The organism is Ramlibacter sp. MMS24-I3-19, from assembly GCF_050320135.1.
Classification (GTDB): Bacteria; Pseudomonadota; Gammaproteobacteria; order Burkholderiales; family Burkholderiaceae_C; genus Ramlibacter.
Genome location: NZ_CP190017.1, coordinates 1013640 through 1068484 on the forward strand (window position 1 = coordinate 1013640; position 54845 = coordinate 1068484).

Consider the following 54845-nt stretch of genomic DNA (forward strand, 5'->3'; position numbering starts at 1 on the left):
CTGGTGCTCATGTTCGTGGTGCTGTACTTCGTGATGATCCGGCCGCAGATGAAGCGGCAGAAGGAGCATCGATCCATGATCGAGGCGCTCGCCAAGGGCGACGAGGTCGCCACCGCCGGCGGCCTGCTGGGGCGCGTCACGCGGCTGGGCGACACCTATGTCGGCGTCGAGATCGCCAACGGCATCGAAGTCCAGCTGCAGCGCAGCGCCGTGGTCCAGGTCCTTCCCAAGGGCACGATCAAGTAACGACCCGTCGCGCGCCATCCGGCGCGCGGCCTGCATTTCCGGTGGTCCCCGCATGAACCGTTATCCGGTCTGGAAGTACGCGATCATCGTGATCGCTCTCGTGGTGGGCGTGCTGTACACGCTGCCTAACCTGTTCGGCGAGGCACCCGCGGTGCAGGTGTCGTCCGCCAAGTCCACCGTCAAGATCGACGCCACCACGCAGGCCAAGGTGGAGCAGGCGCTCGCAGCCGGTGGGGTCAAGCCGGTGTCGATCGCGCTGGACCCGAATTCGGTCAAGGTGCGCCTGGACAGCACCGACACCCAGTTGAAGGCGCGCGACGCCATCCAGAAGGCGCTGGCGCCGAATCCCGACGACGCGCCGTACGTGGTGGCCCTGAACCTGCTCTCGGGGTCGCCCGGCTGGCTCACCGCCATCCATGCCGCCCCGATGTACCTGGGCCTGGACCTGCGCGGCGGCGTGCACTTCATGCTGCAGGTGGACATGCAGGCGGCACTGACCAAGCGGGCCGAATCGCTGGCGGGCGACCTGCGCACCCAGCTGCGCGAGGCGGGCGTGCGGCACGGTGGCATCAGCCGCAACGGACAGGCCGTGGAAGTGCGGCTGCGCGACAGCCAGAGCGTCGATGCCACCAAGCGCATCATCCAGGACCAGTTTCCCGAACTGCAGGCCGTCGACGCGGCCGAGGGCACCGACTACAAGCTGACCGCCACGTTGCGTCCCGAGGCGGCTCGCCGGGTGCAGGAGCAGGCCCTCAAGCAGAACATGACCACCCTGCACAACCGGATCAACGAGCTGGGCGTGGCCGAGCCGGTGATCCAGCAGCAGGGGGCCGACCGCATCGTCGTGCAGCTGCCGGGCGTGCAGGACACCGCCCGCGCCAAGCAGATCCTGGGCCGCACGGCGACGCTGGAGATGCGGCTCGTGGACGAGAGCAGCGAAGGCCGCGCGGCAGAACTCGGCACCGGCCCGGTGCCATTCGGCTCCGAGCGTTACCTCGAGCCCAATGGCAGGCCGGTGGTCGTCAAGAAGCAGGTGATCCTCACCGGCGAGAGCCTCACGGATGCCCAGCCCGGCTTCGAGCAGCAGACGCAACAGCCCAAGGTGGACCTCACCGTGGACGCCAAGGGCGGCCGCATCATGCGCGACGTCAGCCGCGAGAACCTGAAGAAGCGGATGGCGATCCTGCTGTTCGAGAAGGGCAAGGGCGAGGTGCTCACGGCCCCGGTGATCCAGGGCGAGCTGGGGAACCGGTTCCAGATCTCCGGCTCGATGAGCGTCAGCGAGGCCAATGACCTGGCACTGCTGCTGCGCGCGGGTGCCCTCGCTGCGCCGATGGAGATCATCGAGGAGATGACCATCGGCCCGACCCTGGGCGCGGAGAACATCGCCAAGGGCTTCCACAGCGTGGCCTGGGGCTTCGCGACCATCGTGGCCTTCATGGCCATCTACTACATGCTGTTCGGCCTGTTCTCGGGCCTGGCGCTGGCCGTGAACCTGCTGCTGCTGGTGGCCATCCTGTCCATGCTGCAGGCCACCCTGACGCTGCCGGGCATGGCGGCCATGGCGCTGGCACTGGGCATGGCGATCGACTCCAACGTCCTGATCAACGAGCGGGTGCGCGAGGAGTTGCGCAATGGGGTCTCGCCGCAGGCGGCGATCCATGCCGGCTACGACCGGGCCTGGGCGACCATCCTGGACTCCAATGTCACCACCCTGATCGCCGGCCTGGCGCTGCTCGCCTTCGGCTCCGGCCCGGTGCGCGGGTTCGCAGTCGTCCACTGCATCGGCATCCTGACCTCGATGTTCTCCGCCGTCTTCTTCTCGCGCGGCCTGGTGAACCTCTGGTACGGCCGGCAGAAGAAGCTCAAGACCGTTTCGATCGGCACCGTCTGGCGTCCGAGCCCGGAGCAGGCTATAACCAAGGCGGAGTAGGCGGAAACAGATGGAGTTCTTCAAGATCCGGCGGGACATCCCGTTCATGCGGAACGCGTTGGCGTTCAACGTGATTTCGTTCCTCACCTTCGCCGCAGCCGTCTTCTTCCTCGTCACCAAGGGGCTTCACCTCTCGGTGGAGTTCACCGGCGGCACCGTGATGGAGGTCGCCTACAGCCAGCCCGCCGATGTCGAAAAGGTGCGGCAGACCGTCGCCGGACTGGGCTTCACGGACGTCCAGGTCCAGAACTTCGGCACCGCGCGCGACGTCATGATCCGGCTGCCGGCGCAGAAAGGCGTGAGTTCCGCGCAACAGAGCGAACGGGTGATGACGGCGCTCAAGGCCGGTGATCCAGCCGTGTCGTTGCGCCGCACGGAGATCGTCGGGACCAGGTCGGCGAGGAGCTGGCGACCGACGGCCTGAAGGCGCTGGCGATGGTCGTGGTGGGCATCGTCATCTACCTGGCGTTCCGCTTCGAGTGGAAGTTCGCCGTGGCAGCCATCATCGCCAACCTGCACGACGTGGTGATCATCCTGGGCTTCTTCGCCTTCTTCCAGTGGGAGTTCTCGCTGGCGGTGCTGGCGGCGGTGCTGGCGGTGCTGGGCTACTCGGTCAACGAGTCGGTGGTCATCTTCGACCGGATCCGGGAGAACTTCCGCCGCTACCGCAAGATGAACACCGTGCAGATCATCGACAACGCGATCACGTCGACGATCAGCCGCACGATCATCACCCACGGGTCGACCCAGATCATGGTGCTGTCGATGCTGCTGTTCGGCGGCGCCACGCTGCACTACTTCGCCTTGGCCCTGACCATCGGCATCCTGTTCGGCATCTACTCCTCCGTGTTCGTCGCCGCGGCCCTCGCCATGTGGCTGGGCGTCAAGCGCGAGGACCTGATGAAGGCCCCTTCGCGCCGGGACGACAGCAGCGATCCCAACGCGGGAGCCGTGGTCTAGCGCAAGCCAGCAGTGAAACGCACGCAGACTCCTCCTTCGGTTCCGCTCGCGCGCCAGGCGCGCGAGCACTTCGTGAGCCAGCTCGAAGGGGTCCTGCAGCCGTTGTCCGAAGCCATTCGCACGCGGCTCATCGAAGTCGTCGACCAGCCCGGCAGCAGTCGGGAAGCGCAGACGCGCCGCGACGCGATGGTCGAATTCGACCGCCTGCGCAAGGCGTGGCTCGAGGCCACGACCGCCGCGTGGCGCAAGGCGCTGGCACCGCCCAGTGCCAGCGCCAAGGTGCGGCTGGAGGCGCTGAACCTCGAGTTGATCGGCGACGACGTCGTCGAGAACAAGATCCTGGCCTCGCGCCTGGCGCTTTCCATCGCGGAGAAGGCGACCTGGACCCTCAATGACCTGAAGGTGCGCATGCAGCACCTCGAGGACGGCCAGGAACTGGGCCCGCAGGATGTGCTGCGGCCGGAGACCATCGCCCAGTCCATGATCGAGCAGTGGTCCTCGGCGGGGCTGCAGCGCACCACCTGGCAGCTGGCGCAGGAGGTGATCCAGAAGCAGATGACCGAACGCGCGGTCGCAGCGTACGAATCGACCAACGCTTTCCTCGTCGGTCGGGGCGTGCTGCCGGAGATCGATCGCTCCGCAAAGGTCAGGCGGGCCGCCTCGTCGCCCGCGCGTGGGGGTGGGGGCGGGGCTGGTGGTCCGGCTGGTGCCCAGACCGCCCAGGAAGGCGGACTGGCCGGCGGCTCGCCGGGTTCAGGAGGGTACGGAGGCGGCACCACCGGCAGCGGCGTGGGTGGCGGTTCCGGCTTCGCCGGCAGCGGCGCCAGCGGCTACACCGGCGCCGGTGGTGGCGGCGGACGCAGCGGCGTGTCCGGCCAAGCCGTGCCGGGCACTGGCGGCGGCAATGGCACCGGTTCGGGTTCCGGTGGCGGTGGCGGCATCGGCATTTCGATCGGCGGCTCGCCGGCCGCAGTCGGCGGCGGGAGTGGTGGAGGCGGCGGCGGTGGCGGCGGTACCGGCTTCGGCGCGACGGGCTTCGGTCCCAACACCGGCTTCGGCCGCACGCCCGGGGCGCCGGCGACCGCCACGCAGGCGGGGGGCACCCGCGCCGGCGGCGTGGCCGAAGAAACCCGCATGATGACATCCAGCACGCCGCTCGCCCGCGCCCGCATGCGCGCCAGCGGCGTCCTGGGGCAGCTCAAGCGCCTGCTCACCGACCGTGCAGGCTACAACCCCGAGCAGGTCGTGCCGCCTTCGCCGGGCCTGGCTCAGGCCATGAACCAGCAGACCGTGCAGGTGCAGACGCAGGTGCAGACGCGCATCGACGGCCAGGCGACCGTGCAGGAAGTGGTGGTCTACGACGATGCCGCGGTCGAGCGCGTCGCCGTCGACCTGCGCGAGCGCACTGGCGAACTCAAGCGCAAGGCCACCACGCAGACCGAGAAGGCCACCATCGAGATCGTGGCCCTGATGTTCCAGAGCATCCTGTCCGAGGAGCGCATTCCGCCGGCCGTGCGTGTGTGGTTCGCCCGGCTGCAGATGCCGGTTCTACGGGTGGCGCTCGCCGAACCCGAGTTCTTCGGCACGCTGCAGCATCCGGCCCGTCAGCTGATCGACCGCATGGGATCGTGCGTGCTCGGCTTCAGCGCGGCCACCATCACCGGCAGTGCGCTCGAGACCGAGATCAAGCGGGTGGTGCAGGTCATCGAGCAGTACCCGGAGACCGGCCGCCGCGTGTTCCAGCTGGTCTACGAGGAGTTCCAGAAGTTCCTGGCCAAGTTCCTCACCGAGAAGGGCGACACGCAGCGGCTGGTGAGCGTTGCGCAGCAGGTCGAGCAGAAGGAAACGATGGCCGTGCAGTACACCATCGAGTTGCGCAAGATGCTCAACGACCTGCCTGTGCGCGAGGAGCTGCGCGAGTTCCTGTTCAAGGTGTGGGCGGAAGTGCTGGCCGTCGCGGCAGTCAGATTTGGAGCCCAGCACGAGGAGACGATCGCCCTCAAGAAATCGGCGGCCGACCTGGTGTGGTCGGCCAGCGCCAAGCCCAATCGCACCGAGCGTGCGCGCGTGATCCACGACCTGCCGCAACTGCTCCAGCGCCTGCGCAAGGGCATGGCCTTGCTGGGCCTGTCGACCGCCGACCAGGAGAAGCACATCAAGGTGATCGGGGACACGCTGGCCGATGCCTTCATGTCGAAGACCGAAGCGATCCCGCAGGCGCAGATCGATGCCATGACCAAGCGGCTGGCCAACCTCGAGGACTTCATCGCCGACGATCCGGCCGCCGAACTGCCGCTGGATGCCGAAAGCATCGAACTGATGCTGGGCATCGACGCATCGATGATCGAGGTGGTCACCGATGGCGGCTCGCATCCGAGCGACGCGATGATGGCGTGGGCGATGGAACTGCAGCAGGGCAACTGGTTCACCCTCGACCACAGTGGGAAGGTGCACCAGGTGCAGTACGTGTGGCGCAGCGATCGCCGGCAGCTGCACCTGTTCGCTTCCACCGAGGGCCGCAGCTTCCTTGTCCAGGCGCGGCGTCTGGCGTCCTACCTGCAGGCCGGCCTGCTGTTCCCGGCCGAGGAGGAAGCGCTCACCGTTCGCGCCACGCGCGATGCGCTGGCCAAGCTGGACGCGAATCCGGAGCGGCTGCTCGCCTGACGGGGGCACCGAGTCCCGTCAATCTCCAAGAACAAGGCCCGCGATGCGGGCCTTGTCTCATGCTGGAGCGAAGTGGACTAATGAGGCAGTCGTGAGGACGTGTCCTCACACAGCTCGTCGAGCACCAACGCGTCGGGTTCCTGCCCCATGCTCCAGTAGACCATCAGAACGATGATCTTCAGGTCGTCGACGGAGACCGGATCGCCCGGTGCGGCCATCGCGCGATCGACCACGATCTCGCGAAGTGCGGGAGGCAGCACGCCGGCAGACTCGAGAAAGCTGATGAAGCCCAGGCACTGCGACCCGAGGTGATCCTGTTCGGCCACCGAGTAGATGCGCATGCTGTGCACCGACGCGGAGGACAACGGGGCGGATGCGGTCGTATCGAGCTCGGTGCCGTGGGCGACGAGGTGCAGCCCGTCGAGCCAGACCAGCGCCTGCTGGATCTCCTCCGGCTCGAAACCCTGGGCACTCAGCTTGCGACCGAGCAGCTCCAGTTCGGGACACGCGTCCCCGCGCCAGTAGTTTTCGTAGACGAACACCAGCACTTCGAACATGGAGACCAATATAGCCCAGGACCGCATCCCTGCGATGCGTGCATGGAGCGATGTTGCGCTCGCGCGTCGCGTGCGCTCAGCCCTGCTCGATGCGCTGGAACAGGCCGCCCGGCAGGCGCGCCACGCGCCCCTGCAGTTCGAACTCGAGCAGGGCGACCTGCAGCGAGGCCGCGGACATGCCGGTGCGCGCGACGAGTGCGTCCAGGCCGACAGGGTCGTAACCCATGGCGCGCAGCAGCGGCTGTTCGGATGGCGCGATGCGCGCTGCGGGTTGCACGGTGGCCTGCGGCGCGAGTTCCTCGAGCACGTCCTGCGCGGTTTCCACCAGCTTGGCACCTTGCTTGAGCAGCGCATGGCAGCCGCGCGCCTGCGGCGAATGGATGGAGCCAGGGATCGCGAAGACGTCCTTGCCCTGTTCGAGCGCCATGCGCGCCGTGATCAGCGAACCCGATTGCAGCGCGGCCTCGACCACCAGCGTGCCCAGCCCCAGGCCCGCGATGATGCGGTTGCGCTGCGGGAAGTTCTCGGCCAGTGGCGGCGTGCCGAGCAGGTATTCGGAGAGCAGCACGCCGCGCTCGGCGATGCGATGCGCCAGTTCGTGATGCTGGCTGGGATACACGCGATCGAGTCCCGTTCCCACGACGGCGATGGTGGCCAGCTGGCCGTCGGCAGCGCCGTCCAGCGCGCCTTCGTGGGCGGCGCCGTCCACACCCAGCGCGAGACCGGACACCACCGTCAGGCCGGCCTGGGCGAAGGTGCGGCCAAACTGCAGTGCGTGGATGCGACCCTGTGCCGTGGGATTTCGGCTGCCGACGACCGCGATCGCGCGTGGCCACTCGTGAACCGGCTGTCCCTGCGCGAACAGCAGCAGTGGCGGATCCTCCGTCTGCAGCATGGCCTGGGGATACTGCGGGTCAGCCAGCGTGAGCAGGCGGCGGGTGGCCGGGTCGGCCTGCAGCCAGTGCCAGGTCAGGTCGACCTGTTCCCGCCAGCCTTTCGGCTCGGACTCGAGCGCCTTGACGGCCACAGGGCCGGCGCCTGCCGCCAGGGCTTCCGGGCTGGCGTCGAACAGTCGCTGTGGGAGTCCGAAGGTCGCGAGCAGCCGCCGCGCCCCGATGCGCCCGATGCCGGGCGTCATCGCGAGCCGGAGCCAGGCAGCCAGCTCCTCGCGCTCCATCGCGACCTGCCGGGTCAGCGCGGGTTCACCACCCGGTCGCCGATCTGCACTTCCTGGGACGACTGGAGCACCAGGGCATACGACAGCCGCTCGAACGGGCGGAAGACCATCAGCAGGCCATTGCGCTCGTTGGGCAGCTTGATCTCGGTGCTCTCGCCGGGTTGCGAGCGATCCACGATGCGCGCACCGGCACGCTGGACGGCCATCACGTAGCCGGACTCGATGCCGTCCGCCGTGCCCTTGTTGATCACGACCACCTGGTTGTGGCCGACCAGGCCGACCGCGTCGCCGTACACCGACACGATTGCAGCGTCGACCTGCTGCGACGGTGCGCGCGGTGCGTAGCTGGTGATCTGGCGCTCGGGCTCGGGCAGCAGGCGATCGCCCACGCGCATCTCGCTGCGGGCCGAGACAACGTCGAGCGTGGCCGGGACCGGCGTCGTGCGGCTCCCGCCATCGGACGTGACGGTCTCGCTGCCCTCGCCGCGGACCAGGTTGGCGCGACCGAGGAACTGCGCCTCGTAGCCGAGGATGGCGTGGGTGTACGGGTCGCGCAGCGGCGTGGCGCTGCGGAACACGCGGTAATCATTGGCGCGGCCGCCTGCGTCGGACATTGCCTGCCCATCGCTGGAGCGCGCGTACAGCCGGTCGCCCCGGGTGAGAAGCACGCGCTCGTCCGTCGCTGCGACGATGCGCGGGGCGCGTTGCAGCGCACCTTCACCCACGATGATCGGCTCAGCCAGGAACGGCTCGATGGCGCCGGGCGCGAGGGTCGGGATCGAGCCATCGGCCAGCGCCTGGTAGCGGATGCGCGGCGAGACGCGCACGACCTCGGGCGCCGGCTCGCCCTGGACGCGCAGGCGTGCGAGGCCATCGACCTTTTCCAGCACCAGGATCTGGCCCGGATAGATGAGGTGCGGGTTGCGCACCTCGTCCATGTTCATGCCCCACAGTTCGGGCCAACGCCACGGGCTGGTGAGGTACATCGTCGAGATGGCCCAGAGCGTGTCGCCCTTCTTGACCGTGTAGGTGTCGGGCGCGTTGGGCGCCAGTGCCGACAGCGGGACGCCAGCCTGCGCGACCTGCTGGGCCGTGGCGCGTTGGCCGGGAGTGATGGTCAGGTTGGGTGTCTGCGCCTCGACCGGCAGCGTCGCCAGCACGGCGGCCAGGACAGCTGCGGCACGCCAGGCGTGCGGGGGACACCGCCCAGAACCTTGCGGTGGGCCATCATCTTCTTCCTCCTCGTTGCGGAACTTGACAAATCACTGCCGATTCTGCGGGCAAGCCCTTGATTGGGCAACGTTTATGCCGGAGCGGGACGGCGCGCACGAGCAAAAGTAGCGAAAATAGCCACAGACTGGGTGCCGCTTCCAGGCGCCCCCGCTTCATTCCTTCCATGGCCCTCCTCCCCATCCTCTGCTACCCCGATCCGCGCCTGCACACCGTGGCCAAGCCGGTGCAGGCTGTCGATGCGCGCATCCGCCAGCTCGTGGCCGACATGCTCGAGACCATGTACGACGCCCACGGCATCGGCCTCGCAGCCACGCAAGTGGACGCGCACGAGCGCGTGATCGTCATCGACGTATCGGAGGAGCGCGACCGCCCGTTGGTGTTGATCAATCCCGAGATCGTGTGGGCCAGCCCGGAGAAGCAGGTCAACGAGGAGGGCTGCCTGTCGGTGCCCGGCATCTACGACGGCGTGGAGCGTTCGTCGTCGGTGCGCGTGAGCGCTCTCGACGAGAAGGGCGAGCCGCGCACCATCGAGGCCGAGGGGCTGCTGGCGGTCTGCATCCAGCACGAGATGGACCACCTGCTGGGCAAGGTCTTCGTCGAATACCTGTCGCCTCTCAAGCGCAATCGCATCAAGACCAAGATGCTCAAGTCGCGCCGCGACACGGTGCGCGCCTGAGGAGCCCGCCATGCGCCAACTGCTTGCCGCTGCCGCTGCCGCGCTGGTGCTCGCCGCCTGCGCCGCCAATCCGTACAACGCCGAGCGCGTGCCGGTTGGCGCCAGCCGGCACGCAGTGCTCGAGCGGCTAGGACAGCCTACCCGCACCGTCGCCATTCCCGGGGAGAGCGCCTGCAGTATTCGTTGCAGCCGTTCGGGCAGTTCGCCTGGATGGTCGACCTCGACTCCGCGGGCAAGGTGACCCGCGTGCGGCAGGTGCTCGACACGCTGGACTTCAACCGCATCGTGCCGGGCCGCTGGACCGTCGACGACGTCGAGCGCGAGTTCGGCCCCCCCGCGATGATCGAGCACGTGGGCAGCTGGAACGGCCCGATCCTCACTTACCGCTGGCGCGACATCGACCGCAGCGACATGTTCTATTGGGTCTACGTGGATGCCGCCGGCGTGGTGCAGCGCGCGCATCCGGGCATGGAATTCATCAACGCCCCCGCGGACAAGAACTGAGGCCGGAGCGCGATGCGGCTGATCTTCGCGGGCACGCCCGAGTTCGCCCGCGTGGCACTGGAGCGGTTGCACGGCGCCGGATTCGAGATTCCCCTGGTGCTCACGCAGCCCGACCGGCCCGCAGGCCGCGGCATGAAGCTGCAGGCGTCGCCGGTCAAGCAGTTCGCGCAGGCGCATGGAATCCCCGTCGCGCAGCCGCGCAGCCTGCGGCTCGATGGCAAGAACCCCGAAGACGCCGCGCAAGCGCGCATCGCCATCGACGCCGCGCAGGCCGACGTGATGGTGGTGACCGCCTACGGACTCTTGCTGCCGCAGTGGGTGCTCGACGCACCGCGTCTCGGCTGCCTGAACATCCATGCCTCGCTGCTGCCACGCTGGCGTGGCGCCGCGCCCATCCATCGCGCAATCGAGGCTGGCGATGCGGAGACCGGCATCACGATCATGCAGATGGACGCGGGGCTCGACACCGGCGACATGCTGCTGGTCGAACGCGTGGCCATCGCGCCGGACGACACCACGGGCAGCTTGCATGACAAGCTGGCCGCGCTCGGCGGCCGGCTGATCGTCGAGGCGCTGGAACTTGCCGCCTGCGGCGGGCTGCAGCGCACGCGACAACCTGCCGAAGGCGTGACCTACGCGCACAAGATCGACAAGGCCGAGGCGGCCGTGGACTGGTCGCAGCCAGCACGCGACATTGAGCGCCGCGTGCGCGCCTTCGATCCCTTTCCGGGCGCGAGCGGCGAGTGTGGCGGGGAGACGCTCAAGCTGTGGCGCGCGCAGGTGCTGCCGGGTACGAGCGACGCCCCCGGCACTGTCGTGCGGGCGGGCGTCGAGGGCATCGATGTGGCGACTGGCGAGGGCGTGCTCCGGGTGCTGCAGCTGCAGCGCCCCGGCGGCAAGCGGATGGGCGCGGCCGAGCTGTTGCGCGGCCTGACGATCGCGCCAGGCACCCGCTTCGGCGGCGCGGCGCGCTGATGTTCTTCCTCCCGTCGCTGCGGCGGCATCCGGAGTTCCGCGTCGGCATGCGCGACATGGTGCCGCAGGCCCCCGGCATCGCCGCATGGGGCTTGATGACCGGCGTTGCCATGGTGAAGTCCGGCCTGTCGGTCACCGAAGCGATCGCGATGACGGTCATGGTCTTCGCGGGCAGCTCGCAGCTGGCCTCGCTGCCGCTGCTGGTGGCCGGCGCGCCGGCCTGGGTGATCCTGGCGACGGGCTTCTGCGTCAACCTGCGGTTCGTGGTGTTCAGCCTGCACCTGCGGCCCTATCTCGTGCGCCTGCCACGCTGGCGGCGTCTCACGCACGGCTACCTCACCGCCGACCTGAGCTACGTGCTGTTCACGCGCCGCTTCGCCCATCCGCCGCTGGATTCCGCGGAACAGCTCGCACAGGAGGCCTGGCTCGCCGGCAACTGCTTCCTGAACTGGGCCAGCTGGGTGGGCTGCAGCCTGGTGGGCATCGTCCTGTCCAATTTCATCCCCACGCAGTGGGGGCTGGGATTCGCCGGCATCCTGTGCCTGCTGGGCATCCTGTGCGCACTGGCGACGACGCGGCTGCGCATCGTGGCGGCCGCGGTGGCAGGGGTGACCGCAACGGCGGCCTATGCATTGCCGCTCAAGCTCAACATCGTGCTCGCCATCGGGATCGCCGTGCTCCTGTGCCTGGCGATGGAGCGGACGCGAGCCGGACAGACCTCGAAGGCATGACCGACCTGCGCACGCTGGCCATCATTGCGGGGCTCGCGGCAGTCACCGTGATCGCGCGCTGCTTCTTCTTTCTGTCGGCCCGGCCATGGCCCATGCCACGTTGGCTCGAACGTGGGCTGCAGTACGCACCGATCGCGGCGCTTTCGGCCGTCGTGCTGCCGGAGATCTTCACGATGCAGGGCCAGTGGAGCGGCCTGCTCGACGCGCGCGTGTTCGCTGCCATCGCCGGTGCCGCGGCATTCGCGTGGCGCCGCGACGTCCTGTGGACCATCGCGCTGGGCATGCTCGTGTACCTGCCCCTGCACCTCGGGCTGGGCTGGTAGCCCGCGCCCAGAAGGAAGCCGACACCCCTTCGGGCCATGGGGGCCGTCGCGGCGCCGCTGCTTCCTACAATGGTTGCCCTTTCACCGCGCCCGCCGGGCCCGGCCACCTGACCCATCCATGAACATCCTCCGCTTCTCCGACCTGTGTGCCCAGGGCCGTGCCAACGGCCAACGCGTGTTCATCCGTGCCGACCTCAACGTGCCGCAGGACGACAGTGGCCGCATCACCGAGGACACGCGCATCCGCGCTTCCATCCCGTGCATCCGCATGGCGCTCGACGCCGGCGCGGCGGTGATGGTCACCTCGCACCTGGGCCGTCCGACCGAGGGCGAGTTCAAGCCGGAGGACTCGCTGGCGCCGGTCGCGCAGCGACTGTCCGAACTGCTGGGGCGCGAGGTGCCGCTCAAGTCCAACTGGGTCGACGGCGTCGATGTGCGTCCCGGCCAGGTGGTGCTGCTCGAGAACTGCCGGCTGAACAAGGGCGAGAAGAAGAACAGCCCCGAGCTGGCGAAGAAGCTGGCTGCGCTGTGCGACATCTTCGTGCACGACGCCTTCGGCACCGCGCATCGCGCCGAGGCCTCCACGTACGGCATCGCGCAGTACGCGAAGGTTGCCTGCGCCGGCCCGCTGTTGGCGGCCGAGATCGACGCGATCAGCAAGGCACTGGCCAACCCGCGCCGCCCGCTGGCGGCCATCGTGGCGGGCTCCAAGGTCTCGACAAAGCTCACCATCCTGCAGTCGCTGGCGAAGAACGTCGACCAGCTGATCGTCGGCGGCGGCATCGCCAACACGTTCATGCTCGCGGCGGGATTGAAGATCGGCAAGTCGCTGGCCGAGAAGGATCTCGTCGGCGAAGCGAAGACCGTGATCGACGCCATGAAGGCGCGCGGCGCCGAGGTACCGATCCCCACCGACGTCGTCACGGCCAAGGCCTTCGCCGCCGATGCGCCGGCCACGGTGAAGGCGGCGACCGATGTCGCCGACGACGACCTGATCCTCGATATCGGTCCCGAAACGGCTGCTCGCCTTGCCGCCCAGCTCAAGGCCGCCGGCACCATCGTCTGGAACGGCCCGGTCGGCGTGTTCGAGTTCGACGCGTTCGCGAAGGGCACCGAGACCATCGCGCGCGCCATCGCCGACTCCAGTGCCTTCAGCATCGCAGGCGGCGGCGACACGCTGGCTGCGATTGCCAAGTACGGCATCGAGAAGGACGTGGGCTACATCTCCACCGGTGGTGGCGCCTTCCTCGAGGTTCTGGAAGGCAAGACGCTGCCCGCGTTCGAGATCCTGCAGAAGCGCGCGGCGGGCTGAGCCGGGGGCTGTCTGCAGGCGGCGGGTGTGCCGTGTGAGAATGCCGGCGACTCACACGAAGGAAATAACATCCATGGCCCGTCGCGCCACCAAGATCGTCGCCACCCTCGGCCCCGCGTCCAGCGATCCCGAGCTGCTCGAACAGATGATCCGCGCCGGCGTGAACGTCGTGCGCCTGAACTTCAGCCACGGCACCGCGCAGGACCACATCGACCGCGCCCGACTGGTGCGCGAGGCGGCGCAGCGTGCCGGCCGCGAGGTGGCCATCATGGCCGACCTCCAGGGCCCCAAGATCCGCGTCGGCAAGTTCGCCGAAGGGAAGGTGCACCTCGAGCCCGGCATGAAGTTCGTGCTCGATGCCTCGCGCACCGAGCTGGGCGACCAGCGCGGCGTGGGCCTGGACTACAAGGAGCTGCCGCGCGACGTGAAGGCCGGCGACGTGCTGCTGCTCAATGACGGCCTCATCGTGCTGACCGTGGAGGACGTGCGCGGCGAGCAGGTGCACACGCTGGTCAAGCTGGGGGGCACGCTGTCCAACAACAAGGGCATCAACAAGCAGGGCGGCGGCCTCACCGCGCCGGCGTTGACGGCCAAGGACATGGAGGACATCCGCACCGCGATGAGCTTCCAGGCCGACTACGTGGCCGTCAGCTTTCCCAAGACCGCCACCGACATGGAGATGGCGCGCCAGCTGTGCAACGTGGCCGCGTCCGAATACCGGCACCGGCCGGGCCTGATCGCCAAGATCGAGCGGGCCGAGGCCATCCCCAACCTGGAATCCATCCTCAAGGCCAGCGACGGCATCATGGTCGCGCGCGGCGACCTCGCGGTGGAAGTCGGCAATGCCGCCGTGCCGGCGCTGCAGAAGAAGATGATCCGGCTGGCCCGCCAGTGCGACAAGCTGGTGATCACGGCCACGCAGATGATGGAGTCGATGATCACCAACCCCGTGCCCACCCGCGCGGAGGTGAGCGACGTCGCCAACGCGGTGCTCGATGGCACCGACGCCGTCATGACCAGCGCCGAGACCGCCACCGGCAAGTACCCGCTGGAGACGGTGATCGAGATGGCCAACATCTGCGCCGAAGCCGAGATGGCCGAGGACGTCAAGCTCGATGCCGACTTCACCGGCATGAGCTTCTCGCGCATCGACCAGTCCATCGCGATGGGTGCGCTGTTCACGGCCCATCACCTGGGCTGCAAGGCGATCGTGGCGCTCACCGATTCGGGGTCCACGGCTCTCTGGATGAGCCGGCATCGCATCCATGTGCCGATCTACGCGCTGACCCCCAAGGTCGAGACGCAGCGCCGGATGGCCCTGTACCGCAACGTGCGTCCGCTGCTGATGGACCAGAGCGCCGAGCGCGACACCGCGCTGGGCGATGCCGAGGCGCACCTCAAGCGTCGCGGCATCGTGGCCTCCGGCGACATCTACGCCATCACGGCCGGCGAGCCCATGGGTGCGCCCGGTGGCACCAACATGCTGAAGATCTGCCGCGTTGCCTGAGCCGTTCGGCGCGCCGCGGATGGCACTTTCGTGCCGGGTGCGGCGGCAGACCCGCCCGCTAGAATTTCAGCAGTGAACCGTGCGGTCTGCGGACCGCCACGGTCCGGTCATTTCAACTTCAGGACTGCACCATGCCTCTCGTTTCCATGCGCGAACTGCTGGACCATGCCGCCGAGAACGGCTACGGCATCCCAGCCTTCAACGTCAACAACCTCGAGCAGGTGCAGGCCGTGATGGAAGCGGCCAAGGAGACCGGCTCGCCGGTGATCCTGCAGGCCAGCGCCGGTGCCCGCAAGTACGCCGGCGAGCCCTTCGTCAAGCACCTGATCCAGGCCGCGCTCGAGGCCTATCCCGAGATCCCGCTGGTGATGCACCAGGATCACGGCCAGAGCCCCGACGTGTGTGCCGGCGCCATCAAGCTGGGCTTCTCCTCGGTGATGATGGACGGCTCGCTCGAGGCGGACGGCAAGACCATCGCCAGCTACGACTACAACGTCGACGTCACGCGCAAGGTGGTCGACATGGCGCACAAGCTGGGCGTCACCGTCGAAGGTGAACTGGGTTGCCTGGGCTCGCTCGAGACCATGAAGGGCGACAAGGAAGACGGCCACGGCACCGACGCCACCATGACGCGCGACCAGCTGCTCACCGATCCGGAGCAGGCGGCCGATTTCGTCAAGAAGACGCAGCTCGACGCGCTGGCCATCGCCATCGGCACCAGCCACGGCGCCTACAAGTTCACCCGCAAGCCCACCGGCGACATCCTCGCGATCGACCGCATCAAGGAAATCCACCGCCGCATTCCCAACACCCACCTGGTGATGCACGGCTCGTCGTCGGTGCCGCAGGACCTGCTGGCCATCATCCGCCAGTACGGCGGCAAGATGAAGGAAACGTACGGCGTGCCGGTCGAGGAGATCCAGGAAGCGATCAAGCACGGCGTGCGCAAGATCAACATCGACACCGACATCCGCCTGGCGATGACGGGCGCCGTGCGCAAGTTCATGGCCGAGAACCCGGACAAGTTCGACATGCGCGAGTGGATGAAGCCGGCGCGCGAGGCCGCCAAGCAGATCTGCAAGCAGCGCTACCTCGAGTTCGGCTGCCAAGGGCAGGCCCCCAAGATCAAGGGCCACACGCTGCAGGTCGTGGCGCAGAAATACCAGAAGGGCGAGCTGGCACAGACCGTCAACTGACGGCTGCACCCCCTGTGCGATCATCAGCGGCCCGCCCGATGCGGGCCGTTTTTCTTCGGCGCCCCACCATGACCACCGCCCTGCACACCTCCTCGCTCACCTCGCTGCCGCTGCTGGCGCGGGGCAAGGTCCGCGACAACTATGCGGTCGGCAACGACCGCATCCTGATGGTCGCCACCGACCGGCTCTCGGCCTTCGACGTGATCATGGGCGAGCCCATTCCCGGCAAGGGCGAGCTGCTCACGCAGATGGCGCTGTACTGGTTCGGCAAGCTCGGCCACCTGTGTCCCAACCACCTCACGGGTGAACTGCCCGAGAGCGTGGTGACGTCGGCCGAGGCGCAGCAGGTCCTCGGCCGCTCGATGCTGGTCAAGCGGCTCAAGCCGGTCCCGATCGAGGCGGTCGTGCGCGGCTACCTCGCGGGCAGCGGCTGGACGGAGTACCAGGCCACGCAATCGGTCTGCGGCGTGCCGCTGCCCAAGGGCCTGACCAATGCCGCGAAGCTGCCCCAGCCGATCTACACCCCGGCGGCCAAGGCGGATGCCGGCGAGCACGACGAGAACATCACGTACGAGCGCACCGTGCAGATCGTGGGCGAGAAGCTGGCCGCGCAGATCCGCGACACCAGCATCGCGCTGTACCAGGAAGCCGCAGCCATCGCGCTCACCAAGGGCATGATCATCGCGGACACCAAGTTCGAGTTCGGCCTCGATGCCAAGGGCGAGCTGGTGCTGATGGACGAGGTGCTGACGCCGGACTCCTCGCGTTATTGGCCCGTCGAGGGTTACGAGGCCGCGTACCGCGCCGGCCAAAACCCGCCCAGCTACGACAAGCAGTTCGTTCGCGACTGGTTGGAGCAGGTGCGCATCAACGGCAAGCCCTGGGATAAGACGCCACCCGCGCCGCGCCTGCCGCAGGACGTCGTGGAGAAGACCGCGGCCAAGTACCGCGAGGCGCTGGAGCGGCTGACCACCTGAATCGCGGAGCAGAGCTTGTCGTCCCCGCGAAGGCGGGGACCGAAGGCTTCCAGGTTAACGGCCGAGGAGACCGGACGCCCTGGATTCCCGCCTTCGCGGGAATGACAGATTTCCTCAGCTCAGCACCACGCTCGACAGCCGCCGGCGATACGTCGCCACGGTCGGATCGTCGGGCGGGATCTGCCCTTCGGCCACCTTGGGCTTGGGCGGCTCGATGACGTCGAGGATGCCGATGTAGGTCTTGCGCGCGGCGTCCTCGTTCCAGGCCTTGTCGCGCATCAGGATCTCCAGCAGTTCGTCCATCGCCTCGGTCCAGCGGCGCTGGCCCGCCAGCACCTGCGCCTTGCCGAAGCGGGCTTCGAAGTCGCGCTTGTTGGCGGCGATCTTCGCGTCGAAGCCCGTGATCGCCTGCGCCGCCGCGCCCTGCCGGGCCGCGAACTCGAACGCCTCGATCACCCGCTGCAACGATTCGAAGCGGCGGAGGCCGGCAGCCTTCGGTGCGGCGGGCGCGAACGCCGTCTTCGCCTCGTCCAGGCGGCCAGCGAGCAGCAGCGCCTGCACGTACTGGAAGCGCGCCTCGTCGTCGGCCGGATTGGTGGCCAGCGCGTGCTGCAGCTTCTCCAGCTGGCCCTGCGCATCGAGCGGCAGTTCCTCCTCGGCAATTTCCTCCTCGGGGGCTTCGTCGGCCGGCGGCAGGTGCTTGTCGAGGAACTCGCGCAGCTTGCCTTCGGGCAACGCGCCCATGAAGCCGTCGACCGGCTGCCCGTTCATCAACAGGATGCAGGTCGGGATGCTGCGGATGCCGAACGCGGCGGCGAGTTGCTGCTCCTGGTCGGAATCGATCTTCACCAGCTTGAAGCGACCGGCGTAGTCGGTCTCGAGCTTCTCCAGGATCGGGCCGATCACCTTGCAGGGGCCGCACCAGGTGGCCCAGAAGTCCACCAGCACCGGCTGGGTCATCGAGGCGGCGATGACTTCGGTTTCGAAGTTCTCCAGAGTGACGTCGATCATGGCGTGAAGGGTGAAACCTTAGAATTCCATCTTTAGGAGCAGCTACATGCCCCCGGTTCAGGTCGGCGTGGTGATGGGATCCAGCAGTGACTGGAGCACCCTGCAGCACGCAGTGCAGATTCTCCAGGAATTCGGCATCGCGCATGAGGCGCGGGTCGTGTCCGCCCACCGCATGCCCGACGACATGTTTGCCTATGCCGAGGGGGCGGCTGCACGGGGCCTGCGCGCCATCATCGCGGGCGCCGGCGGGGCCGCGCACCTGCCGGGAATGCTCGCGTCCAAGACGACGGTGCCGGTGCTCGGCGTGCCGGTGGCCAGCCGCCACCTGCACGGGATGGATTCGCTGCACAGCATCGTGCAGATGCCCAAGGGCGTGCCCGTCGCCACCTTCGCCATCGGCGAGGCAGGTGCCGCCAATGCAGCGCTGTTCGCAGTGGCCATGCTGGCCGCGCAGGACCCGCAGCTGCGCGCGAAGCTCGACGCTTTCCGCGCGCGGCAGACCGAGGCAGCGCGGGCCATGACCCTGCCGCCAGCCGCATGAGCGAAGCGCGCAAACCGCTGCTGCCCGGCTGCATGTTGGGCGTGCTGGGCGGCGGCCAGCTCGGCCGCATGTTCGTGCACGCGGCGCAGCGGCTGGGCTACGCCACAGCCGTGCTCGATCCGGATGCCGACAGCCCCGCCGGGCGCGTGAGCCACGTGCACATCCGCACCGGCTACCTCGACGGCGAAGGCTTGCGCGAACTCGCGCGGACAGCGGCAGCGGTGACGACCGAATTCGAGAACGTGCCGGCGCAGGCGCTGGCGGAGCTTGCGAAGCACCTGCCCGTTGCCCCGGGCGCCGAGGCGGTTTCCATCGCGCAGGACCGCGCGCGCGAGAAGGCGCACTTCCTGCGCTGCGGCGTGCCGTGCGCGCCGCATGCGGTGATCGAAACCGAGGCCCAGCTGCAGGCCGTGGATGCGCAGCTGCTGCCCGGCATCCTGAAGACCGCGCGCCTGGGCTACGACGGCAAGGGCCAGGCGCGCGTGTCCTCGCGCGACGAACTCGCCGCCGCGTGGGATGCGCAGAAGCGCGTGCCCTGCGTGCTGGAGCAACTGCTGCCGCTGGCGTTCGAATGCTCGGTGGTGGTCGCGCGCGGCGCCGACGGTGCGATGGTCCACCTGCCCGTGCAGCGCAACCTGCATCGCGACGGCATCCTGGCCGTGACCGAAGTCGGCGATGGTGTCCTGCCGCGGGAGACCGCCGCGCAGGTCATCGAAGCCACGCGTGCGATCGCGCAGGGCCTCGGCTACGTCGGCGTGCTCTGCGTCGAGTTCTTCGTGCTGCAGGACGGCCGCCTGATCGTCAACGAGATGGCGCCACGCCCGCACAACAGCGGCCACTGGAGCATCGAGGGCGCCGACGTGTCGCAGTTCGAGCTGCAGGTGCGAACGCTGGCGGCGCTGCCGCTGGTGCAGCCGCGCCAGCATGGCCATGCGGTGATGCTCAACCTGCTGGGCGACCTGTGGTTCACGCCCGCCGGCGAGCGCACCCCGCCCTGGGCCGCGGTGCTGGCCCTGCCCGGCGCCCACCTGCACCTCTATGGCAAGGCCCAGGCGCGGCCGGGCCGCAAGATGGGTCACCTCACGGTCATCGCCGAGGACGCTGGCGCTGCGCGGACGATCGCACTGCGCGCCTGCGAGCTGCTCGGCCTGCCGCCGTTCTCAGCATGATCCGCGACGCGCGCGACCCTGCCGCGCTGGACGAGGCCGTCCGGCGGCTGCAGCGCGGCGAGCTGGTCGCCTTTCCCACCGAGACCGTCTATGGCCTGGGCGCCGACGCAAGCAGCGACGAGGCTGTCGCACGCATCTTCGAGGCCAAGGGCCGGCCCAGCGACCATCCGCTGATCGTGCACGTGCCCGACGCCGCAGCGATCGCGCAGTTCGCCGCCGAGTTACCGCCGTTCGCGCAGCGGCTGGTCGACGCCTTCTGGCCCGGTCCGCTCACGCTGATCCTGCCGCGGCGTGAGGGACGCGCCACGGCCGCTGCGGCCGGCCAGGGGTCGATCGGCGTGCGCTGCCCCGCGCATCCTGCGATGCAGGCGTTGCTGCGCGCGTGCGCGGCGGCCGATCCGGCGATCCATGGCCTGGCCGGTCCCAGCGCCAACAAGTTCGGGCGTGTCAGTCCAACGACCGCGGCTCACGTGCAGTCGGAATTTGGCGACGACCTGCTGGTGCTCGATGGTGGCCCGTGCGAAGTCGGCATCGAGTCCACCATCGTCGATTGCACCCGTGGCCAGCCGGTGCTGCTGCGGCCCGGCATGGTCGACGTGGCGCAGCTCGAGGCGGCCTGCGGCCAGCCGGTGCTGCGCGCGCAGGACCTGCCGCAGCCGGCGCCGCGCGCCTCGGGCACGCTGGAGGCGCACTACGCGCCGCGCGCCCGCGTGCGGCTGATGGATGCGAAGGCCCTGCAGACCGCGCTCGACGTGCTCGGGCCGCAGGCCCGGCAGATCGCGGTGTGGTCGCGGACCCCGCTGGCCACGCCGGCCGCGGGCGTGCTGCGCCGGCGGATGCCGGACGACGCGCGCGAGACTGCACGCCAGCTGTTCGCCGTGCTGCGCGAGTTCGACGCCCAGGGCGTGCAGCTGATCTGGATCGAGACGCCCCCGGCCGACGCCGCCTGGGATGGCGTGCGCGATCGCCTGCAGCGGGCCTCGGCGGCTGGTTGACGCCGGCTGCGCGTTGACGGGCGCTTTGCAGGCGCTCGCTACACTACGCGGGCTTTTCGCGGAGAACTCCCCCATGCGTTTCCAACGGCTGCGCCGCGCGATCCTCGCGGCCACCTGCCTGTCGTCCCTGCTGGTCGCCTGTGGCGGCGGCGAGTCGGTCGTGTCGCAGTTCAACCCGACGCGTGTCGTGGCATTTGGCGATGCCTTCAGCGACGCCGGGCAGCGCGGCGCGCAGTACACGATCAACGATGCGACGCGGGTCAACTGGACGCAGCAGCTGGCGGCGCGCTACGGACTCATCGTCGGCCCCAGCTCGGGTGGCGGCACCAACTACGCGTACGGCAGCGCGCGCGTCACGGCCAAGCCCGACGCCGCCGGCGATGCCAGCACGCCCAGCATCGCCGAGCAAGTCGGCACCTTCCTGACGACGGGCCAGCCGCAGGACAAGGACATCGTGCTGGTGTCCGGCGGCGTCTCGGACATCCTGGCCGAAGTGGCCGCCTTCGATGCCGGCACGCAGGATGCGGCGACGACCACCAGCCACGTCGCCCAGGCCGGGCGGGACCTCGGCGCGCAGGTCAGGCGGCTGGTGGGTGCAGGGGCCACCCACGTGCTCGTGGCGGGTGCCTACAACCTGGGCCGCTCGCCCTGGGCGGTCGCGACCGGCCACTCGCCCTTCGCCGAATCGCTGGTCGGCGCGTTCAACGACGCGCTGCTGGTCTCCATCGTCGACCTCGGATCCAGGACGCTGTTCATCGACACCGCGTTGTTCTACAACCTGGTGACGGCCAATCCGGCCGCCTACTCGCTCGTCGATGTCATCAGCGTGATCTGCACCTCGGTCGATCCGGGGCCCGGCATCGGCATCGGCGCGGGCCAGGTGAATTCGTCCCAGTGCACGGGATCCACGCTGCAGCCCGGGCTCGCGCCCGGCGCCACGCTGTTCGCCGATCCGGTCTACTTCACGCCGGTCGGCCAGGCCCTGTTCGGCAACTACGCGGCGGATCGCCTGCGCGCGCGGTTCTGATCGCCATCGCTCGATGTGAAGAGGGGCCTGCGGGCCCCTCTTGCATTGGGGTCGTCAGTGGCCCGGGCCGCGGGCCGCCTGCGGCGCGCGTCCGAACCGCAGCTTCATCGCGAGGATGCACAGGGCGAGCGACAAGGTCACCCCGTTGGCCAGCACGATGGGCCAGGCGCGCAGCAGCACGCCATAGGCGAGCCAGAGCGCCACGCCGGCGGCAAAGGCGCTGTACATGCCCAGCGAGATGCCGCCCACGTCGCGGGTGCGGAAGGTGTGCCACACCTGCGGCACGAAGCTGCAGGTGGTGAGGAAGGCGGCCAGGTAGCCCACCAAGTCGGTCCGGATCATGGCTGCCGGCCCATCCACGCCAGCAGCGCTTCGACGACGCCCCGCATGCCGATCGTGCGCTGCCCGCGCGGCAGCGGTTGCGGCGACGCATTCGGGTGGTTGGCGACGGCGACCAGCACGTAGCGCCGTCCGTTCGCCCCGTCGACATAGCCGGCCACGCCCCAGACGTCACGCAGCGAGCCGGACTTCAGGTGGGCGCTCGTGCCCGCGCGGGTCGTGCGCAAGGTGCCGTCCGCACCGGCGACGGGCAGCGAGGCCATGAGTTCGGGCATCACCGGCGACGACCAGCCGTACTGCAGCAGGCGCACCAGTTGCTGCCCGGTGATGCGCGTGTCACGCGAGAGGCCCGAGCCGTTGTCGAACCACGGCACGTCGGTCGAGATGCGTTCGCGCCACCAGGTGCTGACGACGTCGCGCCCCGCCTCGCGCGTGCCGGCGCCACGCAGGCGCAGCCCGAGCGTGAGGAACAGCTGCTGCGCCATCACGTTGTTGCTGAACTTGTTGACGTCGCGCACGACCTCGGCGAGCGAGGGCGAGACGGTCTCGGCAACCGGCGTCGCGGTGGCCGGCGTGGTGCCGTCGCGGACGACGCCCGAGGTGTGGCCGCCCACCTCGTGCCACATGCCGGCCACGGCGCGGGGCGCATAGCTGCCCGGGTCGGCAAAGGCGACAGGCCAGCTGCGTTCGCCGCAGGCCGCCGGATAGGCCCCGAGGAAGCGCGGAAACAGCGGGTCGCTGAAGTCGGCCCGCAACGCGCCGCGCCAGTCGCCGCAGCCGCCCGGAGCCACCGGCACCAGCGCGGGCCAGACCACGCCGGCCAGTGGCGGATCGGCGATCACGCGCGCGATGCCGTCCGCCTGCGGCATGAAGCCCAGGGTCACGGACTTGAAGTTGAGCAGCAGGGCGTCGGGGGCGGCGTTGTAGGGGCGCAGGGGCTCGCCATCGAACGCGGACGGATCGGTCGGCGGCACCTCGAACGCGGTGTGATCCAGCACGATGTCGCCGGCGACCTGCTCGATGCCCTGGGCGCGCACCCGCCGCAGGAGCATCCACAGCCGCTCGAGCACCAGCTTGGGATCGCCCTGGCCCTTGATGTACAGGTTGCCCTGAAGGGTGCCCGCGACGATCGGCCCGTCGACCAGCACCTGCGTGGTCCACGTGTAGGCGGGACCCAGGAGGTCCAGCGCCGCGAGCGTGGTGCCCAGCTTGGCGATCGAGGCCGGGCTGATCGGCGCGTCGGCGCGGTGCACCAGGCGCGGCGGCTGGGCGGGATCGACGTCGGTGATGACCAGCGTCACGGCATCCTGTGGCAGGTGCGCGGCGGCGAGCGCGGCGTCGATCTCGGGCGGCAGGGATTCCGCCGCCGACACGCTGGCGGCCAGCAAGGCGACGACGAGCAGCAGCAGGCGCATGGCCGCGATTATCGGGGCCGATAATGCGCGTCCGCCCCGGCCGACGACACACCGTGAACCTGCTCGCATTCGACACCAGCACCGAGGCGCTCAGCGTCGCGGTTGCGGGCAAGGGCGTGACCTTCGCGCAGGCCGGCGAAGGCGGCGCCAAGGCGTCGGCCACGCTGATTCCCACCGTGCTCGCGCTGCTGCAGCAGGCCGGCCTCGCGCTGCCCGCGCTCGATGCCATCGTGTTCGGCAGTGGGCCCGGGTCGTTCACCGGGCTGCGCACGGCCTGCTCGGTGGCGCAGGGACTGGCGCTGGGAGCCGCCGTGCCGGTGCTGCCCGTGGAGACCCTGATGGCCGTGGCCGAGGAAGCGCGCGAGCGCGCCGGTGCCCACGACGTGCTGGCCCTGCTCGATGCGCGCATGGACGAGGTCTACGCGGCGCGTTACACGCACGACGGCCGCCGCTGGCATCGCGAGGGCCCGGTGCGGCTCGCTGCGCCCGAGGCGGTGGGCGCGCCGGAAGGGATCGTGCTCGCCGGCAACGTGTTCCGTGCCTATGGCGATCGCCTGGCGGGCGGCGCCGCGCGGATCGAGGCGTTGCCCACCGCGGCGGCGCTGCTGCGGTTGGCGCCAGCGCTGCTGGCCGACGGCGAGGGGCGGCCCGCCGAGGAGGCGCTGCCCCTCTATGTGCGCGACAAGGTCGCCCAGACGACGGCCGAGCGCGCCGCCGCCCGGCAGGACAGAATGGCCCCATGAGACGCCGGGCCGTTCCCAAGTCGAATACCGCAGCGCGTCGCGCGGAGGTTGCCTGATGAGTGCAGTCCTCCACGCCGACGAAGCCGCGTTCGAGCCGATGACCGAAGACCGGCTCGACGAGGTGCTGCGCATCGAGCGCGGCGCGTATGACCATCCGTGGACGCACGGCAACTTCGTCGATTCGCTGCGCTCGGGCTACCAGGCGCAGCTGCTCTGCGCGCCGGACCGCGTGCTCGGCTACTTCGTCGCCATGAAGGGCGTCGACGAAGTCCACCTGCTGAACATCACGGTGGCGCACGCCGACCGCGGCCAGGGCTGGGGCCGGCTCATGCTGGAGGCGCTGGCGCTGTGGTCGCGCCAGCAGGGCGCGCAGTGGCTGTGGCTCGAGGTGCGCGTGAGCAACCTGCGTGCGCTGTCGATCTACGAGCGCCACGATTTCCGTCGCGTCGGCGAGCGCAAGAACTACTACCCCGCGGCCGGGGGACGGCGCGAGGACGCCATCGTCATGAGCCTGAAACTGTGACCCTGCAACTCGATGCGCGCCGCGTGGCGATGCTGCGTGAGATGGGCCTGCACCTGTTGCCGCCGGTGCAGGCGCCCGAGGCGCAGCCCCGCGAAGAGGCGACACGCGCGCTGCCCGCGGCGCCGCCGCCCACCGTCGCACGAGTGCAGTCCCCGCCTACACCCGCGCCTGCTCCAAGCGAGGTGGCGGCGCGGCCCATCTCGGAGGATCACGACGCCGGCCTCGGCGCCCTCGACTGGGACGCCCTGGAGGCCGCAATGCACGAAGTCGCGGCAGGTCGGCCCGCAGTGCTCGGCACGGGCCCACGTCGCGCGGACTGGATGGTGGTGGGCGACGCCCCGGGCGATGCGGACGGTGCAGCCACGGAGCCGTTCACTGGCCAGGCCGCCACCTTGCTGGAGAACATGCTGCGTGCCATCGGCCTGGAACGCCAGCGCCATGTGCACGTCACGACATTGCTGAAATGCCGCCCGCCCGGCGGTCGCAATCCCGAGCCCCAGGAGCTCGCGCAGTGGGAGCCGTTCCTGCGCCGGCAACTGGCCCTGGTGCAGCCGCGCGTGATCCTGCTGATGGGACGCTTCGCGGCGCAGGGCTTGTTGCGCACGCCGGAGCCGATCGGCCGCCTGCGCGGCACCGTGCACGGGTACGAAGGCGTGCAGGTGGTCGTGACGTATCCGCCCACCTACCTGCTGCGCAACCTGCACGACAAGGCCAAGGCTTGGGCCGACCTGTGCCTGGCGCGGGACGTGATGGCCGGCGCTCAGGCCGGCGGCAGCGGCCGGTAAGCCTGCGGGCCGAGCGTGCGCGCGGCGTAGTCGATGCCGCTCAGGGCCGCGTACTCGGCCATGGTGCGCACGGTGCCCAGGCCGTAGACGCCCAGCGGATCGCCGCGCAGCACCGCGGCCAGCCGCGCCCGCGAGCGCTGTTCCAGCGTCCACCAGCTCAGGCTGCGCTTGGCCTCGTGCGCCTGGTCCCAGTGCAGCGGACGCGGCGGAGCGCCGGAAGCGCCGTCGTTGTACAGGTGGTAGATCGGCAACGCCGGCATGTGCACGATGTCCCAGCCATGCGTGAACAGCCGCGCGGCCAGCGCCTGTTCCTCGCCGTGGAAATACAGCGCCGGGTCGTAGGGGAACGCCAGCGCGAAGCGGCCCGGCGCAAAGAGGCAGCCAGCGCCCAGGTGGAATCCGCGCAGCGGCCGCTCGCTGTCGACCGGGTGCGCCTCGAAGGCCAGCACCGGATGCTGCGGATCGAACTGCGTCCCTGGCTTGAGCACGTGCGCAAGCACGCCCTGCGTGACCGAACGGCGCACCGGCAATCCGTGCTCGAACGCAAAGGCGTTCGGGTACGAGGAGATCACCACGCCCGGGCGCCCGGCCTGCAGCGCCTCGGCCTGCGCGACCAGGCGCTCGTCCCAGCCGTCGTCGAAGTCCATGTGCGAGTCCAGCTGCAGGAACCAGTCCTCGCCGTCGTAGAGGGCCATCGTCGCCGCGCGGTCCAGCAGGGACCCCGTGCATAGACCGGGTCGATGCGCTGGTAGCTGACGCGCGAAGGCGCCAGCGCTGCGAGGAGCGACGGCGGCAGCGGGTCGGGGCTCTGGTCGAAGATGCCGAAGTGCAGGTCCTCGGGCCGACGTGCCGTGGCCTGCGCCTGGGCCAGCGTGAACGCGAGCACGGGATCGCAGTAGGCGGCGATGCTGATGAACAGCGACATGGGTGGGGCGGGAGGACGGTTCGCCGCATGCTAACCGGGCTCAGCCGTTTCGGGAGCACGGGCGATCGCGCCCGGTCCGGTTTCAGAACCGCGGCAGCTCCGGATGCGCGAGGCGGCCGCCGCGCACCAGCTCCTTGCCGTACTCGGCGCAGCGCTGCAGCGTGGGGATCACCTTGCCGGGATTGAGCATCCCTTCGGCATCGAAGGCGCGCTTGACCCCCAGCATCTGCTCGCGCTCCTCGGGGCTGAACTGCACGCACATCGAGTTCAGCTTCTCGACGCCCACGCCGTGCTCGCCCGTCACGGTGCCGCCCATGGCGACGCTGGTCTCCAGGATGTCGGCGCCGAACTGCTCGCAGCGGTGCAGCTGGTCGGCGTCGTTGGCATCGAACAGGATCAGCGGGTGCAGGTTGCCGTCGCCGGCGTGGAACACGTTGGCGCAGCGCAGGGCGTACTTCTTCTCCATCTGCTGGATCGCCAGCAGGATGTCGGCCAGCCGCTTGCGAGGGATCGTCGAGTCCATGCACATGTAGTCGGGGCTGATGCGGCCCGAGGCCGGAAAAGCGTTCTTGCGACCGCTCCAGAACCGCAGGCGCTCGGCCTCGTCGCGGCTGACCGCGATGGCAGTCGCGCCGGAAGCGCGCAGCACCTCGCTCATGCGGCCGATCTCCTCCTCGACCTCCTCCGGCGTGCCGTCGCTCTCGCACAGCAGGATGGCCTCGGCGGCCAAGTCGTAGCCGGCGTGCACGAAATCCTCGACGGCCGCCGTCATCGGCTTGTCCATCATCTCCAGGCCGGCCGGGATGATGCCGGCCGCGATGACCGCCGCCACGGCATCGCCGGCTTTGCGCAGGTCGTCGAAGCTGGCCATGATGCAGCGCGCCAGCTGCGGCTTGGGCACCAGCTTCACCGTGACCTCGGTGGTGACGGCCAGCATGCCTTCGCTGCCGACCAGGATGCTGAGCAGGTCGTAGCCCGGCACGTCGAGCGCCTCGCTGCCGAATTCCACCGGCTCGCCTTCGGCCGTGAACCCGCGCACCTTCAGCACGTTGTGGATGGTCAGCCCGTACTTCAGGCAGTGCACGCCGCCCGAGTTCTCCGCCACGTTGCCGCCGATCGTGCAGGCAATCTGGCTGGAGGGATCCGGCGCGTAGTACAGCCCGTAGGGCGCCGCCGCCTCGCTGATCGCGAGATTGCGCACGCCGCATTGCACGCGCGCCGTGCGGCTTACCGGATCGACCGCGAGGATGCGATTGAACTTGGCCAGGGACAGCGTCACGCCCAGGCGGTTCGGCATCGCGCCGCCGGACAGGCCGGTGCCCGCGCCGCGTGCGACCACCGGCACGCGCAGCGCGTGGCAGGCGCGCAGCACGCCCTGCACCTGCGCTTCGGTCTCCGGCAGCGCGACGGCCAGCGGCCGCTGGCGGTAGGCGGTGAGTCCGTCGCATTCATAGGGGCGGGTCTCCTCGGCGTGCCACAGCAGCGCATGCTGCGGCAGCACGGCGCGCAAGGCAGGCAGCAGCCGGTCGAGCAGCCTGGCCTGCTCGGCGATCTCGGGGGCGAGCGGTGCGTTCATGGGTGGACGGTAAGCCAGATCAGGCGGATGCGGGCTGAAGTTTATTCACGGCGGCACGCCGCGGCGCTCAACGCGCAGGTCGTTACGCCAGGCTGGACCTGAGCCAGTCGGCGAACGCGGCGCACTCCCAGCGGTCCATGGCGCCGGTGCGCCAGCACAGGTAGTGGGCATGCGGGCTCGGCACGTTGCGCGATGCGATGCGCACCAGCGTGCCGTGTTCCAGCCACGGCTGGCCGAGCTTCAGGCGCACCAGCGCGATGCCAAGGCCTTGAGCTGCGGCGTCGCACATCAGGCCGATGTCGTTGAAGGAGGAGCCGTCGGCCGGTTCGGGGACGTCCACGCCGTGCGCCAGGAACCAGGTGCGCCAGGGCTCGAGCGGGCTGCGGATCAACTTGGCCTGCAGCAGGTCGTCGATGGTGTCGAACGGGCCATGCTCGCGCAGGAAGGTCGGCGAGCACAGCGGCGTGACGTCGTCGGTGACCAGGCACCGGTGCTCGACATCGGCATAGCGGCCGGTGCCGAAACGCACCATCAGGTCTGCGTCTTCGGCGACCACGTCCAGCAGCGGGATCGACACCTGCAGCGTGAGGTCGATCTCGGGGTACGCATCGATGAAGCCGCGCAGCCGCGGCATCAGCAGCGAGCGCGCGAACGTCGGCGTGACCGCGACGCGCAGCTTGCGCTTGCCCTGGCTGCTGCCCTGGCCCGGGAACCGCTCCAGACTGGCGAGCCCTTCACGCACGTGGGCCAGGTACTCGCTGCCTTCGGTCGTGAGCGAGAAGTCGGCGCGGCCGAACAGCTTGGTGCCGATGATCTGTTCGAGCTGGCGCACGCGGTGGCTGACCGCGCTGGGCGTGACGCACAGCTCGTCGGCGGCCAGCGTCACCGAGCGCAACCGCGCCAGCGCCTCGAAGGTGAGGAGGCACTGGATCGGCGGGATGCGCGCACTCATGGAGCGCGTTGCGCTGGGTCCCCGCCTGCGCGGGGACGGTCCTCTTGCGTGCCGCTGCGCGTCACTTGAAGACGACCGTCTTGTGCCCGTTCAGCAGCACGCGGTGTTCGCTGTGCCACTTGACGGCACGGGCCAGCACCTGGCTCTCGGTGTCGCGACCGACCGCCGTGAGGTCTTCCACGGTGTGGGAGTGGTCCACCCGTGCGACGTCCTGCTCGATGATGGGACCCTCATCCAGGTCGGCGGTCACGTAGTGGGCCGTCGCGCCGATCAGCTTCACGCCGCGGTCGTGTGCCTGGTAGTACGGCTTGGCGCCCTTGAAGCTCGGCAGGAAGCTGTGGTGGATGTTGATCGCGCGGCCCGACAGCTGCCGGCACAGGTTGTCCGAGAGGATCTGCATGTAGCGCGCCAGCACCACGAGCTCGGCCTTCTCCGCCGCGATGATCTCCAGCTGCCGCTCTTCGGCATGGGCCTTGGTCGCCGCGGTCACCGGGATGTGGTGGAACGGCACGTTGTAGCTGGCGGCCAGCTGGTAGAAGTCGCGGTGGTTGGAGATGATCGCCGCCACCTCCACCGGCAGCAGGCCACTCTTGCAGCGGAACAACAGGTCATTGAGGCAGTGACCTTCGCGGCTGACCAGGATCACCGTGCGCATGGGCTGGCGCGTGGCGTGCAGCTTCCACGTCATGCCGAACGGCGCGGCGAACTGCTCCAGCTCGGCGCGCAGCTGCTCGGCTGCGAGCCGGTCGCAAGCGAACTGCACGCGCATGAAGAACAGCCCGGTGTCCGGATCGTTGTACTGGGCCGCCTCCTCGATGTTGCCGCCGCGTTCGAGCAGGAAACCGGAGACCGCATGGACGATGCCGGTGCGGTCGGGGCAGGACAGGGTGAGGATGTAGGCGTTCGTCATGGCTGGGCCGATTGTCGCAGCGGGTCGGTCCCGTTGCCGGTCGGGGCGGACAGGCATCATCGATGCCCCATCTCTTCCGGATCCCGCATGCATCGCCGCCAGTTGTCCCGTGCCCTCGTCCTCGCACCCGCCGCGCTGTGGCTGCCGCCCCTCGCGCGTGCCCAGACGCTGGCGTCGCTGAGCAATGCGGACGCGACCAAGGGCCTGAAGACCGCCCTGGAAACGGGCGCGCTCACGGCCGTGCAGGTGCTGGGCGTGCAGGACGGCTTCCTCGCCAATCCGCGCGTGCACATCCCGCTGCCCGGCGCGCTGCAGGACGCCTCGAAATTCCTCAGGGCAATCGGCCAGGGCCAGCAGATCGAGGAACTGGAAGTCGCCCTCAACCGGGCCGCGGAGAACGCGGTGCCGATGGCGAAGACCCTGCTCGTGAACGCCGCGCGGTCGATGACCGTCGCCGATGCCAAGAACATCCTCACCGGCGGCGAGACCTCGGTCACCGACTTCTTTGCCGAACGCACGCGCACGCCGCTGGCGGCGCAGTTCCTGCCCGCCGTCAGGCAGGCCACCTCCAGGGTCGGGCTCGCGGCCAAGTACGACCGCATCGCGGGCAAGGCCGCCGGCGTGGGGCTGCTCAGGCAGGAGGACGCCAACATCGACCAGTACGTCACGCGCAAGGCGCTGGACGGGCTGTACCTCGTGATCGGCGACGAGGAGAAGAAGATCCGCCAGGACCCCATCGGCACCGGAAGCGCCATCCTGCAGAAGGTGTTCGGCGCGATCCGTCGCTAGCGATCGCCGCTAATCCCTACGCCACCCGCGCGCCGTCGCCGGCAGCACAATCATCGTCCGCATCAAGGAGCTGAGCATGGCCTACAACGACTTCAACATGGACAACCAGTGGTTGCCGTTCACGCCCAACCGGCATTTCCGCAAGGACCCGCGGGTGTTCGTGAAGGCCGACGGCATGGAGTTCACCACGCACGATGGCCGCAAGGTGCTCGACGGCGTGTCCAGCCTGTGGTGCGTGGGCGCGGGCCACAACCGCAAGCCGATCAACGAGGCGATCAAGCAGCAGCTGGACACGCTGGACTACGCCACCGCCTTCCAGATCTCGAACGACAAGGCGTTCAAGGCCGCCGAGATGATCGCGGCGATGGCGCCCGGCGACCTGAACAAGGTGCTGTTCTGCAACTCCGGTTCCGAAGCGGCCGATACCTCCATGAAGGTCGCGCTGGCCTACCACCGCGCCCGCGGCGAGGGCCACCGCAACGTGTTCATCGGCCGCGAGCGCGGCTACCACGGCGTCGGCTTCGGCGGCATGTCCGTCGGTGGCATCCCGGCCAATCGCAAGGTGTTCGGCTCCTCGCTGCTGCCGCGCGTGGACCACATGCGGTTCATCCACGACCCGGTCAACCACGCCTACATCCACAACCAGCTGCCCGAGTGGAAGGAGGACCCGCTGCTGGAACTCGAGCAGCGCATCCTGCCGCTGCACGACCCCAGCAACGTGGCCGCGATCATCGTCGAGCCGGTGGCCGGGTCGGCGGGCTGGTACCTGCCGCCCAAGGGCTACCTGCAGCGCCTGCGCCAGATCTGCGACAAGCACGGCATCCTGCTGATCTTCGACGAGGTCATCACCGGCTTCGGCCGCATGGGCACCAACTTCGCGGCCGACTTCTTCGGCGTCGTGCCCGACATGCTGAACTTCGCCAAGTGCGTCACCAACGGCGTGGTGCCGCTCGGTGGCGTGGTCTGCAGCGACCGCCTGTACGACGCGATGATGAAGACCGACGCGCCGGAGCACGTCGTCGAGTTCTTCCACGGCTACACCTACTCGGGGCATCCGGTCGCCTGCGCGGCGGCGATTGCGACACTGGACCTGTTCAAGCAGGAGAACCTGTTCCAGCGCGCGGGCGAGATGGGCAAGGTGCTGGGCGACGCGTTCCACGCGACCTTCAAGGGCCTGCCCAACGTCATCGGCATCCGCAGCCTGGGTCTGGCCGCTGCCGTGGAACTGGCGCCGATCTCGGGTGCGCCGGGCAAGCGCGCCTTCAACATCTTCCTGGACTGCTACCGCAAGGGCACGCTGGTGCGCTCGGCCGGCGACGTGCTGGTGATCGCGCCGCCCTACATCGTCGAGAAGACGCACATCGACCAGCTGGTGAACACGCTGGCCGATTCCATCAAGGCCAACGCGGCCTAGACGAGCCGGCCTACGAGGCCGGCGGCCGGCGTTGCCACTGCTGCCGCAGCTCGGCGCAGTGGTCCCTGGCGGGCGCAGCGCCTGTCGGCCCCAGCACCAGCGATCGCACGGTGAGCGAAGGCGGCAGGTGGCGCGGCACGCCCAGGGCCGGATCGACGTGCCCGGCGCCGGCCAGCAGCAGCACGGTCTGGCCGGGCACGGCCGCGGCCACGAGGGTGCGGGCCATCATCCGGTCCCGCGCGATCTGCACCCTGGCCATCGGCGCCAGCTGGGCCTCCGGCAACAGGTCGCAATGGCCGGTGCGCACGGCGTCCCGTTGCGCCTCCAGCGAGGCCGGATCCAGGGTGCTGTCCAGCGATTCGTCCTGCATCGCCGCGCGCACGCGGTCACGCGGCAGGTTGGCGCCCAGCACCGGGACGCCGGCCCGCACGGCGGCCATGATGGCGGGCGCATAGGGCTGCCACGGCCATGCCGCCTCGTCCCAGCGCAGCGAGGCACGCACGGTGGAGTCGTCGGCCTCGCGCGGCAGTCCGGCGGTGCTGCTGCCCTGTTCGGCCATCTCGATCGCAACCGCGGCCAGCTTGTCGCGCACGGCGAGTGCCTGCACCAGGTCGCGGTGACGCACCTGGTGGCCGGCGTCGTCGTGCTGCTCGCCGACCAGCAGCAGGTCCGCGGGAAGCAGCTTGTCGACGGAAGGTCCCGTCGCGGCGCAGCCCGCCGCGATCGCCAGCAGCGAGGCGCCGACGAGGCAGCGAAGGCGATGCCATGACATGGCGGAATCGTACGGGCTGCTGCCCGACGGGGGAGCCGGCCGCGCGCCATGCTCGGCGCGGCGGACTGATCGGATGACGGACGGGTTGCGGTGCTGAGCGGGTCAGCTGTGCTGTCGTGGAGCGCGGAGGGCTTCTCGCGCTCAGTGCATCACGAGCGGGTTCTGCGCCAGTTCGGCGTAGCCGTCGAGCGTTTCCTCGACCTCTTCCTGGGTGGGCGTGTTCAGCTGCCAGGCGTTGATCTGGCGCTGGAACGCATCCGCCCAGGTACCGTCGAGATAAACCTCCTTGTTGGAGCGCTTGTCGACGATCTCGAAGCCGTGCCGCACGATGGCCGGTGGCGTGTCACCCTCGGCCGCTTCGTTCGCCTGCATGTGCACGACGACGAAGGAGTCCGAGTCATAGAGCATTTGCATGGTGGTTCCTTTAGCCGATAGATGCCAACGCCTGGGGCTGTTTCAAGAGCCGCAATGGCGGCTTCTCCTTGGCATCCAGAGTAGGGGCCGCCAGGCTCAGCGTTTGTCGGTGCCTGACCACTGCAGGTCGAGCCAATCGCCACCGGGGGGCGTCAGACGCAGGCGCACAAGGGCGTAGTCATGGCCGGGGGCCAGCCAGAGCTCCAGGCGAGGGTCGTACAGGCCGCGTGCGACGCGAGTGAGCCGCAGCGCATGCACGGTGCCTGCGGGCAGCGCCAGGTCCTCCGCGCCCTCGACCGTGAAGCGCCACTCGTCCGCTTCGCGGGTGCCCGCGACCTGCAGGGACACCGCCATGCCGGGTGCGAAGCGCTCGGGGTGGGCCCCGGCCAGCGCGGGCAACTGCACGAGCAACGAAAGCCGGTCCTGGCCGCCCGGTTGCAGCGACGCCTGCGGCCGGTTGCTGCTGAAGGCGATGCGGCCCGCGTCGCGGTCGAAGTGCGCCGCCTGCTCGCTGCGCTGCCGCTCGGCGAAGCGGCGTGGCCGCAGGCCGTCCGCGGCCACGTCGCCGGCACTGTGCTGCTCGCGCGCGGGCAGGGGTGGCGCCGCGAGCGTGAATGCGGCCTCGTAGCGGCTGCCTTCGTGCAACCACGCGAGCGTTGCGTCGCCTGCCACGGGCGAGCCGCGCCACTGCCCGCTGGCGGCATAGCGCCAGGTGATGCTCGCGGGGATGGTGACCGACGACGAGGAGCGATGGGCACTCGGTGTGCTCGTCCCGCGCGGTGCACTGCGCAAGGGCCTTGCCGAAGGCGTGGCGACGGACGCGGGCGTCGGCGTTGCGTCGTCGGCCCTCGCCGGGACGGGAGCAGGCGCCTGCACGGCGGCGCTCGCCTGCGGTGCGCGCAGCTCGAACACCAGATGCGGCGGCGCGGGACGCCACGTGAGTCGACGCGGAAGGCCGTGCAGCGCGAGCATGTGCACGCAGAGCACCGCCGTCGTGACCGCCACCAGCGGCCGCCAGGGCACGCCGGCTGCGGGGGTCATCCCCGCCAGCCCAGGTCGCGGGACAGTTGTTGCGCGGCCTGCCGCAGCGGCGTGTGGACTGCGCCGTCCCATTCGGGATCGAAGGTGCCCGTCGGCCCGAGCGCGACGATGCCCAGCGCGATGTGCCCGTCGGCGTCGAACACCGGCGCGCAGAAGCCGACGATGCCGGGCAGCAGCACGTCGACGACGCGGGATGCGCCGCGCGCACGCACCTCGTCGAGCATGGTGCGCACGCCCGCCATGGTGGCGGGCACGTCGGCGCGGCCCTGCTTCTGCGCCCGCGTGAGTTCCTCGCGCAGCATCGGCGCGATCGCGTCCTTGGACACATAGGCGGCGAAGCAGCGCCCGGTGGCCGACGACAGCAGCGGCATCACGTCGCCCAGGCGCAGGTTCACCGTCACGGCCTGCGGCGACTCTTCCCAGTGCACGATGGTCGGCCCGTGGTTGCCCCACACGGCCAGCGCCACCGTGTGGCCGATCTGCTCCATCAGCACGTTGGCGCGCACGCGACCGAGCTTGACCGCGTCGAGGCGCGAGAGCGACGCGAGCCCGAGCTTCAGCGCGGCGGGCCCGAGGTCGTAGCGCGTGCTGGTGGGGTCCTGCACGACCAGCTGCAGGCGCTGGAAGCTCACGAGGTAGCGATGCGCCTTGGCGGCGCTCATGCCGGCGGCGGCCGCCAGGTCACGCAGCATCTGCGGCCCGGCAGCGCGGCCCAGCGCCTCGAGCAGCGCGAAGCCCACCTCCACGGACTGGATCCCGGCGCGTTCCTTCATGCCGGGACGGGTCTTGTAGAATTTCGATTAGGTAAATTCATTTCACGATGCGTAATGCGCGAGTCGGCGGCGACTCTAGCGCGGAGCGCATAGCGAAGGCAAATCCGGATGAAGCTTGCGACGTACAAGGACGGCTCTCGCGACGGGCAGCTGGTGGTGGTCTCGCGCGACCTGAGCTCAGCCCATTATGCGACCGGCATCGCCGGCAAACTGCAGCAGGCGCTGGACGACTGGGGCTTCATCGCCCCCCAGTTGCAGGACCTGTACGAGGCCCTGAACCAGGGCAAGTCGCGCCATGCATTTCCGTTCGATCCGCAGCGCTGCATGGCGCCGCTGCCGCGCGCGTACCAGTGGGCCGACGGCTCGGCGTACATCAATCATGTGGAACTGGTGCGCGCGGCGCGCAAGGCCGAAGTGCCGGAGACCTTCTACAGCGACCCGTTGATGTACCAGGGCGGCAGCGACGACTTCCTCGGTCCCTGCGACGACGTCGTGGTGCCGAACGAAGCCTTCGGCATCGACTTCGAGGCCGAGGTCGCGGTGATCACCGGCGACGTGAAGATGGGATCGACGCCGGAGCAGGCGCTCGAGGGCGTGCGCCTCCTGATGCTGGCCAACGACGTCAGCCTGCGCAACCTGATCCCGTCCGAGCTGGCCAAGGGCTTCGGGTTCTTCCAGAGCAAGCCGGCGACCGCGTTCAGCCCGGTGGCGGTCACGCCCGACGAAGTCGGCGATGCGTGGCAGGGCGGGCGCCTGCACATGACCGTGCAATCCACCTGGAACGGCCGTCGCGTGGGCATGTGCGAGGCCGGCCCGGAGATGACGTTCTCCTTCGGCCAGCTGATCGCGCACATCTGCAAGACGCGCAACGTGCGCGCCGGCAGCATCGTCGGCTCCGGCACGGTGAGCAACAAGGGTGTCGAGAAGGACGGCCGGATGGACTGGCCCAAGGGCTACAGCTGCATCGCCGAGAAGCGCGCGATCGAGACCATCCAGGACGGCAAGCCGTCGACCGAGTTCATGAAGTTCGGCGACACCATCCGCATCGAGGTCAAGGGCCGCGACGGCCAGACCGTCTTCGGCGCCATCGAGCAGACCATCGCGGCGCCCGTCTGATCGCGCAACCACCTCCCAGACCACCATGCAACGCAGACACTTCCTCGCCGCAGCCGCCCTGGCCGCGGCTTCGCAGGCGCGTGCCCAGGCCGCGTATCCGAACCAGCCGATCCGCTGGATCGTGCCGTACCCGGCTGGCGGCGGCACCGACGCCCTCGCGCGCACGATCGCCGAGACGATGCGCGCCGGGCTCGGCCAGCAAATCCTGGTGGACAACCGGCCCGGTGCGTCGACCAACATCGGCGGCGACCTGGTCGCGCATGCGAAGCCGGACGGCTACACGGTCATGTCGGCCGACAACGCGATCCTGGCCTTCAACGAGCACCTGTTCACCAAGCTGCCGTTCAACCCCGACCGCGACTTCACCTACATCGGCGCCATCGCCCGCTTCCCGCTCGCGCTGGTGGTGAATCCCGGTTTCGAGGCCCGCACGCTGGCCGACTTCATCGCCTATGCCAAGGCCAATCCCGGCAAGTTGAATTACGCCTCGCCCGGCAACGGCTCGCCGCACCACCTGGCGATGGAGCTGTTCAAGAACCGCACCGGCACCTTCATCACGCACATCCCGTACCGCGGCGCCGCGCCGGCGATGCAGGACGTGATGGGAGGCCAGGTGCCCTGCATGTTCCTGGACTTGGCGGCCGGCCTGCCGGTGATCCAGTCGGGCAAGGTGCGCGCGCTGGCGATCGGCTCCGCGCGCCGTGCGCCCAGCCTGCCGAACGTGCCGACACTGGCGGAATCCGGCGTGCGCGATGCGGAGGTCTATGCCTTCCAGGGGCTGCTCGGCCCGGCGGGACTCCCGGACCCCATCCTCACGCGCCTCAATGGCGAGTTGAACAAGGCGCTGGCCGCGCCCGCGGTGCAGAAGCGCCTGACCGACTTCGGCATGGAGCCACTGCCCGGCACGCCCGCGCAGTTCCACGCCATGGCGCGCGAAGAGGCCAGGCGCTGGGGGCCGGTGATCAAGCAGGCGGGCGTGAAGCTGGACTGACCGCTACAGGCGCAGCCAGGGCGTCCCCGTCTCTTGCGCCTCGGTCTGCGCCAGCTGGTGCAGGAACGAGTCGCACCACCAGTGCACGTCGCTCTTCTTGATCGTCGTCAGCAGGGCCTGGTGCCGCTGCTGGCGCTCCTCCAGCGGCATCTGCAGCGCCAGGTGGATGGCCGCCGCCGTGCTCTCCGCGTCGTAGGGATTGACCAGCAGCGCTTCCTTCAGCTGCTCGGCCGCGCCGGCGAAGCGTGACAGCACCAGCACGCCCGGGTCGGCCGGGTCCTGTGCGGCGATGAACTCCTTGGCCACCAGGTTCATGCCGTCGCGCAACGGCGTGACCAACGCCACGCGGCTGGCGCGGTACAGCCCCGGCAGGCGCGAGCGGGCCACCGTGCGGTGCATGTAGCGCACGGGCATCCAGTCCAGCTCGCCGTAGTTGCCGTTGATGGAGCCGCACAGGCTCTCCAGCTCGTGCAGGATGTCCGTGTAGGCGCTGACGTCCTCGCGGCTGGGGGACGCGATCTGGATCAGCGTCGCGCTGTTGCGCGTCTCCGGATACCTGGCAAGCAGCTCGCGGAAGGCGCGCATGCGTTGCGGTAATCCCTTCGAGTAGTCGAGCCGGTCCACGCCCACCAGCAGCTTGCGGCGCGAGTATTCGCGCCGCATGCGCTCGTACATCTCGCGGCCTTCCGGCGCTTCGGCCAGTGCCTGGAACTCCTGCACGTCGATGCCGATCGGGAACGCGCCGGCATGCAGCGTGCGGTTGAACACGCGCCAGCGGTCGTCGCCCAGGTGCTGCGCATGGGCTTCCGACTCGATGTAGTGGCAGAAGTGCTCGTGGTCGGCATGGCTCTGGAAGCCCACCAGGTCGTACGAACACAGGCCCTTCATCAGCCAGTCGTGACCGGGAATCGCGGCCAGGATCAGCGGCGGCGGCAGCGGGATGTGCAGGAAGAAGCCGATGCGCTGCTGGCAGCCCAGCGCGCGCAGCTCCGCCGCCAGCGGGATCAGGTGGTAGTCGTGCACCCAGATCACGTCGTCGGGCTGCAGCATGGGCAGCAACGTGCGCGCGAACAGCTGGTTCACGCGCCGGTAGCCTTCGATGTAGCCGGCGTCGAAGTCGGCCAGGTCCAGCCGGTAGTGCAGCACCGGCCACAGGACGCCGTTGGCATAGCCGACGTAGTAGGCCTGGTAGTCCTCCTTGGTGAGGTCGATGGTGGCCAGCTTCACGGGCCCGGCCTGCTGCACGTGCACCGGCATCTCGCCGCCCGGCGGCGCCTCGTCCACCAGCTTGCCGCTCCAGCCGAACCAGAGGCCGCCGCTGTTGTTCAGGACCTCGCCCAGGGCGACGGCCAGGCCGCCCGCCGCGGTCTTGCGCGGGTCGGCGATCCGGTTCGAGACGACGACGAGCCGACCCATCGCCGCACTAGATGACCGTGTCCCACGGCGCCGATAGCCGGACCGCCGCGTTGATCAGGCCGACCATGGAATAGGTCTGCGGGAAGTTGCCCCACATCTCGCCCGTGGTCTCGTGCGTGTCCTCCGACAGCAGGCCCAGCGGATTGCGGCACTTGAGCATCACCTCGAAGATCTCGCGCGCCTGCTCCTTGCGCCCGATGCGCGCCAGGGCGTCGATGCGCCAGAAGGTGCAGATGTTGAAGGCCACCTCGGGCTTGCCGAAGTCGTCGGCGGCTTCGTAGCGCCGCATGTACGGGCCGTTGCACAGCGACTTCTCAAGCGCGTCGACGGTCTTGACGAAGCGCGGGTCCTTCGGATCGATGAAGTTCACCTCCGCCATCAGCAGCGCGCTGGCGTCGAGGTCGCGGCCGCCGAAGCTCTCGGCGAACGCCTGGCGCTGCTCGCTCCACGATTCCTTCAGGATGCGCTCGCGGATTTCGGTGGCGCGTTCGGCCCAGTACTTCGAGCGGTCCTTCAGGCCCAGCGTGACGGCCACCTTGGCCAGCCGGTCGCAGGCCGCCCAGCTCATGAGCGCCGACGAGGTGTGGATGCGGGCGCGGGTGCGCAGCTCCCACATGCCGGCGTCCGGTTCCGTGTAGACGCGGTAGGCGTGCTCGCCCACCGCCTCGAGGGCGGCGAATTCGGTGCGGCCTGCGCGCTTGAGCAGGCGGTGGTCGTGGAAGGCCTGCGCCGCGCCCAGGATGATGTTGCCGTAGACGTCGTGCTGGAAGTGCTCGGCGACCTGGTTGCCCACGCGCACCGGGCCCATGCCGCGGTAGCCGGGCAGGTGCTCCAGGATGGCCTCGGGCAGGTGCTCTTCCTGGCCGACGCCGAACAGCGGCTGGATGTGGCCGCCGCGCGAGCGCACCACCACGTTGTTCAGCCAGCGCAGGTACTCCTCCATCGTCGCGACTTCGGAGATGCTGTTGAGGGCGCGCACCACGAAGAACGCATCGCGCAGCCAGCAGTAGCGGTAATCCCAGTTGCGGCCGCTGTTGGCCGCCTCGGGGATGCTGGTCGTCATCGCCGCGACGATGGCGCCGGTGTCCTCAAACAGCGACATCTTCAGGGTGATGGCCGCGCGGATCACCGCTTCCTGCCACTCCAGCGGCACCGACAGCGCGCGCGACCACGCACGCCAGTAGGCGGCGGTGTCCTGCTCGAAGGCGCGCGCGGTGTCCTCGATGCCGCCGGTGAGCGTCTCGTCCGGGCCCATGATGAAGTTGAGCGGCCGGTCGACGACGAAGAAGGTCTCGGACAGGATGTAGTCGATCGGCGCGTCGGTGTTCACGCGCAGCGTCTGCGCCGGGCCGACGAAACGGATGTGCGTGCTGCCGCGCGTCACCTGCGGCTGCACCCGGCCGTAGTCGTAGCGCGGGCGCAGCACGACGCGCATGCGCGGCGTGCCGCCCAGCACCCTCACGCGCCGCACCAGCGTCAGCGGCCGGAACGTGCGGCCGCGGTTCCAGAAGCGCGGCGCGAAATCGGTGATCTCGATGCCCTGCCCTTGGCGGTCGTACAGGCGCGTCTTCAGGATTGCGGTGTTGGGTTCGTACTGGTGCTCGCTGCGCGCGAAGTCCTCCAGCTCGAACGCCCACAGCGCCGCGTTCTCGCTCGGGTCGAGCAGGCCGTTGAAGACCGGGTCGCCGTCGAAACGAGGCAGGCAGCACCACACGATGCTGCCGCGCTCGTCCACGAGCGCGGTGTACGCGCAGTTGCCGATGACGCCGAGGTTGAGGTTCTGGACCGAGGTGTTGGCCTTCATGCAGGTGCCCTGGCGGCCACCTTGACGGCGACCGCATGTTCGAATTCTTGGCGCAAGGCGCCGGGATGCGGCAGCCGTTGCCAGGCGACGGTCGGTCCCTCGCCGACCTTCACGCCCAGGCCTCCCAGCCGCTGCACGGTGGTAAATCCGACTTCGTCGGTGACGTCGTCGCCCACGAACACCGGCGTGCGGCCGGTGAAGGGGGCTTCGCGCAGGAACGCCTCGATCGCGCTGCCCTTGGTGGCACCGCCCGGCTTGGCTTCCACGACCATCTTGCCGCGCAGGAACGTCAGCCCCGGCGAGCGCGCCACGGCGGCCTGCATCACGTCCAGGCACAGCTGCTCGAGGTGCGGCGCCTGCCGGTAGTGCAGCGCGAGCGAGGTTTCCTTGTGCTCGATGAGCAAGGCCGGGTGCTCCCGCGCCAGATCCTGCGCGGCGCGCTCGACTTCCTGCAGCGGGAACGGCGCCAGCCGGTCGACGTCGCCGCCGGCACTGCGGCGCTCGGCGCCATGCACGCCGGCCACTGGCAGGCGCAGCGGATCGAGGTACTGGTCGATCTCGCGGATGGGACGCCCGCTCACCACCGCCACTGCGCCACCCAGGTAGTTCTGCAGGGCGGAGAGCGTGGGCACGAGGCTGCAGGGGACCACCACGGCACCGGGTTCCGGTGCGATGTCCACCAGCGTGCCGTCGAAGTCCAGGAACAGCGCGCACGCCGGACTCAGGATGTCGACGAAATTCATGGGGCGTGACCGTAGCATGCCGGGCTGCTCATCCGCAGCCGCCTTGAACCGTTTGCGACTGTAGGAGAGTCCCTACGGTGGTCCGGGCTTGCACGGAAAATCACGCGACCGAAGGAGACAGCATGGACTACGCGCGATACCAGACCCTCGCCATCACCCGGCGCGGCCCCGACGACAGCGTGCTCGACATCCAGATGCGCGCGGCCAACGGCAAGCTGCCGACGGCGGGCCACGACGGCCATCGCGAACTGGCCGACATCTGGCGCGACGTGGGGGCCGACGACAGCGTGCGCTGTGCCGTGCTGCGCGGGGAGGGCCAGGGCTTCTCGGGCGGTGGCGACCTGTCGCTGGTGGAGGACATGGCGAATGATTTCGAGGTCCGCAGCCGCGTGTGGAAGGAGGCGCGCGACCTGGTCTACAACGTGATCAATTGCGACAAGCCGATCGTCAGTGCCCTGCATGGCCCGGCCGTCGGCGCGGGCCTGGTCGCGGGCCTGCTGGCAGACATTCCGATCGCGGCGAAGACCGCGCGCATCGTGGACGGCCACACGCGGCTGGGCGTCGCGGCAGGCGACCATGCCGCGATCGTGTGGCCGCTGCTGTGCGGCATGGCCAAGGCCAAGTACCACCTGCTGCTGTGCGAGCCGGTCACTGGCGAGGAGGCCGAACGCATCGGCCTGGTCGCTCTGGCGGTCGACTCGGAGCAGCTGCTGGCCAAGGCCTATGAGGTCGCGGACCGGCTGGCGCAGGGCAGCCAGGGCGCGATCCGCTGGACCAAGTACGCGCTGAACAACTGGCTGCGCCAGGCCGGGCCGGCGTTCGACACCTCGCTCGCACTCGAGTTCATGGGCTTCGCCGGGCCCGACGTGCGCGAAGGCGTCGCGTCGCTGCGGGAGCGTCGCGCGCCCAGGTTCAACGGCGCGTGAAGGCCCGGCACGGCTCGGGCTCGCCGCGCATAATCGCCGCATGCAGCGCCTGCGCCATGCCACGTTCCTTGCCCGCCTGGTGCTGGCCTGGTTCGCGCTGGCGCTCGGCGTGGCCGTGGCCTCCCCTGTGGTCAAGCCGCAGGGCGCGCAACTGGTCTGTTCGGGCGCCGGCGCCATGCAGCTGGTGATGCCGGCCGGCGACGACGGCCAGCCGCCCTCGACCCACACCTTCGACTGCCCGCTGTGCGCGGCCGTGGCACCGCCGCCGCCCGTGATCGAGGCCGCGGCCTTCCTGCAGCCGCTGGGCCATGTGATGCAGTCCGTGCCCGCGGCCCGGCATGCGGCCCGCCTCGCGGCCGCCCTGCCGGCGCGCGGGCCTCCGCAGAAAGCCTGACTCCCGCCCGTTCCATGCCGGCAAGCGCCGCGCGTGGCTCGTGACCTTGCAGGAGATCCGCGTGCAGACACGCCGGCCCTTCGCGTTCGCTCTCGCCGTTCCCGTCCTCGCCGCGCCCGCCTGGGCGCAGGACTCGCCCGTCAAGTCGCTGGGCGTGGTCACCATCACGGGCAGCCAGCCCACGTCGTTGCCGACCCAGGTGCCCACCACCATGGAAGGCATCGACCGGCAGCAGCTGGACGCCTGGGTCAACGCCACCGACAGCGAGGACGCGCTCAAGTACTTTCCCAGCCTGCTGGTGCGCAAGCGCTATCCCGGCGACTACAACCACGCCATCCTGTCCAGCCGCGCCTCGGGCACGGGCAACAGCGCCCGGTCGCTGGTCTACGCCGACGGGATCCTGCTGTCCAACCTGCTGGGCAACGGCGTCGGCGGGCTGGGTTTCCCGCCGCGCTGGGGGCTGGTGGCGCCCGAGGAGATCGAGCGCGTCGACGTGATGTACGGCCCGTTCTCGGCCGCCTATTCCGGCAACTCGGTCGGGGCGGTCGTGGAGTACGTCACCCGCATGCCGAAGCAGTTCGAGGCCCATGCCCGCGTCGGCACGACCGTGCAGCCGTTCTCGATGTACGGCACCGACACCACGTTCCGCACCTCGCAGAGCAGCGTCTCGCTGGGCAGCCGGGCCGGCGACTTCAGCTGGTGGCTCGCCGCCAACCACAGCGACAACGAAGGCCAGCCGCTCACGTTCGCGACGCGGCTGGCCACGAGTGGCAGCCCGGGCGCGGCCGGTGTTCCGGTCGCGGGCGCGGTCCTGGCGCCCAACAGCGCGAACCAGCCGTGGTACGTGCTCGGCGCGTCGACGCAGTACACGTCGGCGCAGGACCACCTGAAGGTCAAGCTCGCCTATGACCTGCCGGCCAGCGTGCGCGTGGCCTACACGCTCGGCTGGTGGCAGAACCGGTCGCAGGGGCGCTCCACCTCCTATCTGCATGACGCCGCCGGTAGTGCGGTGACCTCCGGGCCGATCCGCATCGACGGCGCGGGCTTCGCGCCGCTGACTGGTGCCGACCTGTTCGCCACCGACGAGAGCCTCACGCATGTGATGCACGGCCTGTCCGCCAAGAGCCGCACGCTCGGCGTGTTCGACTGGGACGCCTCCGCGAGCCAGTACGACTATCGCAGCGACCTGAAGCGGCAGAACGGCGCGGCCAATCCCGTGCCGGCCGCGCTCGACGGCGGACCTGGCACGATTGCCGACGGCAGCGGCACGGGATGGACGACGCTCGCCCTGAGGGGAACGTGGCGTCCCGCCGGGCTCAAGGGCCCGCATGTCATGGATGCCGGCGTGCAGCAGGACCGGTTCACGCTCGCCTATCGCACGTCGTCGATCGCGGGCAACTGGCGCACCGACGCGCCCGGCGCTCTGGCCAGCGACGTCGGCGGCAGCACGCGCCTGCGCAGCGTCTGGGCCCAGGACGCCTGGAAGTTCGCCGCGGACTGGAAGACCGTGCTGGGCGCGCGCGTGGAGCGCTGGTCGGCCTTGTCCGGATTCACTGCGATTGCGGCGGTCTCGCCTGCGGTCGACGTCCAGTGGCCAGGCCGCAGCGAGACCCATGTCTCGCCGAAGGCTGCCGTGTCGTGGCAGCTGTGGCCCGACCTGGTGCTGAAGGCGTCCGCCGGCCGCGCGGTCCGCTTTCCGACGGTGGCGGAACTCTATGGCGCGACCTCGACCACCAACGCGCTGTTCATCAACGACCCGAGCCTGCGCCCCGAGCGCTCGTGGACCGGCGAGCTCAGCGCGGAGAAGGACATCGGCGCCAACCTGCTGCGCCTCACGGCGTTCGGCGAGGACACGCACGACGCGCTGTACACGCAGGCCACCTTCGATGCCGTGGCGAACCGCAACGTCAGCCGGGTGCAGAACGTCGGCCGCATCGCCACGCGCGGCGTCGAGGCGGCGTGGACGGGCACCGGCGTCTGGCGGCCGGCGCTGGACCTCAATGCCAGCGTGACCTGGGCCGACTCCGTGATCAAGGACAACGCAGGCTTCGTTTCCACGCCGGGCGACACGCTCGGCAAGCGGCAGCCCAACGTCCCGCGCTGGCGCGCCGCGACGCTGGCCAGCTACCGCTGGACGCCGCGCTGGACCACCTCGGTCGGCGCGCGCTACAGCGGCCGCCAGTTCCGCACGCTGGACAACAGCGACGTGAATGGCAACGCCTACATGGGCGTGAGCCCGCTGTTCGTGGTCGACCTGCGCGCGCGAGTGCTGATCGACCGCACCTTCAGCGCGGCGTTCGGCATCGACAACGTGAACAACCGCACCTACTGGAATTTCCATCCGTACCCGCAGCGCACTTTCTTCGCCGAGCTGCGCGCGGATCTCTGACCATGCAAAGCAACCTCCTCCTCCTTTCCACCGCCCTCGTGGCGGCCGGTGCCTCGGCACACATCGGGCTCGAGACCCCGTCGGCTCAGGCCGGTGCCATGTACAGGGCGACGTTCCAGGTCGGCCATGGCTGCAGTGCGTCGGCCACGCGGCAGATCGCCGTCACGGTGCCTTCCGGCGTGCTCGACGCGCGGCCCATGCCCAAGGCCGGGTGGTCGCTCGAGATCCAGCGCGAGAAGCTGGCCGAACCGGTGGAACGGCAGGGCCGCACCATCAGCGAGCGCGTGGCCCGCATCACGTGGACCGCCAGGACCCCGGCCGACGCCCTGCCGAGCGACCAGTACGACGAGTTCGTGCTGATGGCGGCGCTGCCCGCGCAAGCGGGCGCCCTTGCCTGGCCGGTGAGCCAGGCGTGCGACAGCGGCCGCGCCGACTGGATCGAGGTGCCCAAGCCGGGGCAATCGCCGCATGGCGTGAAGAACCCCGCGCCGCTGCTCGAGGTGCTGCCGGCAGCTGGCAACGATCACCACCATCATTGAAGGAACACCCATGACCTTGTTCATCCGCACATTGCTGCCCACCCTCGTCGTCGTCGCCGCGCAGGCAGCGCTGGCCCAGGCTGCCGCTCCCGTCACCGTCCAGGGCGCCTGGGCGCGTGCCACCGTGAAGGGGCAGACCTCCAGCGGTGCGTTCATGACGCTGACGGCCAGCGAGCCGGTCACGCTGGTGCGCATCGCCACGCCGGCGGCGGGCGTGGCAGAGCTGCACGAGATGAAGATGGAGGGCGACGTGATGCGCATGCGCGCGGTGCCCGCGCTGCAGCTCGTGCCGACGAAACCGGTGCAGCTCAAGCCGGGCGGCTACCACCTCATGCTGCAGGACCTGAAGGCGCCGCTGCAGGCCGGCACGGCGATCGCACTGACGCTCACGTTTCGCACGGCCCGCGGCGAGGAGCGTCCGCTCGTGCTGCAGGTCCCGGTCTCGGTGACCGCGCCTGCCGAGGTCGGCGCAGCCACCACCCACGGCATGCACAAGCCGTAGGCGCGGCGGTCCCCGGAGCGGCCCCGCGGTCGCCTGGGGCCTGCTAAGCTGGATCCACCGTCCCGGCCACAGTGGAGAGCAGCGATGAGCGACAACAATCCCAGCTACGGTTTCGGCAAGTTCGTCCCCGGCTTCGACTTCCTGCAGAACGTGGCCAAGGGGGCGTCGCAGGCGATGCCGCAGATGCCCAACCTGGCGAACTGGGTGGCGCCCACGCTCAGCGTGGAAGAACTCGAGAAGCGCGTGGGCGAATTGCGCGCAGTGCATTTCTGGCTGGAGCAGAACTCCAAGGCGCTGGCGGCAACCATCCAGGCGCTGGAAGTCCAGAAGATGACGCTGGCCACGCTCAAGGGGATGAACGTCAGCATGGCCGAGATGGCCGAAGCCCTGAAGCTCAAGCCGACCGAAGCGGAAGCGGCGAAGGGCGCCTCCGACGACAAGGACCGTGCGCAACCTGGCGCGAGCAAACGCAAGGTCGATGCGCCTGCGGCGCCGCGCAATGGCGTGGTCGATCCGCTGCAATGGTGGAGCGCGCTCACCCAGCAGTTCCAGCAGATCGCAACCGACGCGATGAAGGACGCGGCGCGCACCGCGGTTGTCGATGCGAGCGCGCCGCAGCCGTCATCGGCGAGCACCATGCAGTCGGCCACGCCCGGGTCCGGCGCCAAGCCGGCGCGCAAGGCTGCAGCCAAGTCCCCGGCGCGCAAGGCAGGCCGCAAGACCACGGCGCGCTGACGCGGCGGAGCGTGCGATGAAGCTGTTCCCCTTCGGCCATGCCACGCATCCGCAGTGGCCGATGGCCGCCGGCCTGGTGCTCGCGCAGCTGCGGGCGCAGATGGCCCTGCCCGACTACGCCAGCGCGCCCACGCTGGGGATGCTGTACATCAGCGACCACTACGCCGCGCACGCGCAGGACATCCTGGACCACCTGGGCGCGGAGCTGCCCGAGATCACCGACTGGTCGGGCACGGTGGGCGTGGGCATCGCCTCGAACAACGTCGAATACTTCGACGAGCCCGCGCTGGCCGTCATGCTGTGTGCGATCCCTTCGCACCACTACCGCGTGTTCTCGGGCGTTGCGCCGCTGGGCGTGGGCGATGCGATGGGGTTCGAGGCGCACACGGCGCTGGTGCATGCCGACGCCTCGACGCCGGACGTCGCCGAGCTGATCGCCGAGATGGCGGGCCGCACCACCACCGGCTACCTGTTCGGCGGGCTGGCCTCCAGCCGCGGCGCCGCGGTGCAGTTCGCGATCGGCGGCAACGGCAACATCAAGGGACAAGGCAAGGCTGGCGGCGTCTTCCGTGGCGGCCTCTCCGGCGTGGCGTTCGGCGAGGACGTGGCCCTGGTCTCGCGCGTCACGCAGGGCTGCCAGCCGCTCGGGCGCGAGCGCGAGGTGACCGCCGCCGAGGGCAACGTGCTGCTCGAACTCGATGGCCAGCCCGCGATGGACCTGCTGCTGGCCGAAGCGCGCATCTCGCTGGACGAGCCGCAGGTGGCGATGCGGCGGCTGCGCGGCACCCTGGTCGGACTCACCGAGCCGGGCAGCGACGTCATGGGACGACCCGGCACGTTCGGCGCCGACGTGGTGGTGCGCCACATCATCGGCCTCGACCCGGGGCGGCGCGGTGTCGCGGTGGCGAGCCAGGTGGCGCCGGGCATGCGCATGGCGTTCTGCAGCCGCAACGCGACCGCCGCGCGCGCGGACCTGGTGCGCATCTGCGCCGAGATCCGCGAGGAGCTGGAGCCGCAGGAGCTGCCGATGTCGGTGGCGGCCGCCCTGTCCGGCCGCGATGCGCAGTCGGGACCGCATGCGGCCAGGCGCATCGCGGGCGCGGTGTACGTCAGCTGCGCCGGCCGTGGCGGTCCGCATTTCGGCGGTCCCAGCGCGGAACTGCAGATCGTGCGCCACGCGCTGGGCGACGTGCCGCTGGTGGGCTTCTTCGCCGGCGGCGAGATCGCGCGCCACCACCTGTATGGCTACACCGGCGTGCTCACGGTGTTCCTCGAAGGCGCGGTGAGTCCGGGACACTGAGCCCCGCTGACCGCGCCTGGTTCAGGCCTCAAACGCCGCGCCCGCGGTCCTGCCGGAACTGCTGCGCGAATGCGGCGAAACGCCCCGCGTCCAGCGCATCGCGCACTTCCTGCATCAGCTGCAGGTAGTAGTGGAGGTTGTGGATGCTCGCCAGCATCGGCGCCAGCATCTCGCCGCAACGCTCGAGGTGGTGCAGGTAGGCGCGCGAGAAGCCGCCGGTGACGGTGCCATCCGCCGCCGTGTGCCCCTTGCATGCGTAGCAGGTGCAGGTCTCGTCGAGCGGCCGCTCGTCGTTGCGATGCCGGGCGTTGCGGATCTTCAGGTCGCCGAACCGCGTGAACAGGTGGCCGTTGCGCGCATTGCGCGTGGGCATCACGCAGTCGAACATGTCCACGCCCTGGGCCACGCCGTCCACCAGGTCTTCGGGCGTGCCCACGCCCATCAGGTAGCGCGGCTTGTGCGCCGGCAGGCGGTGCGGCGTGTGCGCCATGATGCGCAGCATGTCTTCCTTGGGCTCGCCGACGCTGACGCCGCCGACGGCATAGCCGGGGAAGTCCATGTCGACCAGCGCAGAGAGCGACGCCTCGCGCAGGTGCTCGAACATGCCGCCCTGCACGATGCCGAACAGCGCGTTCGGGTTCTGCAGCCGCGCGAATTCATGCTGGCAGCGCTTCGCCCAGCGCAGGCTCAGCTCCATCGAGAAGCGCGCCTCGGCCTCCGTCGTGATGTGGCCCTTGGTCTCGTACGGCGTGCACTCGTCGAACTGCATCACGATGTCGCTGTTCAGGAGCGTCTGGATCTCCATCGACACCTCGGGCGTGAGGAACAGCTTGTCGCCGTTGACCGGCGATGCGAACTTGACGCCCTCCTCGCTGATCTTGCGCATCTCGCCCAGGCTCCACACCTGGAAGCCGCCCGAGTCGGTGAGGATGGGCCGGTTCCACTGCTCGAACCGGTGCAGGCCCTTGAACTGTGCGATCACGTCCAGGCCGGGGCGCATCCACAGGTGGAAGGTGTTGCCCAGGATGATCTGCGCGTTCATCTCCTCCAGCGACCGCGGCGTCACGCCCTTGACGGTGCCGTAGGTGCCCACGGGCATGAAGATCGGCGTCTGCACCACGCCGTGGTTGAGGGTCAGGCGCCCGCGGCGCGCGAGGCCTTCGGTGGCCAGGATGTCGAAGGTCAGCATGTCAGGTGGGGGTGCGTTCGAGCAGCATCGAATCGCCGTAGGAGAAGAAGCGGTAGCGCTGCGCGACGGCATGGCGGTAGAGAGCCATCACGTGGTCGTGACCCGCAAAGGCGCTGACCAGCATCATCAGCGTCGACTTCGGCAGGTGGAAGTTGGTCACCAGCAGGTCGGCCACCCGGAAGCGGAAGCCGGGCGTGATGAAGATGCTGGTGTCGCCGCGTGCCTGGCCGGTGGCGGCCCACGATTCCAGGGTGCGGATCGTGGTGGTGCCCACGGCGACGATGCGCCCGCCCTGGGCGCGCGTGCGCGCGATCGCCTCCTGCGTGGCCGCGGGCACGTCGTACCACTCGCTGTGCATGCGGTGCTCGGCGATGGTGTCGGTCTTCACCGGCTGGAACGTGCCGGCGCCCACGTGCAGCGTGAGGCTGGCGCGGTCGATGCCGCGCGAGGCCAGGTCGGCCAGCACGCCTTCATCGAAATGCAGCGCGGCGGTCGGCGCGGCGACCGCGCCCGGGTTCTTCGCGAACACGGTCTGGTAGCGGCGCACGTCGTCGGCCGTGTCCGCATGTTCGATGTACGGCGGCAGCGGCACGTGGCCGTGGCGGTCCATCAGGGCGAACGCGTCGTCGGAGAAGGCGAACCGGAACAGTGCACCGTCCTCGTCGGGCCAGCGCCCGAGGAGCGTGGCCGTGAAGCCGCCCTGCATGGCCAACGTGGTGCCTGGCGGGGGCTTCTTGCTGACCTTCATGTGTGCCACGACTTCGCCGCCGGCCAGCACGCGCTCGACCAGCAGTTCGACCTTGCCGCCCGACGGCTTCTCGCCGAACAGGCGTGCCTTGACCACCTGCGTGTCGTTGAACACCAGCAGGTCGCCGGCCCGCAGCAGCGAGGGCAGGTCGCGAAACACGCGCTCGACGGGAGGATCGGTGCGGCCATCGAGCAGGCGCGAGGCGCTGCGTTCGGCGGCGGGATGCTGGGCGATCAGGTCGGGAGGCAGGGCGAAGTCGAAATCGCCCACGGAGAAGGTGCGCATGCTGCTTGAGGACCGGACGGGTCCGTGCCAAGTGGAGGGCAGAATTGTCCCATGCCCGCCGCCCAGGCTTCGCCCGCGCCCGCCAAAGCCCTCTCGGAGCCGCAGAAGGCGCTGCGCAAGCTCGGGCTCGCGCGCGACATCGACCTGGCGCTGCACCTGCCGATCCGCTACGAGGACGAGACCCGGATCACGAAGCTGCGCGACGCGCATGGCGGCGAGTCCGTGCAGATCGAAGGCACGATCACGGACAACCACGTGGCGTTCCGTCCGCGCCGGCAGCTGGTGGTGACCATCGACGACGGCACCGACACCTGCGTGCTGCGCTTCTTCAGCTTCTATCCGTCACAGCAGAAGGCGTTGGCGGTCGGCAACCGCATCCTCGCGCGAGGTGAATTGAAGGGCGGCCTCGTCGGCTGGCAGATGGTGCATCCCACGACGCGGGCCGCCGGCGGCGACCTGCCGACCGCGCTGACACCGGTGTATTCCACGGTGGCCGCGCTCCCGCAGGCCTATCTGCGCAAGGCCGTGCAGGCAGGTCTTTCGCGCGCCGACCTGCGCGAGACCGTGCCGCCGGAATTCGCGGCGCGTCTCGGACTCCGGTCCGAGTGGAGCTTGCGCGAGGCCTTGCAATTCCTGCATCACCCGGGTCCCGACACGTCCATGGCCGCGCTGGAAGATCGCAGCCATCCCGCGTGGCAGCGGCTGAAGGCCGAGGAACTGCTCGCGCAGCAGCTGTCGCAACTGCAGAGCAAGCGTGAACGCGATCGCCTGCGCGCCCCGGCGCTCCCGGCACGGCCGCAGGGCCTGCACGAGCAGTTGCTGCAGGCGCTCCCCTTTGCGCTTACGGCCGCGCAGCGCCGCGTGGGCGAGGAGATCGCGCGCGACCTCGCGCTGGCCGTGCCCATGCACCGGCTGCTGCAAGGCGACGTCGGCTCCGGCAAGACGGTGGTCGCCGCGCTGGCCGCCACCATCGCCATCGATGCCGGCTGGCAATGCGCCTTGATGGCGCCCACCGAGATCCTCGCCGAGCAGCATTTCCGCAAGCTGGTCGGCTGGCTCGAGCCGCTGCTGGCGCCGCACGGATTGGGCGTCGCGTGGCTCACCGGCAGCCAGAAGAAGAAAGAGCGCGACGCGATGCTGCAGCGCATCGCCAGCGGCGAGGCCGCGCTGGTGGTCGGCACGCACGCGGTGATCCAGGACCAGGTGCAGTTCCGGCGCCTCGCGCTGGCCATCATCGACGAGCAGCACCGCTTCGGGGTCGCACAGCGGCTGGCCCTGCGCAGCAAGATGGGCGCCGAGTCCGCCGAAGCAGGCGTCGAACGCGAACCGCACCTGCTCATGATGTCGGCCACGCCGATCCCGCGCACCTTGGCCATGAGCTACTACGCGGACCTCGACGTCTCGACCATCGACGAATTGCCGCCGGGCCGCACGCCCATCGTCACCAAGCTGGTGGCCGACAGCCGGCGCGACGAGGTGATCGAGCGCATCCGCGCGCAGCTGGCGCAGGGTCGGCAGGTGTACTGGGTCTGTCCGCTGATCGAGGAGAGCGAGGCGCTGGACCTCACCAACGCCACGGCGACGCACGAGGCGCTGTCCACGGCGCTGCCGGGCGTGCTGGTCGGCCTGCTGCACTCGCGCATGCCGCCGGCCGAGAAGAAGGCCGTGATGTCGCTGTTCGAGGGCGGGCAGATGGGCGTGCTGGTGTCCACCACCGTGATCGAGGTCGGGGTCGACGTGCCGAACGCGTCGCTGATGGTGATCGAGCACGCGGAGCGGTTCGGCCTCTCGCAGCTGCACCAGTTGCGCGGTCGCGTCGGCCGCGGGGCTGCGGCGTCAGCGTGCGTCCTGCTGTACGCCGCGGGCGAGAACGGTCGCCTGGGCGAAGCGGCGCGTGCGCGGCTGAAGGCGATGGCCGAGACAGCCGATGGATTCGAAATTGCGCGCCGTGACCTGGAGATCCGCGGGCCCGGCGAGTTCCTGGGCGCGCGCCAGTCCGGCGCGCCGCTGCTTCGCTTCGCGGACCTGGCCACCGACACGCAGCTGCTGCAGGCCGCGCGCGACCTCGCACCGGTCCTGCTGGATCGCCACCCCGAATGGGCGCAGCGCCACACGGCGCGGTGGTTGGGTGGAAAATCCGAATACCTCAAAGCCTAGGACTGGCCGCACTGCCAAGGGCAGTGTGGCCACGCACCGTTCCCCGTGACCCTCACCGAGCTGAAATACATCGTCGCCGTCGCCAGGGAGAAGCATTTCGGCAAGGCCGCCGAAGGCTGCTTCGTCTCGCAGCCCACGCTGTCGGTCGCGATCAAGAAGCTCGAGGATGAGCTCGAGGTCAAGCTGTTCGAGCGCAGCGCCAACGAGGTGAGCGTGACCCCGCTGGGCGAGGAGATCGTGCGCCAGGCGCAGAGCGTGCTGGAGCAGGCGGCGGCGATCAAGGAGATCGCCAAGCGCGGCAAGGACCCGCTGGCCGGTCCGCTGAAGCTCGGCGTGATCTACACGATCGGCCCCTACCTGCTGCCCGACCTGGTGCGCCAGGCCATCGACCGCACGCCGCAGATGCCGCTGATGCTGCAGGAGAACTTCACCGTCAAGCTGCTGGAGATGCTGCGCACCGGCGAGATCGACTGCGCCATCATGGCCGAGCCGTTTCCCGACACCGGCCTCGCGATCGCACCGCTGTACGACGAACCCTTCATGGCGGTCGTGCCCGCCACGCACCCGTTCGCCGACCGCAAGACGATCACCGCGCAGGAGCTCAAGAGCGAGACCATGCTGTTGCTGGGCAACGGGCATTGCTTCCGCGACCACGTGCTGGAGGTGTGCCCCGAATTCGCGCGCTTTTCGAGCGACGCCGAGGGCATCCGCAAGAGCTTCGAGGGCTCGTCACTGGAGACCATCAAGCACATGGTGGCGGCCGGCATGGGCGTCACGCTGGTGCCGCGCCTGTCCGTCCCTCGCGAAGCGCTCGACGCCAAGCCGCGCCGGCGCAAGGACGATGCGGGGTACGTGCGCTACATCCCGTTTGAGGGCGAGCCGCCCTCGCGCCGCGTCGTGCTGGCCTGGCGCCGCAGCTTCACGCGCTACGAGGCGATCGCCGCCCTGCGCAATGCCGTCTATGCCTGCGAACTGCCCGGCGTGAAGCGCCTGTCCTGAGGCGTCCTGCCCGGCTCGCATCCCACCACCAACAACGATCCATTCCATGCCCGACAACACCAGCCTCTACCAGCCCGGCATCCTGGAAGGCGTGCCCCGCGTGGCGCGCTACGTGCAGTTCACGATCGCGGGCGACCAGCAGCCGGCGCAGGCCCTGAAGGAAGCGCTCACGCGCGCTTCGCCGCTGGTGAACGGCCGCGACGTGGTGATCGGCATCGCGCCGGCGCTGGTCCGCGCCCTGGGTGGCCAGGTGCCGGGCCTGCACGACATGCCCGATTTCTCCGGCAAGGTGAAGGTGCCTGCCACGCCCGGCCAGCTGTGGTGCTGGGTGCGCGGCGACGACCTGGGCGACCTGCTGCACGTCACGCGCGGATTGCAGAAGGCGCTGGCGCCCGCGTTCGTGCTGCGGCACGTGGTCGATGCATTCCGCCATCGCCACGACGACAGCACCGGCTTTGGGCGCGACCTCACCGGCTTCGAGGACGGCACCGAGAACCCGAAGGGCGACGAGGCGCTGGAGGCCGCGTTCGCGCATGGCCAGGGCGAGGGCCTCGATGGCGCCAGCTACGTCGCCGTGCAGCAGTGGGTGCACGACCTCGATGCCTTCGACCGCATGCCCGAGGACGACCAGAACCACTGCATCGGCCGGCGCATGTCGGACAACGAGGAGATCGACGACGCGCCGGAATTCGCGCACGTCAAGCGCACGGCGCAGGAAAGCTTCGACCCGGAGGCCTTCGTGCTGCGGCGCTCGATGCCCTGGCTGGCCAGCACGCAGGCCGGGCTGATGTTCGTCGCCTTCGGCAAGTCGTTCGATGCCTTCGAGGCGCAGATGCGCCGGATGGCGGGGCTGGACGACGGCATCGTCGACGGCGTGTTCAAGCTGTCGCGGCCGGTCACCGGCGCGTACTTCTGGTGCCCGCCGATGCGTGGCGGCCAGCTCGACCTTCGCCAGCTCGGGTTCTCCTGACGTGCCCGCGCGGCTGGCGCTCTGGCTCGACCTGATCCGCTGGGACCGCCCCGCGGGCTGGCTGCTGCTGCTGTGGCCGACGCTCGGTGCGTTGTGGGTGGCGGCGCACGGGTTCCCCGGCTGGCACCTGGTCGCGGTGTTCACGCTGGGCACGGTGCTGATGCGCAGCGCCGGGTGCTGCGTGAACGACGTGGCCGACAAGGATTTCGACAAGCACGTCAAGCGCACGGCGCAGCGGCCGGTCACGGCCGGCAAGGTGTCGGTGCGCGAGGCGCTGGTGCTCGGCGCGGTGCTCGCGCTGGCAGCCTTCGGGCTGGTGCTCACCACCAACGCGGCGGCCATCTCCTGGTCCTTCGCCGCGCTGGCCATCGCGCTGCTGTACCCCTACGCCAAGCGCGTCGTGTCGATGCCGCAGGCCGTGCTGGGCGTGGCCTTCAGCTTCGGCATCCCGATGGCGTTCGCCGCCGTGCAGTCGCGCGTGCCGCTGCTCGCCTGGGTGCTGCTGCTGGGCAACCTGTTCTGGGTGCTCGCCTACGACACCGAGTACGCGATGGTCG

General features: G+C 69.7%; 53 protein-coding genes and 1 pseudogene (2 of these 54 cut by a window edge). 35 read left to right on the forward strand and 19 right to left on the reverse strand.

All coding sequences use genetic code 11. From position 1 onward, the window contains the following. The 4 genes and pseudogenes from yajC to ACPWT1_RS04915 all read left to right on the forward strand — a co-directional run. Positions 1 to 246: the 3' portion of a preprotein translocase subunit YajC gene (gene yajC, locus ACPWT1_RS04900; protein WP_427914283.1), read on the forward strand. 78 nt of this gene lie to the left of the window's left edge; only the last 246 of its 324 coding nucleotides appear in the window; its start codon lies off the left edge, out of view; its stop codon occupies positions 244 to 246. A 52-nt stretch (positions 247 to 298) separates the two neighbouring features. Continuing rightward, the gene (secD, locus tag ACPWT1_RS04905) at positions 299 to 2179 is read left to right on the forward strand and encodes a protein translocase subunit SecD (protein WP_427914284.1); all 1881 of its coding nucleotides are present in this window, start codon (positions 299 to 301) and stop codon (positions 2177 to 2179) included. Between the two features lie 10 nt (positions 2180 to 2189). Next, positions 2190 to 3139, forward strand: a pseudogene (secF, locus tag ACPWT1_RS04910) (protein translocase subunit SecF). A gap of 12 nt (positions 3140 to 3151) precedes the next feature. Beyond that, complete coding sequence (locus ACPWT1_RS04915) at positions 3152 to 5803, forward strand: DUF1631 family protein (RefSeq protein WP_427914285.1); 2652 nt, start codon at positions 3152 to 3154, stop codon at positions 5801 to 5803. A gap of 77 nt (positions 5804 to 5880) precedes the next feature. Here the strand turns inward: ACPWT1_RS04915 and ACPWT1_RS04920 are convergent, their stop codons facing one another. From ACPWT1_RS04920 to ACPWT1_RS04930, 3 genes are all read right to left on the reverse strand, one after another. Beyond that, positions 5881 to 6360 carry a DUF494 domain-containing protein gene (locus tag ACPWT1_RS04920; protein WP_427914286.1) on the reverse strand — a complete coding sequence of 160 codons (480 nt, stop codon included), beginning with the start codon at positions 6358 to 6360 and terminating at the stop codon, positions 5881 to 5883. A 76-nt stretch (positions 6361 to 6436) separates the two neighbouring features. Further along, positions 6437 to 7537 (reverse strand): DNA-processing protein DprA, encoded by a 1101-nt coding sequence (gene dprA / locus ACPWT1_RS04925; protein ID WP_427914287.1) that lies wholly within the window; start codon positions 7535 to 7537, stop codon positions 6437 to 6439. 14 nt (positions 7538 to 7551) lie between these two features. Then, positions 7552 to 8706 carry a LysM peptidoglycan-binding domain-containing protein gene (locus ACPWT1_RS04930; RefSeq protein WP_427915511.1) on the reverse strand — a complete coding sequence of 385 codons (1155 nt, stop codon included), beginning with the start codon at positions 8704 to 8706 and terminating at the stop codon, positions 7552 to 7554. A 227-nt stretch (positions 8707 to 8933) separates the two neighbouring features. Between ACPWT1_RS04930 and def the strand changes: the two genes are divergently transcribed. From def to ACPWT1_RS04975, 9 genes are all read left to right on the forward strand, one after another. Then, the gene (gene def, locus ACPWT1_RS04935) at positions 8934 to 9446 is read left to right on the forward strand and encodes a peptide deformylase (RefSeq protein ID WP_427914288.1); all 513 of its coding nucleotides are present in this window, start codon (positions 8934 to 8936) and stop codon (positions 9444 to 9446) included. Positions 9447 to 9629: 183 nt separating this feature from the next. Beyond that, the gene (locus ACPWT1_RS04940) at positions 9630 to 9950 is read left to right on the forward strand and encodes a hypothetical protein (protein ID WP_427914289.1); all 321 of its coding nucleotides are present in this window, start codon (positions 9630 to 9632) and stop codon (positions 9948 to 9950) included. A 12-nt stretch (positions 9951 to 9962) separates the two neighbouring features. Continuing rightward, entirely contained in the window at positions 9963 to 10925 is a 963-nt protein-coding gene (gene fmt, locus ACPWT1_RS04945; protein WP_427914290.1) for a methionyl-tRNA formyltransferase, read from the forward strand. Then, entirely contained in the window at positions 10925 to 11656 is a 732-nt protein-coding gene (locus ACPWT1_RS04950) for an AzlC family ABC transporter permease (protein ID WP_427914291.1), read from the forward strand. Before fmt ends, ACPWT1_RS04950 begins: the two co-directional genes overlap by 1 nt. Continuing rightward, on the forward strand, positions 11653 to 11979 hold the full coding sequence (locus tag ACPWT1_RS04955; RefSeq protein WP_427914292.1) for an AzlD domain-containing protein: 327 nt from the start codon (positions 11653 to 11655) through the stop codon (positions 11977 to 11979). Before ACPWT1_RS04950 ends, ACPWT1_RS04955 begins: the two co-directional genes overlap by 4 nt. A gap of 118 nt (positions 11980 to 12097) precedes the next feature. Next, positions 12098 to 13291 carry a phosphoglycerate kinase gene (locus ACPWT1_RS04960; RefSeq protein WP_427914293.1) on the forward strand — a complete coding sequence of 398 codons (1194 nt, stop codon included), beginning with the start codon at positions 12098 to 12100 and terminating at the stop codon, positions 13289 to 13291. A 73-nt stretch (positions 13292 to 13364) separates the two neighbouring features. Beyond that, positions 13365 to 14798 carry a pyruvate kinase gene (gene pyk, locus ACPWT1_RS04965; protein WP_427914294.1) on the forward strand — a complete coding sequence of 478 codons (1434 nt, stop codon included), beginning with the start codon at positions 13365 to 13367 and terminating at the stop codon, positions 14796 to 14798. 131 nt (positions 14799 to 14929) lie between these two features. Continuing rightward, complete coding sequence (gene fba / locus ACPWT1_RS04970) at positions 14930 to 15994, forward strand: class II fructose-bisphosphate aldolase (RefSeq protein ID WP_427914295.1); 1065 nt, start codon at positions 14930 to 14932, stop codon at positions 15992 to 15994. 68 nt (positions 15995 to 16062) lie between these two features. After that, positions 16063 to 16971: a phosphoribosylaminoimidazolesuccinocarboxamide synthase gene (locus ACPWT1_RS04975; RefSeq protein WP_427914296.1), complete on the forward strand. Its 909-nt coding sequence runs from the start codon at positions 16063 to 16065 to the stop codon at positions 16969 to 16971. A 114-nt stretch (positions 16972 to 17085) separates the two neighbouring features. On the opposite strand, the gene trxA is transcribed toward ACPWT1_RS04975, so the two are convergent. Then, positions 17086 to 17982, reverse strand: a complete 897-nt coding sequence (gene trxA, locus ACPWT1_RS04980; RefSeq protein WP_427914297.1) for a thioredoxin — start codon at positions 17980 to 17982, stop codon at positions 17086 to 17088. Positions 17983 to 18028: 46 nt separating this feature from the next. Between trxA and purE the strand changes: the two genes are divergently transcribed. The 4 genes from purE (at position 18029) to ACPWT1_RS05000 (ending at position 21714) form a co-directional block, all read left to right on the forward strand. Beyond that, the gene (purE, locus tag ACPWT1_RS04985; RefSeq protein ID WP_427914298.1) at positions 18029 to 18523 is read left to right on the forward strand and encodes a 5-(carboxyamino)imidazole ribonucleotide mutase; all 495 of its coding nucleotides are present in this window, start codon (positions 18029 to 18031) and stop codon (positions 18521 to 18523) included. Next, positions 18520 to 19692, forward strand: coding sequence for a 5-(carboxyamino)imidazole ribonucleotide synthase (locus ACPWT1_RS04990; protein ID WP_427914299.1), 1173 nt, complete (start codon positions 18520 to 18522; stop codon positions 19690 to 19692). The genes purE and ACPWT1_RS04990 overlap by 4 nt, the downstream gene beginning before the upstream one ends. Next, on the forward strand, positions 19689 to 20687 hold the full coding sequence (locus ACPWT1_RS04995; RefSeq protein WP_427914300.1) for an L-threonylcarbamoyladenylate synthase: 999 nt from the start codon (positions 19689 to 19691) through the stop codon (positions 20685 to 20687). The genes ACPWT1_RS04990 and ACPWT1_RS04995 overlap by 4 nt, the downstream gene beginning before the upstream one ends. Before the next feature lie 73 nt (positions 20688 to 20760). Further along, the gene (locus ACPWT1_RS05000; RefSeq protein WP_427914301.1) at positions 20761 to 21714 is read left to right on the forward strand and encodes an SGNH/GDSL hydrolase family protein; all 954 of its coding nucleotides are present in this window, start codon (positions 20761 to 20763) and stop codon (positions 21712 to 21714) included. Between the two features lie 54 nt (positions 21715 to 21768). On the opposite strand, the gene ACPWT1_RS05005 is transcribed toward ACPWT1_RS05000, so the two are convergent. Next, complete coding sequence (locus ACPWT1_RS05005) at positions 21769 to 22056, reverse strand: SemiSWEET transporter (protein ID WP_427914302.1); 288 nt, start codon at positions 22054 to 22056, stop codon at positions 21769 to 21771. Beyond that, positions 22053 to 23468, reverse strand: a complete 1416-nt coding sequence (gene dacB, locus ACPWT1_RS05010) for a D-alanyl-D-alanine carboxypeptidase/D-alanyl-D-alanine endopeptidase (RefSeq protein WP_427914303.1) — start codon at positions 23466 to 23468, stop codon at positions 22053 to 22055. Before dacB ends, ACPWT1_RS05005 begins: the two co-directional genes overlap by 4 nt. A gap of 53 nt (positions 23469 to 23521) precedes the next feature. Between dacB and tsaB the strand changes: the two genes are divergently transcribed. Genes tsaB through ACPWT1_RS05025 form a run of 3 tightly spaced genes read left to right on the forward strand, consistent with a single transcriptional unit; the run spans position 23522 to position 25519 of the window. Further along, positions 23522 to 24211 carry a tRNA (adenosine(37)-N6)-threonylcarbamoyltransferase complex dimerization subunit type 1 TsaB gene (gene tsaB, locus ACPWT1_RS05015; protein ID WP_427914304.1) on the forward strand — a complete coding sequence of 230 codons (690 nt, stop codon included), beginning with the start codon at positions 23522 to 23524 and terminating at the stop codon, positions 24209 to 24211. Between the two features lie 55 nt (positions 24212 to 24266). Next, the gene (gene rimI, locus ACPWT1_RS05020; protein WP_427914305.1) at positions 24267 to 24734 is read left to right on the forward strand and encodes a ribosomal protein S18-alanine N-acetyltransferase; all 468 of its coding nucleotides are present in this window, start codon (positions 24267 to 24269) and stop codon (positions 24732 to 24734) included. Beyond that, complete coding sequence (locus tag ACPWT1_RS05025; protein ID WP_427914306.1) at positions 24731 to 25519, forward strand: uracil-DNA glycosylase; 789 nt, start codon at positions 24731 to 24733, stop codon at positions 25517 to 25519. The genes rimI and ACPWT1_RS05025 overlap by 4 nt, the downstream gene beginning before the upstream one ends. On the opposite strand, the gene ACPWT1_RS05030 is transcribed toward ACPWT1_RS05025, so the two are convergent. From ACPWT1_RS05030 to purU, 4 genes are all read right to left on the reverse strand, one after another. Beyond that, positions 25495 to 26415: a GlcNAc-transferase family protein gene (locus tag ACPWT1_RS05030; protein WP_427915512.1), complete on the reverse strand. Its 921-nt coding sequence runs from the start codon at positions 26413 to 26415 to the stop codon at positions 25495 to 25497. The two genes, ACPWT1_RS05025 and ACPWT1_RS05030, sit on opposite strands and share 25 nt — an antisense overlap. 111 nt (positions 26416 to 26526) lie before the next feature. Next, a complete protein-coding gene (locus ACPWT1_RS05035; RefSeq protein WP_427914307.1) occupies positions 26527 to 28020 on the reverse strand; it encodes an FAD-linked oxidase C-terminal domain-containing protein in 1494 nt (497 codons plus the stop codon). An 82-nt stretch (positions 28021 to 28102) separates the two neighbouring features. Then, positions 28103 to 28972 (reverse strand): LysR substrate-binding domain-containing protein, encoded by an 870-nt coding sequence (locus ACPWT1_RS05040; protein WP_427914308.1) that lies wholly within the window; start codon positions 28970 to 28972, stop codon positions 28103 to 28105. A 61-nt stretch (positions 28973 to 29033) separates the two neighbouring features. Beyond that, positions 29034 to 29882 (reverse strand): formyltetrahydrofolate deformylase, encoded by an 849-nt coding sequence (gene purU, locus ACPWT1_RS05045; RefSeq protein WP_427914309.1) that lies wholly within the window; start codon positions 29880 to 29882, stop codon positions 29034 to 29036. A gap of 87 nt (positions 29883 to 29969) precedes the next feature. Here purU and ACPWT1_RS05050 point away from each other — a divergent pair, with 87 nt between their 5' ends. Both ACPWT1_RS05050 and ACPWT1_RS05055 read left to right on the forward strand, forming a co-directional pair. Continuing rightward, a complete protein-coding gene (locus tag ACPWT1_RS05050; protein WP_427914310.1) occupies positions 29970 to 30671 on the forward strand; it encodes a DUF4197 domain-containing protein in 702 nt (233 codons plus the stop codon). Positions 30672 to 30747: 76 nt separating this feature from the next. Beyond that, the gene (locus ACPWT1_RS05055; protein ID WP_427914311.1) at positions 30748 to 32085 is read left to right on the forward strand and encodes an aminotransferase class III-fold pyridoxal phosphate-dependent enzyme; all 1338 of its coding nucleotides are present in this window, start codon (positions 30748 to 30750) and stop codon (positions 32083 to 32085) included. A gap of 10 nt (positions 32086 to 32095) precedes the next feature. On the opposite strand, the gene ACPWT1_RS05060 is transcribed toward ACPWT1_RS05055, so the two are convergent. From ACPWT1_RS05060 to ACPWT1_RS05075, 4 genes are all read right to left on the reverse strand, one after another. Next, on the reverse strand, positions 32096 to 32857 hold the full coding sequence (locus ACPWT1_RS05060; RefSeq protein WP_427914312.1) for a ChaN family lipoprotein: 762 nt from the start codon (positions 32855 to 32857) through the stop codon (positions 32096 to 32098). Between the two features lie 141 nt (positions 32858 to 32998). Next, positions 32999 to 33271 carry a BTH_I0359 family protein gene (locus ACPWT1_RS05065; RefSeq protein WP_427914313.1) on the reverse strand — a complete coding sequence of 91 codons (273 nt, stop codon included), beginning with the start codon at positions 33269 to 33271 and terminating at the stop codon, positions 32999 to 33001. Positions 33272 to 33367: 96 nt separating this feature from the next. After that, entirely contained in the window at positions 33368 to 34312 is a 945-nt protein-coding gene (locus ACPWT1_RS05070; RefSeq protein ID WP_427914314.1) for a DUF3108 domain-containing protein, read from the reverse strand. After that, positions 34309 to 35085 carry an IclR family transcriptional regulator gene (locus tag ACPWT1_RS05075; protein WP_427914315.1) on the reverse strand — a complete coding sequence of 259 codons (777 nt, stop codon included), beginning with the start codon at positions 35083 to 35085 and terminating at the stop codon, positions 34309 to 34311. Before ACPWT1_RS05075 ends, ACPWT1_RS05070 begins: the two co-directional genes overlap by 4 nt. 108 nt (positions 35086 to 35193) lie before the next feature. Here ACPWT1_RS05075 and ACPWT1_RS05080 point away from each other — a divergent pair, with 108 nt between their 5' ends. Next, a complete protein-coding gene (locus ACPWT1_RS05080) occupies positions 35194 to 36201 on the forward strand; it encodes a fumarylacetoacetate hydrolase family protein (RefSeq protein WP_427914316.1) in 1008 nt (335 codons plus the stop codon). A gap of 25 nt (positions 36202 to 36226) precedes the next feature. After that, positions 36227 to 37192, forward strand: a complete 966-nt coding sequence (locus ACPWT1_RS05085) for a Bug family tripartite tricarboxylate transporter substrate binding protein (RefSeq protein WP_427914317.1) — start codon at positions 36227 to 36229, stop codon at positions 37190 to 37192. A 3-nt stretch (positions 37193 to 37195) separates the two neighbouring features. Here the strand turns inward: ACPWT1_RS05085 and otsA are convergent, their stop codons facing one another. Genes otsA through otsB form a run of 3 tightly spaced genes read right to left on the reverse strand, consistent with a single transcriptional unit; the run spans position 37196 to position 41155 of the window. Further along, on the reverse strand, positions 37196 to 38608 hold the full coding sequence (gene otsA / locus ACPWT1_RS05090) for an alpha,alpha-trehalose-phosphate synthase (UDP-forming) (RefSeq protein ID WP_427914318.1): 1413 nt from the start codon (positions 38606 to 38608) through the stop codon (positions 37196 to 37198). A 7-nt stretch (positions 38609 to 38615) separates the two neighbouring features. Beyond that, positions 38616 to 40412: a glycoside hydrolase family 15 protein gene (locus ACPWT1_RS05095; protein ID WP_427914319.1), complete on the reverse strand. Its 1797-nt coding sequence runs from the start codon at positions 40410 to 40412 to the stop codon at positions 38616 to 38618. Then, the gene (gene otsB / locus ACPWT1_RS05100) at positions 40409 to 41155 is read right to left on the reverse strand and encodes a trehalose-phosphatase (RefSeq protein ID WP_427914320.1); all 747 of its coding nucleotides are present in this window, start codon (positions 41153 to 41155) and stop codon (positions 40409 to 40411) included. The genes ACPWT1_RS05095 and otsB overlap by 4 nt, the downstream gene beginning before the upstream one ends. 122 nt (positions 41156 to 41277) lie before the next feature. Between otsB and ACPWT1_RS05105 the strand changes: the two genes are divergently transcribed. From ACPWT1_RS05105 to ACPWT1_RS05135, 7 genes are all read left to right on the forward strand, one after another. Continuing rightward, a complete protein-coding gene (locus ACPWT1_RS05105; RefSeq protein WP_427914321.1) occupies positions 41278 to 42081 on the forward strand; it encodes an enoyl-CoA hydratase/isomerase family protein in 804 nt (267 codons plus the stop codon). A gap of 40 nt (positions 42082 to 42121) precedes the next feature. Then, a complete protein-coding gene (locus ACPWT1_RS05110; protein ID WP_427914322.1) occupies positions 42122 to 42475 on the forward strand; it encodes a DUF2946 domain-containing protein in 354 nt (117 codons plus the stop codon). A gap of 61 nt (positions 42476 to 42536) precedes the next feature. After that, a complete protein-coding gene (locus tag ACPWT1_RS05115; protein ID WP_427914323.1) occupies positions 42537 to 44864 on the forward strand; it encodes a TonB-dependent receptor in 2328 nt (775 codons plus the stop codon). Between the two features lie 2 nt (positions 44865 to 44866). Beyond that, on the forward strand, positions 44867 to 45403 hold the full coding sequence (locus ACPWT1_RS05120) for a YcnI family protein (protein WP_427914324.1): 537 nt from the start codon (positions 44867 to 44869) through the stop codon (positions 45401 to 45403). A gap of 10 nt (positions 45404 to 45413) precedes the next feature. After that, entirely contained in the window at positions 45414 to 45905 is a 492-nt protein-coding gene (locus ACPWT1_RS05125; RefSeq protein ID WP_427914325.1) for a copper chaperone PCu(A)C, read from the forward strand. 84 nt (positions 45906 to 45989) lie between these two features. Next, on the forward strand, positions 45990 to 46640 hold the full coding sequence (locus ACPWT1_RS05130) for a PhaM family polyhydroxyalkanoate granule multifunctional regulatory protein (protein WP_427914326.1): 651 nt from the start codon (positions 45990 to 45992) through the stop codon (positions 46638 to 46640). A 16-nt stretch (positions 46641 to 46656) separates the two neighbouring features. After that, positions 46657 to 47940 (forward strand): FIST signal transduction protein, encoded by a 1284-nt coding sequence (locus ACPWT1_RS05135; RefSeq protein WP_427914327.1) that lies wholly within the window; start codon positions 46657 to 46659, stop codon positions 47938 to 47940. A gap of 28 nt (positions 47941 to 47968) precedes the next feature. Here the strand turns inward: ACPWT1_RS05135 and tgt are convergent, their stop codons facing one another. Then, positions 47969 to 49129, reverse strand: coding sequence for a tRNA guanosine(34) transglycosylase Tgt (gene tgt, locus ACPWT1_RS05140; protein ID WP_427914328.1), 1161 nt, complete (start codon positions 49127 to 49129; stop codon positions 47969 to 47971). Between the two features lies 1 nt (position 49130). Continuing rightward, on the reverse strand, positions 49131 to 50162 hold the full coding sequence (gene queA / locus ACPWT1_RS05145; RefSeq protein WP_427914329.1) for a tRNA preQ1(34) S-adenosylmethionine ribosyltransferase-isomerase QueA: 1032 nt from the start codon (positions 50160 to 50162) through the stop codon (positions 49131 to 49133). 51 nt (positions 50163 to 50213) lie between these two features. Here queA and recG point away from each other — a divergent pair, with 51 nt between their 5' ends. The 4 genes in view from recG to ubiA are tightly spaced (at most 46 nt apart) and all read left to right on the forward strand, a layout consistent with a single transcriptional unit that may run on beyond the window. Beyond that, positions 50214 to 52319, forward strand: a complete 2106-nt coding sequence (gene recG / locus ACPWT1_RS05150) for an ATP-dependent DNA helicase RecG (protein WP_427914330.1) — start codon at positions 50214 to 50216, stop codon at positions 52317 to 52319. Positions 52320 to 52364: 45 nt separating this feature from the next. Further along, on the forward strand, positions 52365 to 53318 hold the full coding sequence (locus tag ACPWT1_RS05155) for a LysR substrate-binding domain-containing protein (protein WP_427914331.1): 954 nt from the start codon (positions 52365 to 52367) through the stop codon (positions 53316 to 53318). Between the two features lie 46 nt (positions 53319 to 53364). Then, positions 53365 to 54288: a Dyp-type peroxidase gene (locus tag ACPWT1_RS05160; protein WP_427914332.1), complete on the forward strand. Its 924-nt coding sequence runs from the start codon at positions 53365 to 53367 to the stop codon at positions 54286 to 54288. After that, a protein-coding gene (gene ubiA / locus ACPWT1_RS05165; RefSeq protein WP_427914333.1) for a 4-hydroxybenzoate octaprenyltransferase crosses the window boundary here: on the forward strand, positions 54248 to 54845 show its 5' portion. The gene runs 302 nt beyond the window's last position; the window shows 598 of its 900 coding nt (coding positions 1-598); the start codon lies at positions 54248 to 54250; its stop codon lies off the right edge, out of view. The genes ACPWT1_RS05160 and ubiA overlap by 41 nt, the downstream gene beginning before the upstream one ends.

What these genes read in the sequence shown, in the direction of transcription:
- secD (WP_427914284.1), top strand. Translation starts at nt 299, where the DNA reads ATGAACCGTTATCCGGTCTGGAAGTACGCGATCATCGTGATCGCTCTC.
- ACPWT1_RS04920 (WP_427914286.1), bottom strand. Translation starts at nt 6,360, where the DNA reads ATGTTCGAAGTGCTGGTGTTCGTCTACGAAAACTACTGGCGCGGGGAC.
- dprA (WP_427914287.1), bottom strand. Translation starts at nt 7,537, where the DNA reads ATGGAGCGCGAGGAGCTGGCTGCCTGGCTCCGGCTCGCGATGACGCCC.
- def (WP_427914288.1), top strand. Translation starts at nt 8,934, where the DNA reads ATGGCCCTCCTCCCCATCCTCTGCTACCCCGATCCGCGCCTGCACACC.
- fmt (WP_427914290.1), top strand. Translation starts at nt 9,963, where the DNA reads ATGCGGCTGATCTTCGCGGGCACGCCCGAGTTCGCCCGCGTGGCACTG.
- ACPWT1_RS04950 (WP_427914291.1), top strand. Translation starts at nt 10,925, where the DNA reads ATGTTCTTCCTCCCGTCGCTGCGGCGGCATCCGGAGTTCCGCGTCGGC.
- ACPWT1_RS04955 (WP_427914292.1), top strand. Translation starts at nt 11,653, where the DNA reads ATGACCGACCTGCGCACGCTGGCCATCATTGCGGGGCTCGCGGCAGTC.
- ACPWT1_RS04960 (WP_427914293.1), top strand. Translation starts at nt 12,098, where the DNA reads ATGAACATCCTCCGCTTCTCCGACCTGTGTGCCCAGGGCCGTGCCAAC.
- pyk (WP_427914294.1), top strand. Translation starts at nt 13,365, where the DNA reads ATGGCCCGTCGCGCCACCAAGATCGTCGCCACCCTCGGCCCCGCGTCC.
- fba (WP_427914295.1), top strand. Translation starts at nt 14,930, where the DNA reads ATGCCTCTCGTTTCCATGCGCGAACTGCTGGACCATGCCGCCGAGAAC.
- ACPWT1_RS04975 (WP_427914296.1), top strand. Translation starts at nt 16,063, where the DNA reads ATGACCACCGCCCTGCACACCTCCTCGCTCACCTCGCTGCCGCTGCTG.
- trxA (WP_427914297.1), bottom strand. Translation starts at nt 17,982, where the DNA reads ATGATCGACGTCACTCTGGAGAACTTCGAAACCGAAGTCATCGCCGCC.
- purE (WP_427914298.1), top strand. Translation starts at nt 18,029, where the DNA reads ATGCCCCCGGTTCAGGTCGGCGTGGTGATGGGATCCAGCAGTGACTGG.
- ACPWT1_RS04990 (WP_427914299.1), top strand. Translation starts at nt 18,520, where the DNA reads ATGAGCGAAGCGCGCAAACCGCTGCTGCCCGGCTGCATGTTGGGCGTG.
- ACPWT1_RS04995 (WP_427914300.1), top strand. Translation starts at nt 19,689, where the DNA reads ATGATCCGCGACGCGCGCGACCCTGCCGCGCTGGACGAGGCCGTCCGG.
- ACPWT1_RS05000 (WP_427914301.1), top strand. Translation starts at nt 20,761, where the DNA reads ATGCGTTTCCAACGGCTGCGCCGCGCGATCCTCGCGGCCACCTGCCTG.
- ACPWT1_RS05005 (WP_427914302.1), bottom strand. Translation starts at nt 22,056, where the DNA reads ATGATCCGGACCGACTTGGTGGGCTACCTGGCCGCCTTCCTCACCACC.
- dacB (WP_427914303.1), bottom strand. Translation starts at nt 23,468, where the DNA reads ATGCGCCTGCTGCTGCTCGTCGTCGCCTTGCTGGCCGCCAGCGTGTCG.
- rimI (WP_427914305.1), top strand. Translation starts at nt 24,267, where the DNA reads ATGAGTGCAGTCCTCCACGCCGACGAAGCCGCGTTCGAGCCGATGACC.
- ACPWT1_RS05035 (WP_427914307.1), bottom strand. Translation starts at nt 28,020, where the DNA reads ATGAACGCACCGCTCGCCCCCGAGATCGCCGAGCAGGCCAGGCTGCTC.
- ACPWT1_RS05040 (WP_427914308.1), bottom strand. Translation starts at nt 28,972, where the DNA reads ATGAGTGCGCGCATCCCGCCGATCCAGTGCCTCCTCACCTTCGAGGCG.
- purU (WP_427914309.1), bottom strand. Translation starts at nt 29,882, where the DNA reads ATGACGAACGCCTACATCCTCACCCTGTCCTGCCCCGACCGCACCGGC.
- ACPWT1_RS05050 (WP_427914310.1), top strand. Translation starts at nt 29,970, where the DNA reads ATGCATCGCCGCCAGTTGTCCCGTGCCCTCGTCCTCGCACCCGCCGCG.
- ACPWT1_RS05055 (WP_427914311.1), top strand. Translation starts at nt 30,748, where the DNA reads ATGGCCTACAACGACTTCAACATGGACAACCAGTGGTTGCCGTTCACG.
- ACPWT1_RS05060 (WP_427914312.1), bottom strand. Translation starts at nt 32,857, where the DNA reads ATGTCATGGCATCGCCTTCGCTGCCTCGTCGGCGCCTCGCTGCTGGCG.
- ACPWT1_RS05065 (WP_427914313.1), bottom strand. Translation starts at nt 33,271, where the DNA reads ATGCAAATGCTCTATGACTCGGACTCCTTCGTCGTCGTGCACATGCAG.
- ACPWT1_RS05070 (WP_427914314.1), bottom strand. Translation starts at nt 34,312, where the DNA reads ATGACCCCCGCAGCCGGCGTGCCCTGGCGGCCGCTGGTGGCGGTCACG.
- ACPWT1_RS05075 (WP_427914315.1), bottom strand. Translation starts at nt 35,085, where the DNA reads ATGAAGGAACGCGCCGGGATCCAGTCCGTGGAGGTGGGCTTCGCGCTG.
- ACPWT1_RS05080 (WP_427914316.1), top strand. Translation starts at nt 35,194, where the DNA reads ATGAAGCTTGCGACGTACAAGGACGGCTCTCGCGACGGGCAGCTGGTG.
- ACPWT1_RS05085 (WP_427914317.1), top strand. Translation starts at nt 36,227, where the DNA reads ATGCAACGCAGACACTTCCTCGCCGCAGCCGCCCTGGCCGCGGCTTCG.
- otsA (WP_427914318.1), bottom strand. Translation starts at nt 38,608, where the DNA reads ATGGGTCGGCTCGTCGTCGTCTCGAACCGGATCGCCGACCCGCGCAAG.
- ACPWT1_RS05095 (WP_427914319.1), bottom strand. Translation starts at nt 40,412, where the DNA reads ATGAAGGCCAACACCTCGGTCCAGAACCTCAACCTCGGCGTCATCGGC.
- otsB (WP_427914320.1), bottom strand. Translation starts at nt 41,155, where the DNA reads ATGAATTTCGTCGACATCCTGAGTCCGGCGTGCGCGCTGTTCCTGGAC.
- ACPWT1_RS05105 (WP_427914321.1), top strand. Translation starts at nt 41,278, where the DNA reads ATGGACTACGCGCGATACCAGACCCTCGCCATCACCCGGCGCGGCCCC.
- ACPWT1_RS05110 (WP_427914322.1), top strand. Translation starts at nt 42,122, where the DNA reads ATGCAGCGCCTGCGCCATGCCACGTTCCTTGCCCGCCTGGTGCTGGCC.
- ACPWT1_RS05120 (WP_427914324.1), top strand. Translation starts at nt 44,867, where the DNA reads ATGCAAAGCAACCTCCTCCTCCTTTCCACCGCCCTCGTGGCGGCCGGT.
- ACPWT1_RS05125 (WP_427914325.1), top strand. Translation starts at nt 45,414, where the DNA reads ATGACCTTGTTCATCCGCACATTGCTGCCCACCCTCGTCGTCGTCGCC.
- ACPWT1_RS05130 (WP_427914326.1), top strand. Translation starts at nt 45,990, where the DNA reads ATGAGCGACAACAATCCCAGCTACGGTTTCGGCAAGTTCGTCCCCGGC.
- ACPWT1_RS05135 (WP_427914327.1), top strand. Translation starts at nt 46,657, where the DNA reads ATGAAGCTGTTCCCCTTCGGCCATGCCACGCATCCGCAGTGGCCGATG.
- tgt (WP_427914328.1), bottom strand. Translation starts at nt 49,129, where the DNA reads ATGCTGACCTTCGACATCCTGGCCACCGAAGGCCTCGCGCGCCGCGGG.
- queA (WP_427914329.1), bottom strand. Translation starts at nt 50,162, where the DNA reads ATGCGCACCTTCTCCGTGGGCGATTTCGACTTCGCCCTGCCTCCCGAC.
- recG (WP_427914330.1), top strand. Translation starts at nt 50,214, where the DNA reads ATGCCCGCCGCCCAGGCTTCGCCCGCGCCCGCCAAAGCCCTCTCGGAG.
- ACPWT1_RS05160 (WP_427914332.1), top strand. Translation starts at nt 53,365, where the DNA reads ATGCCCGACAACACCAGCCTCTACCAGCCCGGCATCCTGGAAGGCGTG.